The organism is Alkalibacillus almallahensis, from assembly GCF_011761495.1.
GTDB lineage: Bacteria > Bacillota > Bacilli > Bacillales > Alkalibacillaceae > Alkalibacillus > Alkalibacillus almallahensis.
In genome coordinates this window covers 1-57,671 of record NZ_JAASRU010000004.1, presented here as the reverse complement: position 1 = coordinate 57,671, position 57,671 = coordinate 1, and the positions used below count along the sequence as shown (strand labels likewise).

General features: G+C 38.2%; 62 protein-coding genes, 1 tRNA gene and 1 rRNA gene (1 of these 64 running past the window's edge). 38 read left to right on the top strand and 26 right to left on the bottom strand.

Features of this window, described 5'->3' with window-relative positions; translation table 11 throughout:
- Positions 1-277, bottom strand: partial view of a hypothetical protein gene (locus tag FHR85_RS04865; protein WP_167261690.1) — the 5' portion only. 104 nt of this gene lie to the left of the window's left edge; only the first 277 of its 381 coding nucleotides appear in the window; it begins with the start codon at positions 275-277; its stop codon lies off the left edge, out of view.
- A 521-nt stretch (positions 278-798) separates the two neighbouring features.
- Here FHR85_RS04865 and FHR85_RS04860 point away from each other — a divergent pair.
- Both FHR85_RS04860 and FHR85_RS04855 read left to right on the top strand, forming a co-directional pair.
- Positions 799-871: transfer RNA gene (locus FHR85_RS04860), tRNA-Ala, on the top strand.
- A 229-nt stretch (positions 872-1,100) separates the two neighbouring features.
- Complete coding sequence (locus FHR85_RS04855) at positions 1,101-1,778, top strand: CAP domain-containing protein (protein WP_167261689.1); 678 nt, start codon at positions 1,101-1,103, stop codon at positions 1,776-1,778.
- Positions 1,779-1,813: 35 nt separating this feature from the next.
- Here FHR85_RS04855 and FHR85_RS04850 read toward each other — a convergent pair whose 3' ends face one another.
- From FHR85_RS04850 to FHR85_RS04810, 9 genes are all read right to left on the bottom strand, one after another.
- A complete protein-coding gene (locus FHR85_RS04850) occupies positions 1,814-3,493 on the bottom strand; it encodes a CocE/NonD family hydrolase (protein ID WP_167261687.1) in 1,680 nt (559 codons plus the stop codon).
- A gap of 83 nt (positions 3,494-3,576) precedes the next feature.
- Positions 3,577-4,461, bottom strand: coding sequence for a glycine betaine ABC transporter substrate-binding protein (locus FHR85_RS04845; RefSeq protein WP_167261685.1), 885 nt, complete (start codon positions 4,459-4,461; stop codon positions 3,577-3,579).
- A gap of 30 nt (positions 4,462-4,491) precedes the next feature.
- A complete protein-coding gene (locus tag FHR85_RS04840) occupies positions 4,492-5,325 on the bottom strand; it encodes an ABC transporter permease (protein WP_167261683.1) in 834 nt (277 codons plus the stop codon).
- On the bottom strand, positions 5,322-6,527 hold the full coding sequence (locus tag FHR85_RS04835) for a quaternary amine ABC transporter ATP-binding protein (RefSeq protein WP_167261681.1): 1,206 nt from the start codon (positions 6,525-6,527) through the stop codon (positions 5,322-5,324). The genes FHR85_RS04840 and FHR85_RS04835 overlap by 4 nt, the downstream gene beginning before the upstream one ends.
- 35 nt (positions 6,528-6,562) lie before the next feature.
- A complete protein-coding gene (locus FHR85_RS04830; protein WP_167261679.1) occupies positions 6,563-7,033 on the bottom strand; it encodes a thioesterase family protein in 471 nt (156 codons plus the stop codon).
- 13 nt (positions 7,034-7,046) lie between these two features.
- Positions 7,047-7,988, bottom strand: a complete 942-nt coding sequence (locus FHR85_RS04825; RefSeq protein ID WP_167261677.1) for an L-carnitine dehydrogenase — start codon at positions 7,986-7,988, stop codon at positions 7,047-7,049.
- A gap of 13 nt (positions 7,989-8,001) precedes the next feature.
- Entirely contained in the window at positions 8,002-8,880 is an 879-nt protein-coding gene (locus tag FHR85_RS04820; RefSeq protein WP_167261675.1) for a beta-keto acid cleavage family enzyme, read from the bottom strand.
- 247 nt (positions 8,881-9,127) lie between these two features.
- Positions 9,128-9,691, bottom strand: a complete 564-nt coding sequence (locus tag FHR85_RS04815; protein ID WP_167261673.1) for a TetR/AcrR family transcriptional regulator — start codon at positions 9,689-9,691, stop codon at positions 9,128-9,130.
- A 225-nt stretch (positions 9,692-9,916) separates the two neighbouring features.
- Entirely contained in the window at positions 9,917-11,464 is a 1,548-nt protein-coding gene (locus tag FHR85_RS04810) for an FAD-dependent oxidoreductase (protein WP_167261671.1), read from the bottom strand.
- A gap of 233 nt (positions 11,465-11,697) precedes the next feature.
- On the opposite strand from FHR85_RS04810, the gene FHR85_RS04805 reads away from it, so the two are divergent.
- Complete coding sequence (locus FHR85_RS04805; protein WP_167261670.1) at positions 11,698-13,359, top strand: sensor domain-containing protein; 1,662 nt, start codon at positions 11,698-11,700, stop codon at positions 13,357-13,359.
- Positions 13,360-13,427: 68 nt separating this feature from the next.
- Positions 13,428-13,685, top strand: coding sequence for a hypothetical protein (locus FHR85_RS04800; RefSeq protein WP_167261668.1), 258 nt, complete (start codon positions 13,428-13,430; stop codon positions 13,683-13,685).
- Between the two features lie 133 nt (positions 13,686-13,818).
- Here FHR85_RS04800 and FHR85_RS04795 read toward each other — a convergent pair whose 3' ends face one another.
- The 3 genes from FHR85_RS04795 to FHR85_RS04785 form a co-directional block, all read right to left on the bottom strand.
- The gene (locus FHR85_RS04795; RefSeq protein ID WP_167261666.1) at positions 13,819-15,327 is read right to left on the bottom strand and encodes a potassium/proton antiporter; all 1,509 of its coding nucleotides are present in this window, start codon (positions 15,325-15,327) and stop codon (positions 13,819-13,821) included.
- Positions 15,328-15,592: 265 nt separating this feature from the next.
- A complete protein-coding gene (mreBH, locus tag FHR85_RS04790; RefSeq protein WP_167261664.1) occupies positions 15,593-16,600 on the bottom strand; it encodes a rod-share determining protein MreBH in 1,008 nt (335 codons plus the stop codon).
- Between the two features lie 124 nt (positions 16,601-16,724).
- A complete protein-coding gene (locus FHR85_RS04785; RefSeq protein ID WP_167261662.1) occupies positions 16,725-16,856 on the bottom strand; it encodes a DUF2639 domain-containing protein in 132 nt (43 codons plus the stop codon).
- Positions 16,857-17,056: 200 nt separating this feature from the next.
- Between FHR85_RS04785 and FHR85_RS04780 the strand changes: the two genes are divergently transcribed.
- The gene (locus FHR85_RS04780; protein ID WP_167261660.1) at positions 17,057-17,782 is read left to right on the top strand and encodes a YkgJ family cysteine cluster protein; all 726 of its coding nucleotides are present in this window, start codon (positions 17,057-17,059) and stop codon (positions 17,780-17,782) included.
- Here FHR85_RS04780 and FHR85_RS04775 read toward each other — a convergent pair whose 3' ends face one another.
- A complete protein-coding gene (locus FHR85_RS04775) occupies positions 17,783-18,610 on the bottom strand; it encodes an HAD family hydrolase (RefSeq protein WP_167261658.1) in 828 nt (275 codons plus the stop codon).
- A gap of 167 nt (positions 18,611-18,777) precedes the next feature.
- On the opposite strand from FHR85_RS04775, the gene FHR85_RS04770 reads away from it, so the two are divergent.
- Genes FHR85_RS04770 through FHR85_RS04760 form a run of 3 tightly spaced genes read left to right on the top strand, consistent with a single transcriptional unit; the run spans position 18,778 to position 20,378 of the window.
- Positions 18,778-19,248: a low molecular weight protein-tyrosine-phosphatase gene (locus tag FHR85_RS04770; protein WP_167261656.1), complete on the top strand. Its 471-nt coding sequence runs from the start codon at positions 18,778-18,780 to the stop codon at positions 19,246-19,248.
- A gap of 20 nt (positions 19,249-19,268) precedes the next feature.
- The gene (locus tag FHR85_RS04765) at positions 19,269-19,538 is read left to right on the top strand and encodes a hypothetical protein (RefSeq protein WP_167261654.1); all 270 of its coding nucleotides are present in this window, start codon (positions 19,269-19,271) and stop codon (positions 19,536-19,538) included.
- A 9-nt stretch (positions 19,539-19,547) separates the two neighbouring features.
- On the top strand, positions 19,548-20,378 hold the full coding sequence (locus FHR85_RS04760) for a YhjD/YihY/BrkB family envelope integrity protein (protein ID WP_167261652.1): 831 nt from the start codon (positions 19,548-19,550) through the stop codon (positions 20,376-20,378).
- 46 nt (positions 20,379-20,424) lie between these two features.
- Here the strand turns inward: FHR85_RS04760 and FHR85_RS04755 are convergent, their stop codons facing one another.
- Positions 20,425-21,591 carry an MFS transporter gene (locus FHR85_RS04755; protein ID WP_167261650.1) on the bottom strand — a complete coding sequence of 389 codons (1,167 nt, stop codon included), beginning with the start codon at positions 21,589-21,591 and terminating at the stop codon, positions 20,425-20,427.
- Between the two features lie 94 nt (positions 21,592-21,685).
- Here FHR85_RS04755 and FHR85_RS04750 point away from each other — a divergent pair, with 94 nt between their 5' ends.
- The 5 genes from FHR85_RS04750 to FHR85_RS04730 all read left to right on the top strand — a co-directional run bounded on the left by FHR85_RS04750 (position 21,686) and on the right by FHR85_RS04730 (position 25,652).
- A complete protein-coding gene (locus FHR85_RS04750; RefSeq protein WP_167261648.1) occupies positions 21,686-22,078 on the top strand; it encodes an OsmC family protein in 393 nt (130 codons plus the stop codon).
- Position 22,079: 1 nt separating this feature from the next.
- Positions 22,080-22,232 (top strand): SE1561 family protein, encoded by a 153-nt coding sequence (locus FHR85_RS04745; protein WP_167261646.1) that lies wholly within the window; start codon positions 22,080-22,082, stop codon positions 22,230-22,232.
- A gap of 116 nt (positions 22,233-22,348) precedes the next feature.
- The gene (locus tag FHR85_RS04740) at positions 22,349-23,662 is read left to right on the top strand and encodes a Na+/H+ antiporter family protein (protein ID WP_167261644.1); all 1,314 of its coding nucleotides are present in this window, start codon (positions 22,349-22,351) and stop codon (positions 23,660-23,662) included.
- A gap of 256 nt (positions 23,663-23,918) precedes the next feature.
- On the top strand, positions 23,919-24,698 hold the full coding sequence (locus FHR85_RS04735) for a polysaccharide deacetylase family protein (protein ID WP_167261643.1): 780 nt from the start codon (positions 23,919-23,921) through the stop codon (positions 24,696-24,698).
- An 81-nt stretch (positions 24,699-24,779) separates the two neighbouring features.
- The gene (locus FHR85_RS04730) at positions 24,780-25,652 is read left to right on the top strand and encodes a DNA-3-methyladenine glycosylase family protein (protein WP_167261634.1); all 873 of its coding nucleotides are present in this window, start codon (positions 24,780-24,782) and stop codon (positions 25,650-25,652) included.
- Between the two features lie 40 nt (positions 25,653-25,692).
- On the opposite strand, the gene FHR85_RS04725 is transcribed toward FHR85_RS04730, so the two are convergent.
- A complete protein-coding gene (locus FHR85_RS04725) occupies positions 25,693-27,027 on the bottom strand; it encodes a PulJ/GspJ family protein (protein ID WP_167261632.1) in 1,335 nt (444 codons plus the stop codon).
- A 31-nt stretch (positions 27,028-27,058) separates the two neighbouring features.
- Here FHR85_RS04725 and FHR85_RS04720 point away from each other — a divergent pair, with 31 nt between their 5' ends.
- The 9 genes from FHR85_RS04720 (at position 27,059) to FHR85_RS04680 (ending at position 34,357) form a co-directional block, all read left to right on the top strand.
- Entirely contained in the window at positions 27,059-27,475 is a 417-nt protein-coding gene (locus FHR85_RS04720; protein ID WP_167261630.1) for a type IV pilus modification PilV family protein, read from the top strand.
- On the top strand, positions 27,472-27,969 hold the full coding sequence (locus FHR85_RS04715) for a type II secretion system protein (RefSeq protein WP_167261628.1): 498 nt from the start codon (positions 27,472-27,474) through the stop codon (positions 27,967-27,969). Before FHR85_RS04720 ends, FHR85_RS04715 begins: the two co-directional genes overlap by 4 nt.
- 86 nt (positions 27,970-28,055) lie before the next feature.
- The gene (locus FHR85_RS04710; protein ID WP_167261626.1) at positions 28,056-29,714 is read left to right on the top strand and encodes an ATPase, T2SS/T4P/T4SS family; all 1,659 of its coding nucleotides are present in this window, start codon (positions 28,056-28,058) and stop codon (positions 29,712-29,714) included.
- Positions 29,715-29,735: 21 nt separating this feature from the next.
- Complete coding sequence (locus FHR85_RS04705) at positions 29,736-30,944, top strand: type II secretion system F family protein (RefSeq protein ID WP_167261624.1); 1,209 nt, start codon at positions 29,736-29,738, stop codon at positions 30,942-30,944.
- 21 nt (positions 30,945-30,965) lie between these two features.
- A complete protein-coding gene (locus FHR85_RS04700; protein WP_167261622.1) occupies positions 30,966-31,436 on the top strand; it encodes a type II secretion system protein in 471 nt (156 codons plus the stop codon).
- A gap of 100 nt (positions 31,437-31,536) precedes the next feature.
- Complete coding sequence (locus FHR85_RS04695) at positions 31,537-32,289, top strand: prepilin peptidase (RefSeq protein ID WP_167261620.1); 753 nt, start codon at positions 31,537-31,539, stop codon at positions 32,287-32,289.
- 13 nt (positions 32,290-32,302) lie between these two features.
- Positions 32,303-33,265 carry a type IV pilus biogenesis protein PilM gene (pilM, locus tag FHR85_RS04690; protein WP_167261618.1) on the top strand — a complete coding sequence of 321 codons (963 nt, stop codon included), beginning with the start codon at positions 32,303-32,305 and terminating at the stop codon, positions 33,263-33,265.
- Positions 33,265-33,816, top strand: a complete 552-nt coding sequence (locus FHR85_RS04685) for a hypothetical protein (protein WP_167261616.1) — start codon at positions 33,265-33,267, stop codon at positions 33,814-33,816. The genes pilM and FHR85_RS04685 overlap by 1 nt, the downstream gene beginning before the upstream one ends.
- A complete protein-coding gene (locus FHR85_RS04680; RefSeq protein WP_167261614.1) occupies positions 33,800-34,357 on the top strand; it encodes a hypothetical protein in 558 nt (185 codons plus the stop codon). The genes FHR85_RS04685 and FHR85_RS04680 overlap by 17 nt, the downstream gene beginning before the upstream one ends.
- A 163-nt stretch (positions 34,358-34,520) precedes the next feature.
- Here the strand turns inward: FHR85_RS04680 and FHR85_RS04675 are convergent, their stop codons facing one another.
- The 5 genes from FHR85_RS04675 to FHR85_RS04655 all read right to left on the bottom strand — a co-directional run bounded on the left by FHR85_RS04675 (position 34,521) and on the right by FHR85_RS04655 (position 38,258).
- Positions 34,521-35,294, bottom strand: coding sequence for an ABC transporter permease (locus FHR85_RS04675; protein ID WP_167261612.1), 774 nt, complete (start codon positions 35,292-35,294; stop codon positions 34,521-34,523).
- Entirely contained in the window at positions 35,294-36,202 is a 909-nt protein-coding gene (locus FHR85_RS04670) for an ABC transporter ATP-binding protein (RefSeq protein WP_167261610.1), read from the bottom strand. The genes FHR85_RS04675 and FHR85_RS04670 overlap by 1 nt, the downstream gene beginning before the upstream one ends.
- 3 nt (positions 36,203-36,205) lie before the next feature.
- Positions 36,206-36,394 (bottom strand): PLDc N-terminal domain-containing protein, encoded by a 189-nt coding sequence (locus tag FHR85_RS04665; RefSeq protein WP_411954915.1) that lies wholly within the window; start codon positions 36,392-36,394, stop codon positions 36,206-36,208.
- Between the two features lie 109 nt (positions 36,395-36,503).
- A complete protein-coding gene (locus FHR85_RS04660; protein WP_167261607.1) occupies positions 36,504-37,055 on the bottom strand; it encodes a GNAT family N-acetyltransferase in 552 nt (183 codons plus the stop codon).
- 297 nt (positions 37,056-37,352) lie between these two features.
- Complete coding sequence (locus tag FHR85_RS04655; RefSeq protein WP_167261605.1) at positions 37,353-38,258, bottom strand: TIGR01777 family oxidoreductase; 906 nt, start codon at positions 38,256-38,258, stop codon at positions 37,353-37,355.
- A 67-nt stretch (positions 38,259-38,325) separates the two neighbouring features.
- Here FHR85_RS04655 and recX point away from each other — a divergent pair, with 67 nt between their 5' ends.
- Positions 38,326-39,147 carry a recombination regulator RecX gene (recX, locus tag FHR85_RS04650; RefSeq protein WP_167261603.1) on the top strand — a complete coding sequence of 274 codons (822 nt, stop codon included), beginning with the start codon at positions 38,326-38,328 and terminating at the stop codon, positions 39,145-39,147.
- A gap of 16 nt (positions 39,148-39,163) precedes the next feature.
- Here the strand turns inward: recX and FHR85_RS04645 are convergent, their stop codons facing one another.
- Positions 39,164-39,820, bottom strand: coding sequence for an SDR family NAD(P)-dependent oxidoreductase (locus tag FHR85_RS04645; protein ID WP_167261601.1), 657 nt, complete (start codon positions 39,818-39,820; stop codon positions 39,164-39,166).
- A gap of 82 nt (positions 39,821-39,902) precedes the next feature.
- Between FHR85_RS04645 and FHR85_RS04640 the strand changes: the two genes are divergently transcribed.
- A complete protein-coding gene (locus FHR85_RS04640) occupies positions 39,903-40,235 on the top strand; it encodes a YfhH family protein (protein WP_167261599.1) in 333 nt (110 codons plus the stop codon).
- 413 nt (positions 40,236-40,648) lie between these two features.
- Here FHR85_RS04640 and FHR85_RS04635 read toward each other — a convergent pair whose 3' ends face one another.
- Positions 40,649-41,626 (bottom strand): metal-dependent hydrolase, encoded by a 978-nt coding sequence (locus tag FHR85_RS04635; protein ID WP_167261597.1) that lies wholly within the window; start codon positions 41,624-41,626, stop codon positions 40,649-40,651.
- Between the two features lie 37 nt (positions 41,627-41,663).
- Between FHR85_RS04635 and mutY the strand changes: the two genes are divergently transcribed.
- The 7 genes from mutY (at position 41,664) to FHR85_RS04600 (ending at position 49,605) form a co-directional block, all read left to right on the top strand.
- Positions 41,664-42,746 carry an A/G-specific adenine glycosylase gene (gene mutY / locus FHR85_RS04630; protein ID WP_167261595.1) on the top strand — a complete coding sequence of 361 codons (1,083 nt, stop codon included), beginning with the start codon at positions 41,664-41,666 and terminating at the stop codon, positions 42,744-42,746.
- A 79-nt stretch (positions 42,747-42,825) separates the two neighbouring features.
- Entirely contained in the window at positions 42,826-43,053 is a 228-nt protein-coding gene (locus FHR85_RS04625) for a gamma-type small acid-soluble spore protein (RefSeq protein WP_167261593.1), read from the top strand.
- A 166-nt stretch (positions 43,054-43,219) separates the two neighbouring features.
- The gene (ntdP, locus tag FHR85_RS04620; protein WP_167261588.1) at positions 43,220-43,750 is read left to right on the top strand and encodes a nucleoside tri-diphosphate phosphatase; all 531 of its coding nucleotides are present in this window, start codon (positions 43,220-43,222) and stop codon (positions 43,748-43,750) included.
- Between the two features lie 87 nt (positions 43,751-43,837).
- A complete protein-coding gene (locus FHR85_RS04615; RefSeq protein WP_167261586.1) occupies positions 43,838-45,604 on the top strand; it encodes an ABC transporter ATP-binding protein in 1,767 nt (588 codons plus the stop codon).
- Between the two features lie 632 nt (positions 45,605-46,236).
- The gene (locus FHR85_RS04610) at positions 46,237-47,190 is read left to right on the top strand and encodes an AAA family ATPase (RefSeq protein ID WP_167261584.1); all 954 of its coding nucleotides are present in this window, start codon (positions 46,237-46,239) and stop codon (positions 47,188-47,190) included.
- Entirely contained in the window at positions 47,187-48,386 is a 1,200-nt protein-coding gene (locus tag FHR85_RS04605) for a DUF58 domain-containing protein (protein WP_167261582.1), read from the top strand. The genes FHR85_RS04610 and FHR85_RS04605 overlap by 4 nt, the downstream gene beginning before the upstream one ends.
- Complete coding sequence (locus FHR85_RS04600; RefSeq protein ID WP_167261580.1) at positions 48,379-49,605, top strand: DUF4129 domain-containing protein; 1,227 nt, start codon at positions 48,379-48,381, stop codon at positions 49,603-49,605. Before FHR85_RS04605 ends, FHR85_RS04600 begins: the two co-directional genes overlap by 8 nt.
- 158 nt (positions 49,606-49,763) lie before the next feature.
- Here the strand turns inward: FHR85_RS04600 and FHR85_RS04595 are convergent, their stop codons facing one another.
- Together FHR85_RS04595 and FHR85_RS04590 are read right to left on the bottom strand one after the other, a co-directional pair.
- Positions 49,764-50,807: an FUSC family protein gene (locus tag FHR85_RS04595; RefSeq protein WP_167261578.1), complete on the bottom strand. Its 1,044-nt coding sequence runs from the start codon at positions 50,805-50,807 to the stop codon at positions 49,764-49,766.
- A 278-nt stretch (positions 50,808-51,085) separates the two neighbouring features.
- Positions 51,086-52,387 carry a glutamate-1-semialdehyde 2,1-aminomutase gene (locus FHR85_RS04590; RefSeq protein WP_167261577.1) on the bottom strand — a complete coding sequence of 434 codons (1,302 nt, stop codon included), beginning with the start codon at positions 52,385-52,387 and terminating at the stop codon, positions 51,086-51,088.
- Positions 52,388-52,535: 148 nt separating this feature from the next.
- Between FHR85_RS04590 and FHR85_RS04585 the strand changes: the two genes are divergently transcribed.
- From FHR85_RS04585 to perR, 5 genes are all read left to right on the top strand, one after another.
- Positions 52,536-52,895: a potassium channel family protein gene (locus FHR85_RS04585; RefSeq protein ID WP_167261575.1), complete on the top strand. Its 360-nt coding sequence runs from the start codon at positions 52,536-52,538 to the stop codon at positions 52,893-52,895.
- A gap of 104 nt (positions 52,896-52,999) precedes the next feature.
- Positions 53,000-53,470, top strand: coding sequence for a thioredoxin-dependent thiol peroxidase (bcp, locus tag FHR85_RS04580; protein WP_167261572.1), 471 nt, complete (start codon positions 53,000-53,002; stop codon positions 53,468-53,470).
- A 62-nt stretch (positions 53,471-53,532) separates the two neighbouring features.
- Entirely contained in the window at positions 53,533-54,486 is a 954-nt protein-coding gene (locus tag FHR85_RS04575; RefSeq protein WP_208379607.1) for a D-2-hydroxyacid dehydrogenase, read from the top strand.
- 1 nt (position 54,487) lies between these two features.
- On the top strand, positions 54,488-55,045 hold the full coding sequence (locus tag FHR85_RS04570) for a cob(I)yrinic acid a,c-diamide adenosyltransferase (RefSeq protein WP_167261570.1): 558 nt from the start codon (positions 54,488-54,490) through the stop codon (positions 55,043-55,045).
- A 102-nt stretch (positions 55,046-55,147) separates the two neighbouring features.
- Positions 55,148-55,591 (top strand): peroxide-responsive transcriptional repressor PerR, encoded by a 444-nt coding sequence (gene perR / locus FHR85_RS04565; protein ID WP_167261568.1) that lies wholly within the window; start codon positions 55,148-55,150, stop codon positions 55,589-55,591.
- Positions 55,592-55,668: 77 nt separating this feature from the next.
- Here perR and FHR85_RS04560 read toward each other — a convergent pair whose 3' ends face one another.
- Complete coding sequence (locus FHR85_RS04560) at positions 55,669-56,037, bottom strand: YgzB family protein (RefSeq protein ID WP_167261566.1); 369 nt, start codon at positions 56,035-56,037, stop codon at positions 55,669-55,671.
- A gap of 185 nt (positions 56,038-56,222) precedes the next feature.
- On the opposite strand from FHR85_RS04560, the gene FHR85_RS04555 reads away from it, so the two are divergent.
- Both FHR85_RS04555 and FHR85_RS04550 read left to right on the top strand, forming a co-directional pair.
- Positions 56,223-57,104, top strand: a complete 882-nt coding sequence (locus tag FHR85_RS04555; RefSeq protein WP_167261564.1) for a nucleotidyltransferase-like protein — start codon at positions 56,223-56,225, stop codon at positions 57,102-57,104.
- A gap of 500 nt (positions 57,105-57,604) precedes the next feature.
- A 16S ribosomal RNA gene (locus FHR85_RS04550) occupies positions 57,605-57,671 on the top strand; the annotation flags it as partial.

Below are 57,671 nucleotides of genomic sequence, written 5' to 3'. Positions count from 1 at the left end.
AAAAGCCTTCTGTAAAAAGAAACAAATATAAAATCAAATTTAATAATACCCCACCTAAGAGATAAAAAAGAACCAAGTATAGATATCTATATGATTTAACGTTTCCTGTAATTTTATCTACTAAAATCGAGAAAAGAATGCCAACTATTAAAAACATTGCAGATGAAACGAATAGGTAACCCCAAAAGTACATCCAAACATCCCAAACAAAGGTTAATCCAAGTGAAAAAATTATTCCTGATAATATTGCTGTTAACACTTTTTCAAGTAATCTCATATATCTCCCCCTTATCGGCTTGACATATCCTGCACGGTTGCTTTAAGTACATTTCTTAATAAGTTTTTATGTTCCTACTATTAATTTTAACATAATTTACTATCTAACCTTGATTTAAAAAATGATTCACACAAAAATCACAACAAATTCACAACCACTACAATATTTATTTCAGACCCTGTGAATAGCAATGTGATTTAGAGTGCGATTATAATATCAAAACTCTTTAATTCCTTGATTTATCAGTAAAATAAAACACGTGAATTCAAATGCGAATTCACGTGTGAAATAATATGTGTTTATGGCTGTGTGCACCTCTGAACAGAACCCGTTACTATTAGGTGCATCCTCTTTAATTTTTGAAATAAGTTCTCTAAGTTATTTCAATACTAAGGTAATTTATGAGATAAGTTCGATTGATTATTTCAAAACTGAGGGGAAATATGAAATAAATTCAAAATCTAATGAAGTTCTTTTAAAGCAAGTAAATCGTGTGCTATAATACTTCTGGAATTGAATACGGGGCATTAGCTCAGCAGGGAGAGCGTCGTGCTGGCAGCGCGAAGGTCATCGGTTCGAGCCCGATATGCTCCATCGACCAACACAAGCCGAACAATCTGGCTTGTGTTTTTTAATAAAACCGTAACTGACTTCCTAGCACCATAGGAAGCTCGAGGTCAATTCAGCTAGACTATCCTCATCATCTCAATATCAAGTCCTCCCACTCGTGCATCATTTTTTCGATTTCCCAAGCTTTTCATGTTAATTATAGGAGAAAATAGCGTATAATGTAGTTAGTTACTATACAGAAGGGGCCATAACTATGATTAGAATGTTGTTGGTCGTAGCCATCGTGTTCGGAATTTTATATTTCTTTCCGGTTCAACAGCTCATTACAGATGGGGAAGACCGCGTTACGATAGGTGAAGCAACTGAAGATGCGCAAGAACGCTTTTCGTCGATTGATTTCGAGTCAGTGGCTTTGCAGGTTGTTAATACAGTAGACGATATGGCAGATAGACTAATGAACCTCGATCAAGAGGCAACACCAACGTTTAACCCAAGTCAGATGGAAAACCAAGAAACGACGAATGATATAGATACGGCTGATTTTGAGATTCAGGAATTAGAGGAAGAAGTTCATAAACTTGTGAACGAAAAACGAGCAGAACATGATCTGAATCGCTTGGAATTCTCAGAAGAAGCCAGTGTTGTAGCACGAGAAAAGTCGCGAGATATGGCAGTCAATAATTACTTCGCTCACGAATCGCCGACTTATGGAAGTCCTTTTGATATGATGGACGAATTCGGGTTAACTTATCGGCAAGCTGGTGAAAACCTAGCAAAAGGTCAGCGTACGGCTGAAGAAGTGATGGAAGGTTGGATGAACAGCGAAGGTCACCGCGAAAATATTTTACATGAAGACTTTACTCATATTGGAGTTGGTTATGTAAAAGATGGCGGTCAAACTTATTGGACACAAATGTTTGTTGGTAAATAAAGAAGTCGCATCCAGTTAAGGGTGCGACTTCTTCGTTATCGTGGAATAATCGGTAAAAGGATATGTGAAGGATGTTTATCATCATGATAGATAGTTTGTTTGGCGATTTGAGTTTTGGTCGTATCTTTTAAAGTTGCGCCTGTATTTGGGTTCACATCATACACAGGGAAGTTGCTTGATGCGATTTGGATGCGTATGGCATGCCCTTGTAAAAAGACCTGACTTGTAGCCCAAAGATCAATCTCGAATAAAGTTATTTGATTAGCTTTAAAATCAGGATGTTGATGTGTGGCACGAACAATTCCTTCAGTGACATTGATTGAACGACCATCTGGCAGTACATCAGTTAATTTCACAGTAAAGTCTGTATCAACTGCGTCTGATGATGCGTAAATATAAGCTTTAACAGGTCCTGTTATTTCAAGAGGTTTAGTTAAAGTTTCGCTTGTAAACACAAGCACATCATCGCGTGATTCTATATTTTGTTGATCTAGCGGTCCTGTATTAACATTATGCATTAATAACGTTGGACCACCTTTTGTTGGTACTGGATCTTCTGGGGCGTAATCATATGTTGAATAACTAAAAGTCTCATTTGGATGTTGAAAGTCTAATCCATCATTGGTGACATATAACGGTTTGTAATTCGTTCGATTAAGTGGCCATTCATATTCAGAACGCCATTGATTATCCCCCATAACAAATAATTGAATAGGAGCTTCATGGTCTACTAAATCATTAGAAATTCCTTTTAACCAATAATTAAACCATTCAATATGAAGTGACGTTAGATCGTATTGACCGTTTACCTGGTCATCGGATGCTTTTAATCCGAAATAACGCTCACCGAAAAACGGACTGAAAACACCATGCCCCCAAGGACCGATGATTAATTTTTGATTGTCATTTTGAGGATGTACCTTAGCATAATTATCAATGGTTTGATTGAGAAAACAATCATACCAACCAGCCAAATGTAGTCCAGGAATATTCACATTCTCAATAGAAAATTGATCCTCATTCGCCATTAGATTATTGTTCATATAACGAACGTATAAATCATATAAAGCAGGGTGCTTCTTAGCAGGAGGCCATGCCTCATATGGTGTATAAGAGTGCCACTGGAAAATTTGCTCTAGGTCGTTTAATAGTAATTCTTCTGTTTTTTCGTATTCTGTGTTTGACTGCTTGCGTTTTAAATAATCAGGCGCGACAGAATCCAAGAGCCAAGTTTGTAGCTTGCCTAATTCGACTGCGCCATCTCGATATGAGAACCCATTCGCGATGTCATGTCCTGTAAATGCAGGGAATATTGCTTTTAACGAAGGGGGATTTGTCATCGCAGCAAATAGTTGTGTGAAGCCATAATAAGATAGGCCAAACATACCGACATGACCATTACTATAGGGTAATGAAGCAGCCCATTCAACACTATCATATCCGTCATAGAATTCTTGTTGAAAGGGGTGGAATTCACCTTCAGATGAAAAACGCCCTCGTACATCTTGAATAATGACGACATAACCAGCTAATGCTATTTTAATGGGATCAATATAACGATGAGAGAAATTTGGTAGGTTTTTATTATAGGGTAATCGAGTTAAAAGAGCTGGGCACTCACCGTCTTGATTCGGCCGATAGACATTTGCATATAATGTTGTACCATCACGTAATTCACATGGGATGTCACGTTCGATTATGATTTGTTCAGACATCATGTCACTCCTTCATAGAATTTGATAGTAAAAGGTCTGCCTTGTATTAAGGCAGACCAATTTTTATTATTTAATGGGGGAGCTTAGTTACCTAGCATTTCGTCAACTTTATCTTGGTTGTTATCGATCCATTCTTGTGCCACTTCTTCTTCATTTTGCCCGTTTTCGATTTTGACAATCATTTCTTCGACATCTTCGATAGGAATACTCCAGTTAGAAAGGAAGTCGTATACGTCAGAATGATCTTCGGAAACTTGATTGTTCGTAACAACGTGAATAGTTGATGATTCGAAAAATTCACCTGATTCATCTTCAATTACTTTCAGATCAAATTCATTAAACATCGTGTGTGGTCTCCAACCATAGAAAATAACTGGTTCTTCGTTGCTGATTTTACGTTGAGCTTCAGCGATCATACCGCCTTCAGATGAGTTAACTTGTTCGAAATCAAGATTGTTAGCTTCAATAAAGTTATCGATCTCTTCTGTTGCACTTGCACCTTCTTCAATACCGTAGATTTCGTTGCCAAACATGTCTTCCTTGCCTTCAAGATCAGCAGTCGTTTCAATACCTTCAACATATGTTGGAACGACTAGACCTGATGATGCGTCTTCATAACTAATAGATGTACTCTCGATTGAATCTTCATATTCATCAAAGTAGTTTTGATGAACTGGCATCCATGAGTCCATGAATACATCAATGTCACCGCGAGAAAGTCCCATGAAAATTGAACTTACATCAGCTTGTGTCTCCTCAATTGTGTAACCCATATCTTCAATAATTAATTTTGCGATCTTTGTAGGAGGGACGGTACTTGTCCAAGGGGTAACTCCCATTGTAATAGTACCTTTATCTTCTGATGAGCCATTGTCACTACTGCCTTCACCGTTGCTGTCGCCAGATCCGCCACACGCAGCAAGAGCGATTAGAGCGAAAGCTGTTAACGTTATTAATAGTTTCTTCATGAAAAATCTCTCCTTCATAGTTTAATAGTTTTATTTTGTATTTTGGCCGATTCCTTGAGTGATTCGGTCAAGAATAATCGCTAGTACAACAATTCCTAAACCACCGACAAGGCCGAGGCCAATATTAACACGTGAAATAGATGTTAATACTGTTGCTCCAAGTCCAGGAGCGCCGATCATTGAGGCAATTACCGCCATCGATAGAGATAACATAATGGTTTGGTTAACACCTGCCATAATGCTTGGTACTGCAAGTGGTAATTGAACTTTAAATAAAAGCTGTTTCGACGTGGAGCCGAATGCTTTGGATGCTTCGATCACTTCTTTTGGTACGTGTCGAATACCTAGGTTTGTCATACGGACAGCAGGAGGAGCTGCGAAGATAAATGTCGCAATCACTGCTGACACGCCACCTAAACCAAATAGTAAGACGGCTGGAATTAAATAAACGAAACTTGGTAGTGTCTGCATGAAATCCAATGTTGGTCTTACAACTGCTTGAATCTTATTATTCATGGCACTAAAGATGCCGACTGGAATACCGATCACTAATGAAACAAAGGTTGATACAATTACGATCGATAGGGTATTCATCGATTCTTCCCAAATATCGACGGAGCCAAGGTAAAGCATGCCAATCAAAGTGAAGAAGGCGAGACCTTTACCTCCTAGTCTCCACGCGATTAAAACCAGGATTAATGTAAATAATTCAGCTGGAATGAACAATAGTGTATTAGTAACGAAATCAACGAAACTATTTAAAACAACACTAATCGATTCAAATGCACTACTGAATGTTGGTAAAAACCATTCATTAACAAATGTATTTGTCCACTGTTCTAATGGAAAGTAGAAATAGTTCATGCTTCAGTCACCTCCTCGTCATGTTCTTTACCTAGAACAAGCCCTGAAAGAATAGAGACGCGTGAAATAATGCCTAGTAGTTTGTTGTCTTCATCGAGGACAACAATCGGATATTTCGTTTCTACAGCAATCCCGATTAAATCATTCAAAGGTGTATCAGGTGTTGTTTTATGGATGTCTTGTTTTAATACATCTTCCATAGGTATGTCTTCTTTGTGTGAGCGGATCGCATCATCAATCGTTAATAAACCTTGAAAACGTTCATCACGGTCGACTACGAAAATACTTGATGCTCCGAACTCTTCCATTTTACGGACAGCAGTGCGTGGTCCGTTTTTATATGTTGTTAATACTTCAGGTCTTCTCATGACTTGTGATGCATCTAATACTTTGGAACGGTCAACATCTTTTACGAAGTTACTTACGTAATCGTTTGCAGGGTTTTCTAAAATTTCTTCCGATGAACCAACTTGTACGATTTGGCCATCTTTCATAATAGCGATTCGATCACCTAGCTTAAGGGCTTCGTCCAAATCATGTGTAATAAATAACACGGTTTTGCCGAGTCGTTTTTGTAAACGAAGTAGTTCATCTTGCATGTCTTTACGTATAAGTGGGTCAAGTGCACTGAAGGCTTCGTCCATTAGTAATATATCAGTATCATTAGCTAGGGCGCGGGCGAGACCCACACGCTGTTGCATCCCACCACTTAATTCGCTCGGGTAACTGTTTTCGTACCCATTTAGACCAACGTCTACGATCGATTGTTTAGCTTTTTCAATTTGTTCTTCTTTCTCTACACCTTGAATTTCTAAACCGTAAGCAACATTTCCAATTACAGTGCGGTGAGGGAATAGGCCAAAGTTTTGGAAAACCATGCCTAATTTCTGACGTCGGGCTTCAATTAAGTCTTCTTTATTCATGTTGGTAATTTCTTCATCGTCGATATACACTTGACCAGATGTTGGTTCGATCAGACGGTTAACAAGTCTGATGAGTGTTGATTTACCACTACCAGAAAGACCCATAATAACGAATATTTCGCCTTCTTCTACATTGAAGGAAGCTTGGTTTACACCAACAGTATTGCCTGTATCAGCTAAAATTTCGTCTTTTGAATAACCTTGATTTAAGCGTTCTAATCCTTGTTTTGGATTTTGACCAAAAACTTTTGTGATTTGACTTACAGAAATTTTACTCATAAACATTCTCCTTTATCGAAAGGGAAGAGGAGGGATTATTGTTGACGTTTAATCCCAATCATTCTTCCGGCTTGTTTCGGTTTGTCTAAATGTTCATGTTCACGCCAAATGGATTGAATATTGGCTTGGACTGGTTCGATAAACGGTGCTGGTTTGCCGGTTGTTTGATCGATTCCCATCAGCATTTGTTCACTTGTTGCAATCAGTTCATTTTGTTCATTAGTCATGGAAAATAACACATGTAATCGTTTAGAGTCATAATCCATTAATTGCACTTCTACGATTAGTGGTTCATTTTCGTGTGCTTCTTTTAAGTAGCAAAGATGGGTTTCGAGTGTGAAAATGGTATAAGCTTCCTGTTCAATAACTTCTTTGTTTAGTCCGATATAGTCCATGAATGCATCCACAGCATGACTGAACATTCGAGCATATTCGGCATCATTCATATGACTGTTGTAATCGACCCATTCTGAATGAACATGATCTTGGTACTTGAATGGTTGCATGATTTCACCTCGCTTAAGGCCAATAATCTTCTACTAAATCAATGAGTTTAACGAGAAATTCATTGCGTTGTCGTTCTAATTCAGCTACGGAACGATCACCAGCGTGCGTTTCACAACCTGCAATGACTCGTTCTTGAAGTTCTTCGGTCAATTCAGGTGCTTCTAATTTAGTCCAAGGTAGTTTTAGGGCAGGACCAAACTGTTCAAGCATATGGCGCATGCCTTCTTGACCACCCGCTAAATGGAAGGTCATGAATGGGCCCATTTGCGCCCAGCGAAGCCCTGCACCGTATGTGATCGCTTTGTCCACTTCCTCAGTTGTAGCAATGCCGTCATTAACTAAATGTAATGCTTCTCGCCATAAAGCTTCCATTAGACGATCAGCTACAAATCCTTCAATTTCTTTTTTTATAATCATTGGTTTCATGCTAGCTGACTCATAGAATGTATAAGCTTGTTGCTCGAATTCTTTTGCTGTTTCTTCACCGCCAACAATTTCAACAAGTGGTAATAGGTAAACAGGGTTAAATGGATGAGCAACAACAAATCGTTCAGGGTATTTCATCTTTTCTTGTAGTTCAGTTGGTTTTATACCTGAAGTGCTTGAACCGATTATGGCAGTTGATTTTGCGAATTGGTCTATTTCTGCCAAAACATGTTGCTTTAGTTCTGTTCGTTCAGGTACATTTTCTTGAATTAAATCCGCATCAAGTACAGCTTCTTCTAAGGAAGAAACAAATGTTAAGCGATCTCGACTGGCATCTTCATGGAGGCCGAGTTGTTCAACGGATTCCCAAGCATTATTTATTGATTGTCGAGCGCGATTTTCCGCACCATCTGCAGGATCAAATGCCACGACATCGAATCCATTAGCGAGAAATCGAGTGATCCAGCCATTACCGATGACACCAGTTCCGATGATTGCGACTTTTCTAGATGTTTGTTCGTTCGACATATGACTTGCCTCCCTATGGTTGTCTTAGGTTGTATTTTTCACGTGCTTCTTGTGGTGTCATGATTTCAATATTGTTTGTTTGAAGTTGTTGGACAGCTTGATCGACGAGTTGTTCATTAGTTGCTAAAACACCTTTTTTCAAGAAGATATTGTCTTCTAATCCAACACGAACATTTCCACCTAGTAGAGCAGCTTGAGTCACCATTGGTAACTGCATTCGTCCAATGCCAAATGCTGACCAATCAGCGTTTTCTGGAATACGACTTTTCATATAGCTGATTGTTTCAACATCTGATGCAGCACCCCAAGGAATGCCTAAACAGAATTGATACATTGGATCACCGTCAATTAGTCCTTCTTGAACGAGTTGATTTGCAAAACGGATATGCCCAGTATCAAAACATTCTAATTCAGGTTTGACGCCACTATCTTTAACAAGCTGGGCTTGTTCTCTTAGCCAATCAGTTGGACTCATATAAATCATGTTGCCGAAGTTTGTACTTCCACAATCAAGCGTGCACATTTCAGGTAATAATTCACCAACTGGTTCATGGCGTTCCTTTGGTGTTTGGATATCAGTGCCATCACCACCAGCAGCTGGTGTATCTAAATTTGGAATAAAATCCCCGCCACCGCCAGAAGTGATATTAATCAAAACATCAGTCTCTGATTCGCGAATGCGATCGACAATTTCACGATAATGATCAATATTATGGCTTATGCCGCCAGTTTCAGGATCACGAGCGTGAACGTGTGCAACTGTTGCACCAGCTTTTGCTGATTCAATCGCAGATTCTGCTATTTCTTTAGGTGTTACAGGGACGTTCGGATTTTTCCCAGTTGTATCGCCAGCACCTGTGACAGCGGAAGTTAACATTACTTTTTGTGCCAATTGAATCCTCCTCTTATATATTGTTCTGTACGTACGACTTATTTACTTTACCGCCCGGACGGTATGAAACTCTGTTTTGTACTTTACCATCTGGACGGTTTTTAATCAACAGCTAATGTTGAATTTTTGAGAATATTGTCGATAGTGAAGTCGAGTGAAGTGTTGATCTGCAAGGGGTTTGGAAGGGGGGAGGAAAATATAAAAAAACCACTGCTAATTAGCAGTGGTCGGTTAAATTGAACGTGAATTATGAATGGTGTTCGGATGAAATATACATGTCTTGGATCCACTTATGAAGTCTTTTATAAACTTCTTTCTTCTGTTCTGGGTCGATTTGATAAGTTTCGAATAGTTCTGATAACCAAATGCCATCAGTGGCTAAACGAATAATTGTAGCATCAATTGGGTCTAATCCGTCATTCTCAATGTTGGTTTGCCATTCTTCATAGGCATCATGAAGAGGTTCTAATAATTCGGGTTTTACAGCTTTTGCTGCTAGTAGACCAGAATGCATTTCTTTATTCGGATAGCCTTGATTAAAAGTGACATTTAAGAAAGCGCGAGTCCATTTGCCTTTATCGAGCGGATCATCTTCGACGTTTTGGGCTATTTTGGTGCGGTAGTTATTAGCTAAGTGATCCACCATCCCTTGAACTAAGGCTTCTTTTGAAGGGTAGTGATAAAGAAGGCCGCCTTTACTAATGCCTGCTTCTTTTGCTACGGATTCAAGTGTTAAGTTAAAAATCCCTTTGTCATCAACAATCCGCGATGCCGCGTTCAAAATTTCAATCTTTCTAGAGTTTTTCCCCATAGCATCATCCCTTTTTGGTAAATAGCTTTATCCCTTTCAATACTATACTATCTGGACGGTTTGGTTTCAATTATTTAGGATAAATTTTTAATATTTCATTTGGAAATTATAAGAATTTATAGTTTTCCATCCCTATATTAACTAAATCTCTGATAAAGTTTAGTATTAAATTTGAAAGGTTTAACACTGGACTATAGCAAATGTATCTTTAAAAGTTATTTGATACTATTTAGGATCTTGAGATGCATTCAACTTCAATAAATCAATTATTGAGAATTGTTCATGGTGTAAGTTTTCTTTGGCCGGGCCTTCAATCACTTCACCTTTACATGTGAAACGTGAACCATGACAAGGGCAATCCCAAGTATTTTCGGCACTATTCCAATTCACTTCGCATCCTGCATGCGTGCAAGTAGTATCGACTATATAAAGTTGATCAGAATCGGCTTTATAAACCCCTTTACGTTGGCCGTGCAATAACATGGTCGTTGCCTGACCAGGATTTAATGACTCTAAATCCCCTTTAGGATGACTTAATTTATCTTTGAGCAAGTGTTTCGTTACATCTGTGTTTTCTTTAATGAACGATGTTAACCCTTTAGTCACACTGGATCTGGAAGGTGAAAAGATATTTTGTTTAGGGTCTGGTTTGTTTAATACATCATCAGTCATCATCTTAGCAGCTGCTGTACCATTAGTCATGCCCCATTTCCGGTAACCAGTCGCTAATAATATATGAGGTTGTTCTTTTGAAACTGGACCGATATAAGGAATTTTATCCACGGTAACAAGGTCTTGAGTCGACCATTGATAATCAATGGGTTGTTTGGAAAAAATGGCTTTAGCATCCCGTTTTAACGCCTCATAATGCGTTGACATATCCTCTCCTTGTCCTACCTTATGACCCTCACCACCAAACAAGATGTATGACTGGTCATTGATTGTGGTTTCTCTAATTGAACGTTTAGGTGAATCGATATTTAAATACATACCACCTGGGTAAGGATCTGCTGTTGGAAAAGCGATCACGTATGATTTCTCAGCATGAAGCCGAGTTGAGAACAACTTGTTTTCGGTATAATAAGGGAAGTGCGTACAAATGAGAATTCGATCGGCTGTTAATTGCGTATTGTCCTCCATAATCACAGATTTTTCTTCGATCGTCCGACCTGCTGTATGCTCGTATAATTTAGTACTCCCTTGATCCAACCGTTGTATTAAATAACTTAAGTAAGCAGTCGGATTGAATTGCCACTGATCTTTCATTATTAAAGCCTTCTCAATTTCTAAATTAAATGGAATACTATCCGCTAATTGACTATTGATGTTAAGTCGGTCATAAGCCTCGAATTCCTTTTCAATTTTGGCGACTCCTTCTGTTGATTCAGTGTAGAGATAGGCATCGTGTTGTTGTAAGTCACAATTAATTTGTTCATCTTGAATAAGTGACTGAATAAGCTGCATGGCTTCGAGGTTAGCTTCGTAATAATGTCTTGATGTTTGGTAATTGTAGCTGTTGATCAATTGATCATATATTAAACCATGCTGTGCGGTGATTTTGGCTGTGGTATGTAGTGTTGTCCCGTTTAAAAGACGTCCTTGATCTACGAGGGTGACTTGCTTACCTGCTTTTTGGAGTAAATAAGCGGCCGTAATACCCGTGATGCCTCCGCCAACAATAGCGACTTCTGTTGATTCATCTTGAGAGAGGGGAGGGTATTGTTTTAAGCTACGAGTTTGATTCCATATGGGTTCATGATTCTGTGCGTTCATAAAGTCAATCCTTTCACGAGTGTAATTCTATATACTCATTAAGGTTGTCGAAAATGTGTCAATATATACTTGTTTGTGAAATTTATCGAAAGATGTCAAAAACTTTTAAACTACTTATACACTCCAAATGGTAGCGAATACATAGATTTTATTTTACAATAGGTAGTAATAACTATTAGAATGTAGTCTGGTTTGTTATGGCTAGCTATTGTTTAGTTTGTTGGAGGATTTATATGCTAGATAAACAGCTCTTAAATCAAGTGGTTCAAAGTGGCTTCGACAATTTAATATTCTTGATGCGTGTGGAGGGTCATAACCTATTCTATTACGAAATGGTTAATGATCTAGCTAAAGAGAAAACAGGCATTACTGACAAAGATATAGGTAAAGAATTGCAAGAAGTTCTATCTGAAGAGCATTATTATAAAATGTACCCTGAGTATGTAAAAGCAGTGGAAATGAATGAAAAAGTAGTATATGAGGATTACTTCCATTCGACTAGTGACAATGAATTAATTAGCGAAACAACATTAATGCCATTAGTGAATGAAGATGGTCAGTGTACTCACATTCTTGCTTCTGTGCGTGATATTACGGATTATCGTCATGCTGAGTTAGCGAAGGAACAGTCCAAACGTCATATTCAATTAAGTGAACAACGCTATAAATCATTGTTCGCTGATAATAGTGATGCGATTGTTTCAATAGATCTACAAGGTACGATGTTAGAAATGAATCAAGCCTTTGAACAATTGACGGGTTATCATAGAGGGGAATTATTAGGGAAGCCATCAACTATTATTACGGACGAAGAACAACGTAAATATGGATTTGCGGCGTTCGAAAGAGTGTTAGAGAAACAGGCTCAATCTTTTGAGTTAAACACGAATTTTAATGGCTATCAACTAGATTTAGATATTAAAATGACACCAATTATTGTGGAAGAAGAAGTTGTTGGAGTTTATGTGATCCTAAAAGATATCACAGAACAAAGACATGCCGAGCGGACTCTAATGAAGAATCAAGAACGTTTCCAATTAATTGCTGAAAGTTCTCATGATTTAATTACGCTTGTAGACGATTATGGCATTATTCAATATGCATCCCCATCGTACAGAACCATTTTAGGTTATTCTGAAGATCAATTTATTGGAGAATCTCTTTTGCATAAATTGCATGAAGAAGACGGTAGTCGTATTCTAAACGCCTTTGATCATGCTAAACGAACGGCTCAACCAATTGCGATGGATTTCCGTCAGCAACATATAAACGGAGAATGGTTGTGGTTCGAGTTACAGGCTAAGCCGATATTTGATGAATATGGTCATTTTTATCAAATGGTCGTAGTCACCCGAAATATTTCCGAACGTAAAGCCTATGAAGACGAATTGAAATCATTTGCTTATCATGATCCGTTGACTAATTTGCCTAACCGTCGTAAATTTAAACAGAAAATACTTGATTACTTAAATGAAGACCGTCGCGGGGAACAATTTGCTGTTCTCATGTTTGATATTGACGATTTTAAACCTATCAATGATACACATGGACACGATTTTGGTGATGAAGTGATTAAGGAGTTTGGCAGGCGGATTGAGTCCAATTTACGAGATGGTGATTTAGTAGCCCGAATGGGTGGAGACGAATTTATAGCATTACTTACAGGGCTTCACTCAGAAGATGATGTCATACAGGTTGTTAGACGGATTCAAGTTACACTGGAAGAGGATTGGTATATAGATCATAAGATTATCAATTTAACAACAAGTATAGGGATTGTTTTTCCAAATCATGATCAAATTACTGATGAAGATTTAATCAAAATGGCTGATAACGCGTTATATGGAGCGAAAGCACTTGGGAAAGATACGTATCAATTAATGACGGTAGACTAATTAGAGACGGTTTAAACCGTCTTTTCTTTTTTAATGCTATAATGGCAACAAGAAAGGGGAAATGGAGAATGCTTTGGATTACGTTGTTATTGTTAGCTGTGTTATTCGTCATTGCCTTAGTCATGACGCTTCAAGTGGCGAAGCAGCAAAATCGAGAAATAGAGAGTCGTGAACAACGAGGGATGACGGCTGAAGATGAGATTCAACAATCCCAACAATATGAAACAGAATCATTAAGGAAGAATATCCCTAATTTAATTAAAATTTATATTGGTTTATTCGTGATCGTGCTAGGATTCATCGTTACTATTTTAATTATTTTGTGAATTGTAACATTTGTCATATACAATTAATTTTTGTGTAACCACAATCATGATTAATGCGTGTTATATTATTATTAGAGCTCGTAAATATCTCCCTATAAAAAATAAGCAAGCGACACTAATTAGTGTCGCTTGCTTATTTTTTTGTTTTACGTTTACTTTTTTGAGGGTTACTTATTTTTTGATTAAGTAACTTCATTAGGTCGCCATGTTCTCGTTTGGATACGAGGATGTATAAAAAGTCACCTGCTTTAATCTCAGTATCACCATATGGTGTGACGAGATCATCGCCTCTTACAATAGCTGCAATTGAAGCCTTTTGGGGAAAATCAATCTCATGTAATTTATAACCCACGATGGCATTATCACGGTTTGTTTGGAATTGGACCATATCAGCGTTTGCCTTAGCAATCGATACTAGCTCGATTGAATGGTGTGGTGTGTCCTTTTTAGGTCCCATCAAGCCAAGTTTTTCTGCTACGTAAGATATGGTAGACCCTTGTACTAACGCAGATGTTAAAACAACGAAGAATATGATATTAAAAAATTCATCTGCTCCATTAATTCCAGCCACAATCGGGAATGTCGCTAAAACAATCGGTACAGCCCCGCGTAAACCTGCCCACGATAGGAATAGCCTTTCACGGAACTTGTAATTGAGCCAGACTGTTGAAATGAACACAGCAATAGGTCTTGCGATAAAAATAAGCACGAATGAGATAGCTAGACCTGCGAAAATATTACTTGGGTGAAAGACTTGTTCTGGAAAAGATAAAAGTCCCAAGATGATAAACATCATGATTTGAGCGGTCCAGGCAATTCCTTCATTAAATTGAAAAATAGAATAGCGATAAGTCAGTTCAGAGTTACCAATCACAAGTGCTGCGACGTAAACAGCAAGAAAACCGCTTGAATCAATGACTGAAGCAGTACTATAGGTTATTAATGCAAATGCAATCGCTAAGACTGGATATAAGCCTCCAGATTCTAAATTGATTCGATTAATAGCTAATGAACCTAATTTACCAAACACAAGACCTAAAGCGAGCCCTATTCCCATTTGCCAAAAGAAAGAGGGGATCATTAACCATAGGCTTGTGCTTTCATTGGTAATTAATTCAATGAACATGAGGGTTAAGAAAATCGCCATTGGGTCGTTTGTACCTGACTCTGCCTCGAGTGTCGCACCCATTTTAGCCTTAATATTTCGTTCTTTTAATGTCGCAAATACGGCAGCAGCATCTGTTGAGCCTACGATTGCCCCGAATAGAAAGGCCTCAAGCCAAGAAACGTCGAGTACAAAGTAAACAGATACCCCTGTTAGCATCGCTGTCGCAAGTACACCTAATGTGGCAAGGGAAATGGATGAAAATGCTACTGAGCGGACTGTAGCCCACTTCGTTTGTAGACCACCTTCAAATAAAATGATAATAAGTGCAAGAATACCGATGAGTTGTGCCATTTCTACATCATCGAAATAAATAATACCCAAACCATCACTACCAATAAGCATTCCAACAGCAATAAAGAGAACGAGTGACGGGAGGCCTAAACGGCTAGAGAATTTAGCAGCAATAATACCACTAAGAAGCAATAATGCGGCGAGGAAAATAATGCCGTCATTACCAAAAGATTGTAAGAACATCGCCTACCCCCTTTGACTACTAATATAATTTTATCATAAATGTGACATTTTATCGTGAGATGTGCTGTGGATATGAGGAAGCTCTTATAGTGTAAACATCTGTACGGGTATTCATGTGTATTTAAGCAACTTATGAACCTTTGATAAGAGAGAAAGAGGTGAAGTTTATGACGTATAAAATATAAAATAAGTCATTTCAAACGTTAAAGCTATTGATTAGATAAATAAATCCCCACAAAATTATTTTGTAGGGATTGTACAGCGTTTATCTATTTGCTTTTTGTAATTTGTGAATCATTTGCAGCGATTTACCTGTTCCAACTGCGACACATTCAAGTGGGTTTTCAGCGATATGAACAGGGACATCAACTTCGCTTGATAACCACTCAGACATACCGTTTAACAGAGCACCACCGCCAGTTACGGTAATACCTTGGTCAACAATATCACCACTTAATTCAGGTGGACAATTCTCGAGTGTTGCTTTAATGGCTTGTAAAATATTTTCGAGTGGTTCACGAATAGCTGATTGAATTTCATGGGAATCCAATGTCACTGTCTTAGGTAGTCCTGCGACTAAATCACGTCCACGAACCTCAATAATAACAGGCTCATGTTCAACGAGTGCATATCCGATTTCCATTTTTATTGTTTCAGCGGTTCGTTCACCTATCAGCACGTTATATTGTTTTCGTACATATTGGATGATGGCTGAATCAATATGGTCGCCACCCACACGGATTGACTGGGCAGATACTACACCACCAAAGGAAATAATGGCAACCTCACTCGTGCCACCGCCAATATCAACGACAACGCTTGAAAGTGGCTCGTCTACCGGCAATCCAGCTCCAATAGCCGCCGCAAGTGGTTCTTCAATGATATGGACTTGTTTCGCTCCGTATTCTTTAATTGCATTTTCAATGGCACGACGTTCAACGGATGTTGAACCAGTTGGTGCACAAACAATGACATTCGGTTTACGCATCGACATGCCTAGTTGTTTACTAACTTTTTTCAACATTTCACTCAACATTTGGGATGTTACTTCATAATCCGCAATCACACCATCTTTTAAAGGGCGAATTGATGTAATATTGGCAGGTGTTTTACCAATCATATCTTTCGCTTCATGTCCAACGGCTAAAACGTTACCAGTTTGTGAATCAACGGCAACAACAGATGGTTCATTAAAGACGACGCCTTTGCTTTTACTATATATTAACAGGTTTGCAGTCCCTAAGTCGATTCCTATTTCTGCGTTTGCAAACATGATGATGCCTCCATCTCTATTTTTAATCTATCTATACATTTCGTAAGTGTATCATGATTTATGAACCTGTGCGTTTAAGAAATTTTGACAAAAAAATTACAGAGGCTCTGACCTCTGTAACATTTTACTTTTGCTTACTTTGTAACACGTTTGCAAGTGTAGATGCGTCATATTTCTCTACTTTACGACCTTCATAATTGCTAATGCCTAATTTCTTAAGCTCAGATACGTACCAACCTTTTGTGCCTACGTACATGATCAAGCCCTCCTTCTTCACGTTAAAAGTATGCAGAGATAATTCTACCATCAAATCTTTACAGACAAAAGAGTTAACCGTAGAATTTATTAGGTATTGTGTCGTTTGATTCGTTATAATGAAAACAAATCAAACACCAAAATAAACTATAACACGAATTCACGTCGATGAAAATAATAAAGTTTAGAAAGGTTAATGTTATGTCACATCGCTCACTTAAAGACGTGCAAACCCGTCTCGAAACGCTTCAATCCTACGAATTAGATGAGGGAGAGTTTGAAGCGAAGCAAGAAGAAGCCAAGACTTATAATCAGCCAAAAGATCAACTTGTTGCTGGTTACCATAAATTATTTGCTGAAGTATCAAAGCAAATGGATCAAATGGACGACCATATGGGAATGTCACCGACTTGTTTTATGGGGTGTGCGTTTTGCTGCTATTTTCCGATAATCGTCACGCGACTAGAAGCGGATTTACTAAAAACAGCAATCGACCAAATGGAACCTGAACGTCGAGATCATATTAAAGCACATTTAAAGCAGTATTTTGACACGTATCAAGACAAATTAGCACATGTGGAATCACTGGATTTCGACGATGAACAGTTTAAATTTGATTACCGTAAACAATGGTTACCATGCCCGCTATTAGACACGGATACAAACACATGCTTAGCGTATGAATCGCGACCGCTTCCGTGCCGTACGTATGTAAATTATATGGATCCGAAAATTTGCGAACACAATCTTGTGCCAGAAGAAACGGTAAGCTTCGAATTTCTTTACCAAGATTATATGGGCAATTTAAATGAACTAGCTCAGGACATTGCGACAGAGTACGACGGCGTCATTGATTATCCAGACGATATTTTTGAATATAATCTTCTACCAGTATTTTTAAGAGAATGGGTTGAAGAATCCGCTTAATTAAAGGTTGCTCAATGATTCAATTAGTTTTAGTCGATGATCATCAACTGGCTTAACTTGCGTGTCTGTTAGCCATAATGCTGACATTCCTAATTGAAGAGCTGGGGCGATTTCGTTCATGAAATTATCGCCAATTGAAATAGCTTTCTCCGGTGCAACTTGATAGCGATGTAATACATCTTCAAAGATTGCTTTGCTGTAAACTGGTTTTTTAGCGCTCGGAATTAATTCTGTAAAATATTCTTCAAGTTCAAGAAACTCTAATAATCGTTGAGCGTCAACTTCATCACTGTTCGTACAAACGATCAAGGTATAATCATTCACAATGGAAGCTAGATAATCTTTTAATCCTGGTGTTTGTTGTAGGAATCCATCAAGCTCAGACATTTGTTTCTTAGTCTTGTTATAAGAATCTTGGATTGTGTCAGGAGACAGCCCGAAATGGCGTGCAATGGCGTAAGGTGGCCACCAGCCGTCACCAATTGGTACCCAATTGAAAAAGTCGAACTCTTTAGCTGGAATATATTCCGGTGCATCGTTTACAGTAACTTGATTTCCATTCCAGTCTTTCGCCTCGGTTAATTCGGCGGTAAACGGGTCCCATGTCCAGATTAAGTCACGTTTTCCGTCATAGACTTTCCCGATTTGTAAAGGATGATGACCATTTAACACTTGTTCATAAATGGTTTCAAATTGTTGTTGTTCTGTTGTGTTTAAGTAAGCTTTAAGATTATTGGTATGTAGTCGAAAATGTTCTCGCCCTTCGTAAAGTGTGCCATCAAGGTCGAAAATCATTAAATTATGTTGTTCGATAAATGCACGATTCATAGGGTCACCTCATTCAATGATTTAGTATCATTCTATCATAGTATTCTAATATCAACTTAAGTCGATCTATAATTTTCATGAATGGAGTGAGGAAAAGGTTTAAGGTATACGATAAAAGGTTATTATATTAGAATATAAGACAATAAGATATTGTAGGTGATGAAGCTTTGATTAAGGTATTATTTATTTGTTTAGGTAATATTTGTCGGTCGCCAATGGCTGAAGCCGTTTTTGCGAATTTAGTAAGTCAAAAGGGGTTAGATGAACATTTCGTCGTTGATTCAGCTGGTACTAGTGATTATCATATTGGTGAACCACCACATAAGGATACGTTGGAACAACTAAAGCTACATGGCATCAATGCCAATGGCTTAACGGGAAGACAACTGAATGAAAATGATTATGTTCATTTTGACTACATGATTGTGATGGACGAAAGTAACTTAAATAATGTCAAATTAAGACATAATGGATCAAGCAAGCCAACCATCAAGAAATTACTAGATTACTTACCAGAAGAAGGTATTCAGGATGTCCCTGATCCTTATTTTGAAGGTGGGTTCGATTATACGTATGATTTAGTTTCAAGGTCCTGCAAGCATTTATTAGATGATATACTAGCAGAAAAAGATCTTTAAAATTCTAGGAGGTTATTAATATGCGATTATGGCAAAAAGGGATTGTAATTGGAGCACTAACAGGATTTTTATTAAGTTTAATTCAAAAAGATGAACGTCAGCACGTCTTAGATCGTTCGAAGCAAGCAACAGGTAAAATGAAACAAGTTTATCAGCATCCTTCTGACTCCGTTAGACAATTACGTATGAAGTTGAATAATATTATGGTCAATATGGATAAATTCGTTCAACAATTAGATCAAGTTGAACAAAAGATTGACGAGCGAATTGAAGACAAAAACGAACAGTAGGTGACGTGGGTGGTTTTTGAGAAGACGTTTTGGAAAGAGTTGTTTCGACATTTTCAAGATGATGAGATTCCAACGTTAGCAGCAAGCCTAGCTTATTTCTTTCTACTGTCTTTATTACCGTTTTTAATTTTCTTATTAACGTTACTAGGGTTTTTGCCCATTAATGAACAGCAAGTGTTCGATTTAGTCGATTCATACCTTCCAGGAGATACGATGTCACTAGTGAATAGCAATATTAATCAATTAATGGAAGACCAAAACGGCGGCTTATTATCGCTCGGTATCATCGGTACGATTTGGTCTGCTTCAATTGGAGTTAATGGCTTAATGCGCGCGTTCAATCGAGCATATGAAATAGAAGAGGAACGTTCTTTTTTCGTAGCGCGAGGATTATCAATCGTATTAACAATCTTACTCGTTTTAGCTATTGCAGTTGCTTTAGCATTGCCGATTTTTGGCCGGTTAATTGGGGAATATATTTTCTCTTTCTTAGGTGCTTCGGAGGCATTTTTAGCCACATGGGAAGCTTTTCGCTGGGTTGTATCGGCACTCATGATGATTTTCGTCTTAACGTTGTTATATATGCTAGCTCCTAATGTAAGGGTTAAAATCAGACATGCACTGCCTGGTGCTATAGTGGCTATGTTAGGTTGGCAATTAGTTTCGTTAGGTTTTTCTTATTATGTGACTAATTTTGCTGCTTACTCGGCTACTTATGGGAGTTTAGCTGGTGTGATTATTTTAATGATCTGGCTATTTTTATCAGGCATGATGATCTTAATTGGTGGCGAAGTTAATGCGATTTTAAATATTCATAAACGGCGGTTCTTATTCCGTTAATCATAAGAATCCCTCGGTTTATTTATCTGAAACCGAGGGATTTGTTTTATGTTGATGATTTTTTAGCGAAAAAAGTGTGAGCGATCATGAAGATGAATATTAGGCTGACAAACAAGACAATCACATAGAAAAAGCTGAATTGCGGGAAGTAGTCGATAAAACTACCACCCAATAAAGGCCCAGCAATACTGCCAAAACTGAACATGACACCACATAAGATATTACCCGCAGGTAACAGTGTGTTAGGCAGTAAATCGGTCATATAAGAAACCCCTAATGAATAAAGTGAGCCGACTAACATGCCAGCAATGGCGAAACTTATGATCAACCCAACCACGGACTGCTCAAAAAAGGTAGCTCCAATAAAGGTGATGCTTCCCCCAATAAGTACGCTCTTTAATACAATAGGTCGACCGATACGATCGCTCAACATACCAAGCGGAATTTGTGAAACGATGCTCCCTGCAGCGAAAAATGGAATGATATAGGAAATGGTTGAAACGTCATGACCAAGTCGCATCGCGTAAACTGGAAAATTACTATGCAAGGTCGTTTCTAAAAAGCCATATGTAAACGGAGCTAACAAAGCGATCCAGGCATATTTCATAGCATCCTGAAAACGTTTGGTCGTATTAGTAGTTGTCACTTGTACATCACCATCAGATTCAGGTAACTCATTCTTCACCCAGAACATGAATGACCAGACGATGACACATAAAAGAGAACTTGCGATAAACGGAAGCGCTGGATTAATTTCAACTAAAGGCGTCATGAGTGGTCCGATTGTAAATCCTAAACCGAATGATAATCCGTATATGGCAATTGACCGACCTCGTTTAAATTCTGGAGTAGTCGTTGTAATCCATGTTTGTGTTCCGAAGTGTAAAATATTATCTCCTACACCAACGAGCAATCGCAAAATAAACCAGAACCAAATCGATTCCCAAATCGTGAAGAAAAAGATCGATGAAAAGACGAGCGCCCCACCTGCTAAAATCATCGGTTTATAGCCATACTTGCGAAGTGGTGGTTCTAGAAATGGTGAAATAATTAAGATACCAATATATAATGCAGTTGCGTGTAAACCATTAAGCGTTGATGAGACACCTTCACTTTCAAGTAAAACAGAAATAAGTGGGAGTAACATCCCTTGTGAAAAGCCAGAAATACCAACTAATCCAACAAGGACAGCAAATCGTTGACGTGTTGACATGAGAGAACCTCCCCCTAAAACAAGATGGTGTTATTGTATCGTAACATCGTGTTAAAATAAAAGTCGGACAAACAAGTAAAAGGAGTGTGCTAAGATGAAATTTAATGTAACGGATCAACATATTACGACTGATTTACCTTATGAACAAATGACAATTTCTGGTGATGAAGATGAAGGTTTTCGACCGTTCCAACTCATGGTATCATCATTAGCGGGTTGTAGTGCGCTTGTTTATAAACGTATTTTAGGCAAACAGAAGGTTGAATATGATGAAATGACGATTGAAGCGGACGTAGAACGTAGTGAAGATGCCGTGAATAAAATCGAAAAAGTTCACTTACACTTTAAAGTAGTCGGAAGTGATTTAAACGAAGACAAACTACAAAAAAGTCTAGAAACAGCTTCTAAGAACTGCTCAATGGTTCAATCTGTCGTTCCAACGATTGAAGTCAAAGAGACAGTTGAAGCGATTGAGAAGGAGTCGTAACATGACAGACGAGAATCATCTAGAATCAGTGAAAGCAAGGTTACAGCACTTGCTTGATCAAATTGAAACAGCAGATCCTGAACAACTGACTGTTGAGGACGTCGATCGCTATTTAAGCTTGTTAAATGAAATGGAAGACAAACTAAAGCAATAAAATAATCAACTCCCGCATAAATTTTTTATGAGAGGGGGTTGATTTTTTAAATAGCATATTTTATTGTGATAAAGTGTTAATGTGATAATGAAATAAAAGAAAGGGAGAACGAAACGATGGCTATTGCAGTTATAATATCTGTTATATTAATGAGTGTTTTAAGTTTATTAAAAGTTAATGTGCTTTTAGCGATTGTCATTTCTGCCATGTCAGCTGGTTTGATAGCTGGATTACCGTTCACCGAAATTGTATCGATCTTTACATCGAATATGGGTGGTAGTGCTAATACAGCTTTAAGTTATGTGTTACTTGGTGGATTTGCGGTTGCAATCTCGTTAACTGGAATTACGAAAGGACTTGTCCAAGGGGTGCGGAGCGTGATGTCTGGTCAACGTGTCGCTCTGATGGTTTTAATTGCCTTGATTGCGTCTTTATCGCAAAACGTCGTGCCAGTGCACATCGCCTTTATTCCAATTTTAATTCCACCATTACTCGCGTTATTTGATCGTATGGAAATTGACCGACGTGGTGTTGCAACGGCATTAACGTTTGGTTTGAAAGCGCCGTATATTACACTGCCATTCGGATTTGGGCTTATTTTCCAGGGGATTGTTCGTGATAATATGGCCGAAAATGGGATTGATATTGGCTTAGGTAGTGTTACTCAAGCTATGATCGTACCAGGTTCAGGTATGCTTCTCGGTTTAATCATCGCACTTGGTATTACGTATCGGAAAAAACGTGACTACAGTCAAATTGAGCCAAAAGGACAACCGAGTGATATAGAAGACGATGATGATACACCGTTCAAATTTGAACTTAAGCATGCGATGACAATTATTGCGATTTTCGCTGCGTTGGGTGTGCAGTGGGTTACAGAAGAAATGGTTTTAGGGGCCTTAACTGGTCTTGTCTTAATGTTCCTACTTGTTGCTGTACCATATCGTCAAATTGAAAACGTTATGAGTCAAGGCATTAGTATGATGGGGATGATTGCCTTTATTATGCTTGCGGCATCAGGCTTTGCAGGTGTATTAGAGGAAACAGGTTCAGTTGAAGCATTAGTTGATGCGTCATCTGGCATGTTAGAAGGTAACCCTTGGATTATTGCGACAGTTTTATTACTCGTCGGACTTTTCATTACGATGGGGATTGGAACATCATTCGGTACGATTCCGATTTTAGCGGTTTTATATGTACCGATTGCGACAGCTGCTGGCTTCTCTCCTCTTGCAATTGCGGTCTTAATTGGTACCGCTGGTGCATTAGGTGACGCAGGTAGTCCAGCATCAGACAGTACACTTGGTCCAACAGCAGGACTAAACGTAGATGGTAAACATGATCACATTTGGGATACATGTGTACCAACCTTCCTACACTTCAATATTCCGATTTTCATCTTCGGCCTAATTGGTGCTGTGATGCTATAAATTATGTGACCTCCCCTTTGTAATAAAAGGGGAGGTTTTAAATTGTTAAACAAAGAGAGGGGATTGTTAAACATTCCCCTCTCTTTGTTTCATAATTGAGCATCAATGTTTAATAATATGGCCAAACTGTTAAACAATGTTAGCGGATTGTTTAACAATTGAGGTTTTGGTTGAAGTGCGGTGAAACCTTCCAATTATAATTTTCGTTAAATCATGGCAAATTAATAATAGCATGCAACAATTGGGAGGAAATTTCATGAAAAAAATAATACTGATCATAATTAGTTTGATCTTATGGTCACCACTTATTCAAGCAGAAGAAATATCAAATGAATCGTATGGTTATGGTTATAAAAAACAATATAACGAGGAGCCACCTGATTTAGGTTTTTATGGTCCATTAATTGAAAAGTACAATGGATTTTACATGGGCGGTGGCTCTGATAAGACGATTTATTTAACATTCGATAGTGGTTATGAGTTAGGTTACATGGAACAGATGCTGGATGTATTAGAAGACAAACAAGTTCCTGCTACGTTTTTCCTATCAGGTCATTATATTGATGACCAACCTGAATTAGTCGAACGAATGGTGAACGACGGGCATATAATCGGGAATCACTCAGATGACCACCTCGACTATACGAAAGCGAGCGAAGAGGAAATACGACAAGATTTAAAACGTTTAGATGATAAAATTAAAGAAACGACTGATCAACAACATGTCACATATTTCCGCCCAGCTAAAGGTGTTTTTAGCGAACGAACCTTAAAATTAACTGATGAACTTGGTTATACGAATATCTTCTGGTCGGTTTCGTTAGTTGATTGGGAAGAAAGTCAGCAAAGTAGTTGGCAACAAGCCCTTGATGATGTATTGAAACAGGTTCATCCAGGTGCGATTATGCTTATGCATACGGTCACAGAAGATAATGCTGAAGCACTTAGTCACTTGATTGATGAATTACGGGAACGAGGCTATCAATTTGAATCATTAAATGATCTCGTCTGGCAAAAATACGTGCCTTTTGGGTAGAGTCAATTTTTTGCGAAAAGGGTATGTAAAGTTGTAAACTGTATGTATTGAAACAACCACACAATAAAGGGAGAGGTCATGATGTGGAAAGAGTACTACCATGCAGCGGGGTTATATGATTTTGATTATTCACTGCAACGTTTAAATATGGATCCTCTTATTAACGTAAATTTACGCGAACGATGGGTGGATGTGCCCGTCCGATTGGAAAATGGGGATCAGTGTGTTGTTCGTGTTAAAGGAGAGGGGACGACTGAAAAACCTGTCTTTTCTGTGATGTCCGATTATGATGAAGAACAAGATGTCATCTTTGAACATATCCGTAATTTATTTCAGTGGGACCGTGATTTACAAGATGTAGTCGATTTCTTTGAAGATACACGATTAGCGAGATTGTTTTTCGTTCATCCAGGGACACCAATTGTCCGTGATTTTGCTTTGTATGATTCACTTATGAAAGTAATTATCCATCAACAACTGAATATGAAATTTGCTTATACACTTTCAACGCGATTCGTACAGAAATTTGGTGAAAAGATGGATGGCGCTTGGTTTTATCCGACACCTGAAAAAGTTGCGCAACTGGATTATCAAGACTTAACGGATCTTCAATTCAGTCAACGAAAAGCTGAATACGTGATTGATACGTCACGCGCGATTGTGAATGGTGAATTGGACTTACCAGGAATGGCGAAGATGACCAACCAAGAGGTGATGAAATCGCTTGGAAAAGTACGTGGCATCGGCCCGTGGACTGTCCAAAACTGGTTACTATTCGCACTCGGACGCGAAGATCTCTTCCCAGCTGCTGATATTGGCATTCAGAATGCACTTAAACACGCTTGGAAACGAGAAGAAAAACCGAAGAAAGCAGAAATTGAAGCGGCTGCTGAAGAATGGTCACCATACCGTAGTTATGCAGCGTTGACGCTTTGGCGGAGTATTGAAGGTTAAAAATAAAGACAGAGGCTGTGTCAAAACAGCCTCTGTCTTTTTATTTGAATGGTATTTCGTCTAGATCGTCTAAGTACTCATTGATATTTCTGAACTCAGCTGACGAACCACCATTTTCTAAATTAAAGCCGTCCCTAGCAATCACAACGCCTGAGAATTTAGGCCCGTCGTAGCTAACACTACCATTAGGTGCGACAATTAAGCCTTCTACTTCAGACCAATTCGTGTCAATCGAGACGTCACCACCTGCAACGATGATGAAATCAGAAGGGCTACGGTTGTTTGTATGGACATTGACATCGCCAGTAGAAAAGATCCGATCATTGTTACTCAAAGTACTTGAATTAACATAGTTGTTTTCGGTATACCAATTTTCATCTCTTAATTCTGGTAAGTCATTAGGTGGAATATCTGGATAGCTAGAAGCATCGAACTCGCCTGTTCGTAACTGTTGGTGCTCTGAGTTATTAGTATTACTAATGATGTTGCCACCAATATAAATATTATCAACATTGATATCCGCTGAATAATTATTAAAGATTACATCACCGCTAACATAAATTGTATCCGCATTAACGACAGCACTACTTCCAAAAGTCAAATCCCCATCAATATAAATTTCCTCAGAATTCATCGTCGTACCGCCATTATTTAAGTTTAAGTGACTACGAATGTTAATAAGAGAAGTGACACCACTCACACCAAATTCAGAGCTAGAATTGACATTTACTTGTTGATTGGGTTTATTAATATGAATTTCATTAACAGAAATTTGTCCTGCTGTGTTAAATGATAAGTCAGATGGGGTATTATTATTTATGACCATTTTCCCATTAGCACTTGAGAATCCAGCACTACCATCAACAGAGATGTTGCTAGAATAAACAAATACACTTTCCTCACGAATGTAATCGATTAAGTCGACACTTTGTTCTGGAATCGTAATTGAAACCAATTCTTCTCTGTTTCGTTCAGCTTTAGGGTGGATTTTTGTGTTCACTTCAAATTGTTGGTCTTGATTATTCATAATGATAAATGAGATTGAGAGGGTTTCTGTCGCATCCACTGTTGTACATGATCCATTAATAGGGTTATGATTAATCATAAACTCATTGAATACATAATTTGAGCGTTCAAACGTGCTCGTACAAATTTCATAGTCACTCTCATTAGTTTGATGTGATTCTCGCATTTGGGTAATGATGTAGTTTGCCTCTTGTCTAATATCCGTATGTGCTTGCGTTTTTTCATTGTATTGAAAGGTATTACCGAGCACATTAAAAGCTAGAATCGATATGATTGATAGAATCGCTAAAGCCCCTAAAACTTCGACAAGTGTGACACCTTTTTGTTGAGTAAGATATTTATTGATCATTAAAATCACCTATTTATCGTGAGGTATAAAAATGAAACGATTTAAAACAATTATACAAAATCATAAAGGTTTTTCATTAATCGAAGTCTTAGCTGCTTTAGTCATTCTAACGATTGTGTTGACTTCGTTTATTGGTTTCTTCTCACAGTCTATTATACTATCTACTCAAACGGAAGACGAACTAACAGCTGTGAACGTTGCTGAAAAAGTGTTAACAGAAATCAAAGAAGACCAAAGTCAGATTGATGCTTTAAATCGTTCTACCTTTACTGAAAATAATCGAGACTTTTTTCCTATCATAACAGTAATTGATGACAACGACCATGCTGAACTAGAAAATGAGCTTGATTTACAACAAGTTAAAATTGAAGTTTTCGAATCGCTTGAAAACCAAGAGCAGCCCAGCGCTACGATATTCGGGTATATTCAGGAAGGGGGCGAATCTTGAAGATGCTAAAAGAACAAAATGGTGCAGCTTTAATTGTCGTATTAATCACCATCGCGATTATTGGTGTGATGATCCCTTCTATTATGTCGAATATTACTACAAGTGCGAATCAATTTGAACGGTCTGAAGAATATACGCAGGTTAATGCTTTAATTGATATGGGTGTCGAATTCACACATTCTGTCATCGAGGATAGTCGTGACGGCGCTAAAGAAAGTACTGAGTCTTGGCTTGAACAGAGTAACGCAGACCCTGATAGCATTATTTCTTACTTTCGTGAACAACTAAATCAATCCTTACGTACAAAGGAATTAAATAACGGTGTTCGAATTGATGTTGGTGAAGAACACGGTTTTATAACAGAGCTTAATTCGATTTCAGTTGAAGACCAATCCATTGAAGTCGATTTTGTAGTAACACCTGTTTTAGAAGGTGACGAATTAGAAGATGACCAGGAAGTTGGGTCTAAAATAATAGAACTAGAATTTAACTGATAATAATGTCGCATTTAGTAGAAAAACAACGTATAATTGATTAATAAATAGAAAAGGTTATTTTCACGGCAGAAAGGACGTTGTCTGTGCCACGTAGACAAAGATTACGAATTGGTGAATTGTTAAAACAAGAAGGCTTTATCAATGATCAACAACTGAGCCAAGCACTTGAGGAAAAATCGCCTGATCAAAAATTAGGGGATAAATTGATTCAGGAAAGTTACATAACAGAGTTGCAATTGATCGAAGTCTTGCAGCAGCAACTGGACATCTCACATGAACGTTTAAATAACTATCCATTTGACCGGTCTATTTTAAATCTAGTGCCTAAGCAGTTTGCGATTGATAACAGTGTGATTCCTCTTAAACGTGATGGGAATCGGTTGTATGTCGCGACGGCTGACCCGCTCGATTATTTCGTCATTAATAATTTAAGACTGCAAACAGGTTTTAAGATTGAACCAGTGATTGCAATCAAAGATGAAATTCGCCAAAGCATCATGAAAATGTATGAACGTGAAGATTTTACTGATGAATTTGCCGAGCAAGCACCTAAAGAAGAACGTCAGGATTTGTCATTAGAAGAGGAATCTTCACCGGTTGTTAAGTTGATGAATCAATTGATCCAGCAAGCTGTTGTTGAAGGGGCAAGTGATATTCACGTTGATCCGCAAGAAGAGCAAGTCGTTGTACGATTACGAGTTGATGGTGCTTTAAGACATGAGCAATTTTTGGCTAAAAATGTCCAGTCCTCACTAACGACACGCATTAAAATTATGGCCAATCTAGATATTACACAGCAAAAAATTCCCCAAGATGGACGCATTAAACGGTTAGTCGAAGGACGCGATGTTGATTTACGTGTTAGTACGTTGCCAACGATATTCGGCGAAAAAGTAGTAATCCGTGTCCTTGATACAATGTCAGTTTCGAATCGAATGGATCAAATCGGTTTCGAACCAGATAACTTAAATAAGTTCCGAACAATGATTGAAAAACCTTATGGCATCGTCCTGCTTACAGGCCCTACTGGTTCAGGTAAAACATCGACTATGTATGCCGCCCTCACGCATTTAAATGAAGAGGAATCGAACTTAATTACGTTAGAGGATCCAGTGGAATATGAATTAGAAGGTGTTAATCAGATTCAAGTGAACTCTAATGTCGGTTTAACATTTGCATCGGGTTTACGGTCCATTTTACGGCAAGACCCGGACATTATCATGGTCGGTGAGATTCGTGATGGTGAAACGGCGAATATGGCTGTACGAGCTTCGATTACAGGTCACCTTGTTCTGAGTACCCTTCATACAAACGATTCGACTGGTGCGATTAATCGTCTCGTCAATATGGATGTGGAAATGTTTCTAGTTGGAACTTCGGTGAATGGGATTGTAGCGCAGCGACTTGTTCGAATGATTTGTCAGGATTGTGAAACGACTCGACCAATCAGTCAGTTAGAGCGAGATGTGTTTAATCGTTATGGCATTGATTTAGACGAGGTAAAAAAAGGTAGCGGCTGTGCTACGTGTAATAATACAGGCTATCGTGGCCGGACAGCCATTCATGAAGTGCTGTTAATTGATGAGGTTATAAGGGAAGCAATCTTAGATGGTAAAACAAAAATTGAAATCGAACGAATTGCGAAACAGCAAGGGTTCACACGATTGTTCGAGGATGGATTACGGAAGGTTGAACGCGGTGAAACAACGTTAGAAGAAGTTTATCGTGTTGCCTCAGAGTAATAGAGTGATGGGGGAATCATAATGGCTTCTTTTAAATATGAAGCCGTTGATTATAACGGTGAGCATCGAAAAGGTAAGCTTGATGCGTATAATGCAGAGTTGGCTAAAGCCCGTTTACGCGATGAAGGGTTGCGCATAGAAATAATTGAAGAAATCCCAAGTACGATTTGGAATAAGGATATTTATTTTGGAAGTCCAGTGAAAAATCGAGATTTTGTTGTGTTTCTACAACAATTTGCTGCCCTATTAAAAGCAGGATTGACGATTGTAAAATCTTTAAGTATTTTACGTGAACAAACGAAGCAGAAGTATTTAAAAGAAGCATTATACTATATCGAAATTGATATGCGCCAAGGGAATTCCTTAACAGCTGCCTTGAAAAAACACCCACACATTTTCTCGAATATCTTTATCAACATGGTTCACAGTGGTGAAAGCAGTGGGTCATTACAAGCAACATTAGAAAAACTAGCAAGCTATTATCAAAAACAATATAAAACCAAGCAAAAGATTCAATCGACGTTTTCTTATCCAGCAACTGTATTTGTCGTAGCTATTGCGGTTGTTATATTCCTAATGATTTATGTCGTGCCGGAGTTTGTCAGCATGTTTGAACAATTTGATGCTGAACTTCCATTAATTACGCAATTTGTTTTAGGAACTAGTGACTTTATGACTAGTTATTGGCACATACTTATGTTATCATCGATTTTAGTCGTATTGATGTTTATATTGCTGTTTAAACGGGAATATAGTCGATATAAGATCGATTATTACTTATTGAAAATTCCAGGTTTTGGGACTTTGGTCATAAAGTCAAACATGGCACAAATGTCACGAACATTAAGCTCATTATTGTATAACGATGTACCTATTATCCAAGCACTTGAATTGACTCAACAAACTATTCGTAACCGAGTGATCCAAGAAACCTTAGACGAAGCACAAATTTCATTAAAAAAAGGGCAATCAATGGTTGCTCCTATGCGAGAGCATTGGGCCTTTCCATACTTAGTAACACAAATGATCGAAGTCGGGGAGCAAACGAATGCTTTACCTGACATGCTTGAACAAGTCGCAGATTTCTATGAAGAAGATGTCGACACAGCGACAGAACAATTTAAGTCATTATTAGAACCTGTTTTAATCGTATCTTTATCATTAATCGTTGGAGTCGTTGTACTAGCTATTGTGATTCCAATGTTTGATCTATTTAACCAAATTAATTAGGGAAAAGGGAGAGAGTTATTGATGTTAAAACGCATCTTAAAGAACCAGAAAGGTATTACACTAGTCGAATTACTAGCTGTAATTGTTATTTTAGGTATTATTGCTTTAATTGCGGTACCAGCGATTGCGAATGTTATTGAAGATTCACGTTATGACTCTGTGAAGTCTACAGCGATTAACGTGATTGAGTCTGCAGAGTTGTATGCGACAACGAATGACGTTGAAGAAAATGGTGAAAATGAGGTAATAGTTGGGTTGGATACATTGAGTGATAATGATTATATTGATACCTCATCTTTTGATGATAATACTACATTAGGTGACGTGACAGTCAATGTAACTGAAACGCCTTTCACAATTAATGGCACCCTGGATGATGGCAATGTTTCTATTAATTTTAGCAATGCAACTGTACAAGATATTAATGATGCAAATGCGTCCGATTTGAGAAATGATTCTGAGGGTGGAACAGCATCGATTAGTGGGTCCTAAACCTATTAACGTTTAATAATGTAATTCAGAGCGCGGTCTAACCGCGCTTTTTTACCATAACAAACTCTCAACCTATTAAATCATACAGGACTGATGACAGGTGATTTGGATAACGCTTTACATATTTGTTTTAGGCCTTGTATTAGGCTCGTTTTATAATGTGGTTGGCATGCGTGTGGCTGATGGTGAATCGATTGTGACGCCCAGGTCGCATTGCCCGAGATGTGGTCATGTACTTAAAAGTTATGAACTTATCCCCGTATTATCTTATTTATTTCAAAAAGGTCAATGCCGACAATGTGGCGTGAAGATTTCACCTGTTTATCCGTTTTTTGAAGTGTTAACAGGTGGGTTGTTCGTTTACGCTTTTTTTCATATTGGTTTTCACATTGAACTTTTTTTAGCGTGGTTACTCATTAGCTTGCTGATCATTATTACGATTAGTGATTGGTATAAGCAGTTGATCCCCGATCGTGTATTAATTGCATTTGCTATCATCATTTTGGCGTGGCGAATCTGGATGCCAACTGAACCTTGGTATGATAGTTATTTAGCAGCGTTACTAGGATTTGGTTTATTGCTACTTATTGCGATTGTCAGTCGCGGTGGCATGGGTGGCGGTGATATTAAATTATTTGCGGTGTTAGGGCTTTTTTTAGGTGTTCAAAAGACATTACTGACTTTGATGCTTGCCTCAGTTATTGGCACGGTGATTGGCTTAGTTTTAATGGGATTAGGTAGAGTGAAGAAAGGAAAACCAATTCCTTTTGGTCCGTTCATCGCTTCAGGGGCTTTAGTGGCTTATTTTTATGGTGATCCATTAATCAATTGGTACTTATCTTTAATGTTATAGGTGGATGAAATATATGGCTAAGAAACAAATCGTTAATCTTGAGATTAGAGATTATGTGATTCGTTATACAGAAAGTCGTCGAGATAAAACCCAAGTCGAGCGGATGGGGGAACATTATATTCCAGCGGGCATCATCAGAGGTGGCGTCATTGAAGATCGTGAGCAATTTGAACGCGTATTAAAGACGTGTGTGAAAAAATGGCGCTTAAAACGAAAAACTGTTCGTCTCATTATGCCAGACTCACTCGTCTTTATCCGCCGAGAAGTGTTGCCACTTAATATAGCCAAAAATGAAATTCGAAACCATATTCAGTTTCATTTAGGGGATACGATCCATTTGCCTTTTGATGAATCTGTTTTTGAGACAGTTTATATTCAAGAATTAGAAGATGGACACGAAATTAGTTTAATCTCGACTGATCGCTCGATTGCGAATCAATACACGCAAATTTTAAATGAATTAGGCATGCGAGTGGAATCAATCGATATTTCACCACTGAGCTTTTATAGGGTTCTCTATAGTCATAGTATTGCCTCCAATGAAGATCATTTATTATTAATCAATTATAATGTGGATCAAGCCACATTTAGCGCTTTTCGTTTTCATACGCCTATTTTCTTGCAAGAATTTGATTTAGATTCAAGTGACCAAACAATCGATCAACTAGGTCCTACATTGTCGAAGGAAGATTTTCATGAAGAGACTGTGATGGATGAATTGGAAGATTTGATTATAGAAGTCGAACGAGTTGAACGTTTTTATCAATATATGATTCAAAACTATGAACAGCAGTTTACGCAGATTGCAATCACTGGTGACCATCCTTATTTAGAGGACATTATGGTGACGCTTGAAGAGAGGTTTGAGACACCTGTTGTAACCATTCAAGATGAACAAGTCGTCGGACCTAAAGGGATGACAGTGGCTTCACGTTTTCATATGGTCTATGGCATGGCATTAAAAGGTGGTCTATAATGTTACCTGATATTGACTTACGACCCAAAAAAGAAAAAAAGAATCGCACTGGATTATTTCCGATCATCTTCATACTCGTGGTGACATTGATGGTTGTAGGTGGATTCGGTTATTGGACTTGGACGCTGGAGCAAGATAACGCTTCATTAGAACAAGCATTACAACAACAAAAACAACAAAATGACGCGTTACAGTCTGAATTAGAAGGTGATGAGTCCGAACAACAGTCTGAGCAAGTGGAACCATTAGTGACACAAATGGAAGCAGCTATTGTTGAAATGGAGCCCATTATGAAGACGATTACGGGTTATGTTCCCCGTAATGGTGATTTAATAGCGTTTAATGAACAAGAAGGTGTCATTGAATTAACGGTCCAGACTGAATCAAATGAAAACGCAGTAGCATTTTACCAGGATTTAAGTGAGGTTGAGTCGTTCCATGATGTCATGATTCGAACCATTGATTATATGGAATCAGAAGATTATTATTTAACGAATTATACAGTGTACCTCCAAGCGGAAGAGGAGGAGAACGATGACGAAGCAGAATAAGCGGATGATCTTAGTCGGAATAGCAGTCTTGTTATTGGCTGCTGGTGCATTCTACTATTATGTTATTTTCGACTTACAACAGACGAATCAGGAATTATCAGATGATCTAGATTTTGAAGAACGACGGCAAACTGCACTTAGTGATTCACTAGAGAATCAGGAAGCAGAGGAAGACGTAAATGTCGATACATTGCGCGATCAATTGCCAGAGTCACTAAATGAAAATGGTGTCATTCGTTTATTAAATGATGCAAGTGGTGCCACCAATACTACGATTGAAACAATAAACTTTGTACAAGATGACCAAGTTTCTTCGAATGAATGGTTTAGTGACGTGAGCTCGGAAGAAATGATTGACGTTTTATCAATGGAACTGAGTGGGACATCAGGTTCTCATCAATTGTTTCAGCAGTTTATTAATAGAATCGAACAAGATGCGAGATTAGCGCAATTAAACAATGTGCAACTTCAGCAAAATGAAGGGGACTACACGTTTCAAGTGACGATGACAGTTTTTGCTTATCCGCTTAAAGAAGATTAAAAGGCTTTCGCCATGAATTTGGGCGAAAGCCTTTTATTTGGTAGCATAATTAACATTTCCACCTAGTTATTTAACAGTTCTTTTAGATTGTCTAACATTCTCGTTGGATTGTCGAACAAAGGCGGCACATTGTTTAACAATGCGCCGATTTTGTTTAACAATGTTAGTGCATTTCCTGTCTTTTGAGCAGGATAATGGATAACCATAATAATAGAAGACTGATGATGATGGCGATTCCTGTACTGAAATAAAGGTCCGTTTCGATTTCACCTGAGAAAATGTAGGTGCCAATATAATCTGAAATTAACATCGGGCTCCAAGTAATGACATGATCAAAAATAGACGTGAAGGCATTTAATACAACGACTGTAAAAATAGATAGAAAAGCCACAAGCCCAGGTGATGTTAGAAAGCTATTAAAAACCATGACGATGCTTAAAATCAGCATAAAATAAAATATATAAAAGATCGCGCTAGTCAGCAATTGGGTAAAGGCAAGGTCTCCAAATAAAACGGTGACATAATACCAGCCTGTAATGAGTGCCAAGATGATCGACACGCTTAGGAGTGTCATCATAGCTGTGAATTTAGCTGTCATATAATGGCTATAACGAACAGGCTTAGATAAGATTAGCTCATAAACCCCTGTACTGAGTTCTCGTGAAATCAGTCCCATTGATATGACAACAGCGATTAAAACACCTAACATATTCAGTTGATTAAAACTCATGATCATAGCTTCACCAACGGAAGGAGTCGGGATATCTATTGTAGCGCCTTCTGGAACGTTACCAGCTGATTCTAGTATAATCGGCATAAAATAAGCAGTTAAAGGGTCCATGACGGCGAATAAAATAAAGACAATTGGAACCCAAATCCACTTGAAATGACGCCAATGGTCGAGCATTTCTTTCTTGTAAATGGTTTGCCACTGCATTATTCAGTCACCGCCTTTATAAATATATCTTCAAGTGAGGCAGATAAGACTTCAAATTTCGTTAAATTCCAGCCTTCTGATTGAATAACCTCGAGTAATTGTGCTCTAGCTTCATTGACGTCATGAACAGTGATAGCGAATCCAGTATTTTCTCGTTTAATATTAAATACTGAATTAAACTCTTTTAGACGTTCTTCAATAAATTTAGGCTCGTCTTGAAACGCTAGATAAATGGTTTTCGTTTCTTGTTGACTATGTATCTCTTGAATTGCGCCTTGTTTTAGAAGTTTACCATGGTTTAAAAGTAAAATATCATCACTAACCTCTTCCGCATCGTTTAAAATATGAGTTGAAAAAAGAATGGTTGCATCCTTTTTCAGTTCTCGGATTAAATTGAGTACCTCTCGGCGTCCAATTGGATCTAATGATGAAACGGGTTCATCAAGAATAATTAATTGAGGGTCGTGCATTAAAGCTTGTGCAATCCCAAGTCGCTGCTTCATACCACCTGAATACTTCCCGATTCGCTTCTGTTTATCATCACTTAGTCTGACAAGGTCAAGCAGTTCATGTGCTTTTGTTTTAGCTTCGTTTTTGGATAGATAAGCGAGTTTACCTACATAAATTAAGAACTCTTCTCCAGTCATCCAATTATGAAAGACAGGGTACTGCGGTAAATAGCCAACATAATGGCGAATATCCTTCGCAAATTGTTCTTCATTAAATTGAATGTTGCCTTGACTTGGTTTAATAAAGCCGGCTAACATGCGGAGCGTCGTAGTCTTACCAGCACCATTTGGACCAAGAAGAGCAACGCATTTACCAGGTTCTAATTTAAATGATAAATCATCGACAACTGTATGACCTTGAAATGTTTTGGTGAGATAGTTTGCAGACATAATCGCCATTATTTATCCCTTCCTTCCCACAATAAAATAAATAATCGGGCCAGCAAGATTTCCGAATATAATAATCAAGATCCATACCCATTTGGGCCCGCGTGTTGCCTCGACACGACGCAGATCAATTAGGGCAACAATGATTAAGATTAGTTGTAAAATCACTAATGGCAGAATTAACTGTATGATCAAATCGTCCAAAAGAATCTCCCCTTTTAGTTCCATTATAACCGATAATGCTGAAATTTTTTCAATATTATTGGCAATTAATATAAAAAACCTTCCTACTCCAAAGTAAGAAGGTTATCATTTATGCTTCTAATTCACTAATTTCAGCTTGATGTTGATCGTTTAAGTAGAACATAAAGGCCTCTTTATAGACTGCGAACAGGTCATATTCTTTCTCCCCTTGGTTAATCCGTTCATAAACTTGAGGATACGTGTCATTCGCTTGAGTAGCATAGCCTAATTTATGGACCGCTTTGATGGAACGGTGATTGATTTTATTCACCTTCAAAAAAACTACTTCTATATCACATTGTAAGAATATTTCCGATAAAAATAACTCTTTCGCATATTGATTATACCCTTGGCCGAAGTAGGGCTTACCTAGCCAAGTAGCCAAAAATCCTTTTCCGTCCTCAATATCATAAAGTGAAATAGCACCGACTGGCGACTCGAATTCATCTAAAATCGTACGAGAAATTAATTCACCGTTTTCTTCACGTTGATTCATTTGATTAATAAAAAAGTAATACTCCTCGGTGGACTTTGCGGTTTCCCGTACAAAAGGTTTAACAGCTTCATCATTCAAAAGTGGAAAAAGTGTTGGCACATCATGTAATTCACGTTTTTTAAGCATAAAAAATACCCCCTAAACAGCATAGTTTACGAGGGTGATGCTTACGACAGGCGTAGGCAGTGGGTGCGATCACCCTCGAATTTTTATTAATTGCACATCTTAATCAAGAAGTTGCATTCAATGCACATAAACAAAAATCCGGGGTGGGAATCGAACCCACTAGAACCACTCATATTCGAGCAGTGGCGCACCATTTGCCTTCCCTTTACTTTGACTAAACAAATTTTACAACAGGTTTGCCATTTTGCATATAGGTATTTATCATTTTTTGAAAAAATTTTTTGATCATTCTTCAGTTTATTGATAGATCTCCTCTAAAGCTTCTTTTAGAGTTGGAAAATGGAAGGTATAACCAGATTCAAAGAGGACTTTTGGATAAACGTATTGCCCTTCTAATAACAGTGTACTCATGTCACCCAATGCTGTTCGAATAGCGAATGATGGTGCAGGGATCCAATGTGGGCGTTTTAACGCTTGACCAAGCACTTTTCCAAATTCCTTATTACGTTTCGGATTAGGAGCAGTAAAGTTAACAGGGCCTTTAATATCACTGTGTTCAATCACCCAGTCGTAGCCTTTAACCACATCGTAAATGTGAATCCAAGACATCCATTGTTCACCAGAACCAAGTGGACCACCAGCGAATAATTGATACGGTAAGGCCATCTTCGGTAGCGCACCATCATGACCATCTAATATGAGTCCAAAACGTGTTTTAATCACACGAATATCGAGAGATTTTGCTTCGTCAGCTTCTTTCTCCCACATATCACATACTTCAGCTAGAAAGTCGTTTCCAGGCTGTTGGGTTTTTTCAGTAAAAATATCCGTTTCTGATGTGCCGTAATAGCCGACAGCTGAAGCATTAACAAATGTGTGGGGAGGCTGTTGCATCGCTCCCATGATTCGAATGAGCTCACGTGTTGTTGTCATACGGCTTTCTAAAATACGTTCTTTTCTTTCCTCAGTCCATCGTCCACTGTTCAATGATTCACCAGCTAAATTAATAAAAACATCAGCATAGCCGATTTCAAGTTCTGGTTGACCATTTGGTGTTAACCATTCGATGTAGTGGATGTTATGATCTGACTGATACTTGTTAGGGTTACGCGTCAAAATAATAATTTCATCGTCTTTTGAGCTGAAATGATCGACGAGATGTTGCCCTACAAAGCCTGTTCCGCCTGCGATTACAATTTTCAAACGGATGTACCTCCTTTGAATCCTGTATTATAATAGGTGTAGTAAAACGTTAGGGGTGACCTGTCTGATGGTCAAGATAAGTAAAATTACGCAACAAAAAAAGCATCAAGATCGCTTCAATATTTTTATTGAACGACAAGGCAGTGAAGTTTTTGCTTTTGGTGTCCATGAAGATCTATTAGTTCGCTATGCCTTGAGAAAAGGGATGGAACTATCAGATGATGACATGAACGAAATCCAAAAACAAGATGCCATGTACAGGTACTATACCCTGTCTATCAATTATTTAAGCTACCGAATGCGTGCAAAATCAGAAATCAGTGATTATTTAACCAAAAAAGAAGCGAGCCAACAAGATATTGACTATGTTTTAAATCGGTTAGAACAAGAGGGCCTTGTTGATGATATGGCATTTGCCGAAGTTTATGTGCGTTCAAAAATGAACACTTCATCCAGCGGACCTAATAAAATTAGACAAGAGCTTAAACAGAAGAAATTGACTGAGGAGCAAATAGTACAAGGATTATCCCAATACTCTCAGGAAGATGAAGTCGACAAATTAGTCAATTTGATTAATAAAAAAATGCAATCTAATTCCAAGAAATCATTTCGAGAACAACTTAACCAAGCTAAACAAGCCATGATGCAAAAAGGTTTTTCGCGTGAAGCGATTGATCTGGCTGTTCAATCAATTGATTTGTCAGCTGATGAAGATGACGAAAAAGCAGCTGTTTATTACCAAGGTGAAAAAGCTTGGCGAAAATATGCTCGCAAACATGAAGGCTATACCCTTGAGCAAAAAGTCAAAGCAGCCTTATTTCAAAAAGGCTTTCAAGGTGAGCATGTTCAACAATTTATTGAAGAAAAAAAGCAGGAAGAGTCGTCATAACTCTTCCTGCTTTACTTTATTCAACATGAATTTCAGGACGGCCATCGTCTTTTTCGACAATTTGCTTTGCATAATCATCAGGTGAAGGAAGGACTGATGGGTCGTCAATATAGTCGCTGTCATCCCAGAATGGTGTGTTCATGCCACCCATATAAACAGCTGAAATAGCGATGTTTTCGTCAACTAATTCTTTTTGTAAGCTTTCTGTAAAACCACGTTGAGCGAATTTACTTGCGCAATAAGCTGATTCTTGTACTTTACCGTAAAGACCAGCTGTTGAAATGATATTTAATATACGACCGTTCGCTTGAATAACGTGGTCTAATAAATGTTTGGTCGTATAGATTAAACCATTCACATTAACGTTAACCATTGTGTCAATTTCCTGTTTTTCGAGGTCGTCGATGGTATTAAAGAATCCGATACCTGCATTATTAATCAATAAGTCAATCGGTCCAACTTGTTTAGCAAGAGATTGGACTGAATTCCAATCAGTAATATCGGCAGTTAATGTTTCAGCTTGTCCGCCTTGCTTTTCAATTTGTTCTTTTGTATCAGCCAATTTATTTTCAGTACGTCCGACTAAATAGATCGAATAACCTTGTTTAGCGTAGCGTAAGGCTAAAGCCTGTCCTAAACCAGAGCCGCCACCTGTAATGAGTGCTTTTTTCATGATCATACCTCCTTGAACCATAAGTATTTTTATTATGCCTTGAATTTGATAAGATGTAAATGAAGTTGAAAGGAGAATTGTCATGCAACGTCGCTATAGTCAATATACTGTCGAGCAATTACGCGAAGAAATTGCTGACTTAACAGAAAAAGCACAGAAAGCTGAACAACTTGGGATGGTCAATGAATACGCCGTCCATCAACGGAAAATCGTGATGGCTAAATCATACATGCTGAACCCACGTGAATATCGTCGTGGCCAAGTTTATGAAATCAATGGCTCACCATCGGAAAAATTTGAGATTGCTTATATGAATGGCGTTTTTGCTTGGGGAACAAGAAAAACAAAACAGGACGAAGTTGTAAACGAAGAAGAAGCTCTCCCAATCGCACTCTTAATCGATCGGTTAGATTAATTATTTAAACTGATGACCTATAATTGGTTGTCAGTTTTTTTCTGAAAGTGAACAGTTTTGAAATTCATTTGCAGTTAATTAAATTATAGTGGAATGAGCTACCTAAATACTAATTAGTTATACGCTTTGTAAAGCTTAGTGTTGATTATTAAGTAGTTTAGCACTTAGTTGTTGAATTGTGAGGAGCGAAGGCGGCGACTCCTGTGGGAACAGCACGCGTCTCGAGACCCTCAGAGGGCCACAGGATGTGGGTCACTTCGGCGTTTGTGATTGACGTCCGGCAGTTCCTTTAGTTGCCGAGGAGGCTCGAGCCGTGCCTGCGGAAAGCGTCCGCCGAAAGCGGATCACAATATCAACAACGGGCTTAAACAAACCGAATAAAAACCAGCCAAAATTACTTTGACTGGTTCATTTTAAGTCAGCGATTCAAGTTTTTTTTGTAATTTCTCTTCGGAATAAATCCAACCCGTATAAGATGTTAAAATATTATAGAACTTATCTAACGTGACGACAGCGACGAATGGATAATGGCCGTCTGTGCGATAGCGTAAATCGATAAAGCGAATTTCAGTATAATCATCATGACGTTCAATCTCATACCGATAAACGGGTGAGAAATTTCTAAACGATTTAACGTTATCATCTTGAAAGGCTGCATTCATTTCAGTTGAATCTGGGAAATCCCGTTTTTCAAAGGTGTCCTTGATGTCGATATGACCGTGATCATAATCGGCAACAAAATAAAATTTAGGTGTCTCAATAACAACACGCCATTCATTATGTCTAATAGTAGGCTGTGTGATGATTTTCGTCGCACTTGGGAAATGCTTCTGTAAAATATCGGTGATTTCTTTTTTATCAAGAAATCGTTTAATATAGTATAAGAAAACGACAAAAAATATTGCCCCGTAGGTAATGACAGGGTCCGCTCCTAGTAACCAGGCAATGGCTCCAGCTGAAAATAAGCCAAATATATACGGATCAAATGTACTGATCCAGCCAAGCGCTATCCATTTATTCACAAAAGGCTTTAACGCTTGAGTTCCATATGCATTAAATATATCGACAAACACATGAAGTATGACGGATAATAAAATCCAACCCCAAAGATGGCTGAATGATGCATCTTGGAAGATTAGAAATAATGGTAACGATACAATCAAACTCCATAATAAAACAGCTAATGGAGAATGCGATGATCCACGGTGATGGCGTATATATGTGGCATTATCTTTAAATTTAAAAAATGTATCAAAATCAGGAGCATGTGAACCAATGATGGCCCCAATAAAAACGGCGTGAAATAGCTCAGGGTTTTGTTCAACGGCGGGGTCGATTGTAGCCAACCCACCGATGGCGACGCCCATAGTGATGTGGGTTGCCGTATCCAATGGTTTATACCTCCTTAGAATAAGTTAGGTGATAAGTATGTCTAATAAATCCTCTATATCCATACCCGTTTTATTTGATGGTCAAGCATTCAGAAATGATTTGATTAACTGGTACTACGATCAGAAGCGGGATTTACCTTGGCGCCGAACACAAGATCCTTATCATATTTGGGTCTCAGAAATTATGTTACAGCAGACACAGGTCGACACAGTTATCCCTTATTTTAAACATTTCATGAATCATTATCCGACTGTGTATGAACTGGCTCATGCAGACCAACAAGATGTGTTAAAGGCGTGGGAAGGGTTAGGTTATTACTCACGTGCCCGCAACCTTCATGATGCTGTAAAAGAAGTAGTGTCTACATATAACGGGCAAGTACCAAGTGATAAAAAAGAATTGAAAAAATTAAAAGGCGTCGGTTCTTATACGCAAGGTGCGATTTTAAGTATTGCGTTTAATCAACCAGAACCTGCAGTTGATGGCAATGTTATGCGTGTGATGTCACGTGTTTTAGAGATTGATGAAGATATTGCTAAGCCGAAAACAAAAACGGTATTTGAAGATATAATTCGTGACATTATTTCAGAGGAAGATCCTTCAGCTTTTAATCAAGGATTAATGGAATTAGGAGCATTAATTTGCCAACCTAAAAACCCGAGATGTGATCAGTGTCCTGTCCAATCACATTGCCAAGCCTATGCTAAAGGAATCCAAACTGAACTTCCTGTTAAAACAAAGGCGAAAAAACAAAAGCAGGAAACTTACTTTACTCTTATTTTACGTGATAACACGGGAAATTATTTGATCGAAAAACGACCTGATGATGGATTGTTAGCCGGTCTTTGGCAATTTCCATTATATTCTCAAGAAAAATTTACTGAAACATCATTAATTAATTGGTTTAAAGAACATTACGGTGTATCAATTACGTTAACATCTCATCTTGGACGAGTTAAACATGTGTTTTCACATGTTATATGGGAAGTCGACATATTAGAGGCTGAAATCATTGATCAAGACCGTCCGAATTTAAATGGTGAATGGGTTGATGATGAGTTAATTAGAACTTATCCATTACCGAATGTACAACAAAAGGTGCTCAATAAGCTGATTTGAAATTAGATTTTTTTGGAAATGATATTTTGGATAACACACCGCTAATTTGGTTAGATTAATCAATGCGGAGGTGATATCAATGGCTAAGAAGAACCAACGTCAAGCGCAGCAACAACCAAACCAGCAAGCTGCGCAAACTAACGCACAACAAGTTAAGCAACAAAATCAACAATCTCAGCAAGCTCAACAAGGTCAATTTCAGCAAGAATTTGCTTCTGAGACAGACGCGCAAGAAGTGAAGCGTCAAAATCAGCAATCTCAACAAAAGAAACAGCAGCAAAATCAGCAAAACCAAAAAAACCAATAATGACATGATTTAATCATGCATCATGTGGGAAGAAGCACTCCTGGTATATGGAGTGCTTCTTCTTTATTTTCACGCAACATAATCGAATTCAGTCGATTGATATGGTACAATGTCGATATTGGAATGACGTTGTCAATGAAAGTAAATAAAGAAGGAAGGGTTAGCGATGATGATTCCTGAAGACGGAGATGAAATCGAAATTCGCAGCTATAAACATAACGGCTCATTGCACCGTGTTTGGGAAAAAACAATCGTTTTACATAGCGATGAAACAACCTTAATCGGTGGCAACGATCGTGTGAAAGTAACTGAAAGTGATGGTCGCACGTGGCGAACGCGTGAGCCTGCTATAACTTATTTCACAACAGATTATTGGTTTAATATCATTTCCATGATGCGACAAGATGGCATTTATTATTATTGTAATATCAGTTCACCATATGTGGTCGATCATGAAGCGTTGAAATATATTGATTATGATTTAGATATTAAAGTATTTGCTGATGGCTCTTATAAGATTTTAGATGAAGATGAATATGATATTCACCGTAAGAAAATGAATTATCCTGATGTTTTACAACAAATCTTGTATAAACAATTGCAGATATTAGAACAATGGGTACAAGGAAGAAAAGGGCCTTTCGATGCGGCGTTTGTGGAAAAATGGTATGATTATTATCGTAGAAATTACAAGTAATCAGTGAAATAACAATCGTAACGTAGAACGCTTGTCCTATGACAAGTGTCTTTTATTTGTTAGGCAACGAAAGAAGGTGACAAGAAATTGGATAGTATTAAACGTTATTTGCAGTTTGTAAAGCCTTATAAATGGAAAATAGCGTTAACCATATTAGTCGGTATTTTAAAGTTTGGTATACCTTTAATTATGCCGCTGATCACGATGTATGTGATTGATGATATTTTACGTGCAGATGATTTAACAACAGCTGAGCAAATAGACAAATTGGTTTGGATTATGGGAATTGCTTTCTTTGTCTTTTTAGTTTTACGTCCGCCGATCGAATATTTCCGACAATATTTAGCGCAGTATGTGAGTAGTAAAATTTTATATGACATTCGTGATCATTTATTCGACCATATACAACGTTTAAGTTTGAAATTTTATTCAAAAACTAAAACGGGTGAAATTATTTCACGTGTGATTCATGACGTAGAGCAGACCAAAACATTTGTGGTAACAGGTCTAATGAATATTTGGCTTGATATGGGAACGATATTAATTGCGCTTGGCATTATGACCTACCTTGATCCTCTATTAACGCTTACAGCTATTGTGTTATTCCCGGTTTATGGTTTTTCAGTGAAGTATTTTTATTCTAGACTGCGAGAGTTAACCCGTGATCGTTCACAGGCGTTAGCTGAAGTACAAGGACACTTACACGAGCGTGTGCAGGGGATGCCAGTTATTCGTGGTTTTGCCTTAGAGGATCATGCTCAAAATGAATTTGACGAACATAACGGAAAATATTTAGATCGAGCGCTGCGATTTACGAACTGGAACGCTAAATCATACGCCGTCACTCATACAATTACGGATTTAGCGCCATTAGTTGTCTTAGGATTAGGCGGTTATTTTGTGTTAGAAGGCGCTGTAACGATTGGTGTTATGGTCGCGTTTGTTCAGTATATGCAACGTGTGTATAATCCACTGCGTCGTCTAGTGAATAGCATGACTCAACTTACACAAGCACACGCTTCAATGGACCGTGTCTTTGAGTTTATGGACGAAGAATATGACATAGTCGACCGACCAAATGCTAAAAAATTGGAATCAGTTCATGGTGACGTCACGTTTGAAAATGTGTCATTTAAGTATGATGATGAAGAGGAATTAGTTCTTAAAAATGTTGATCTATCGGTTAAGAAAGGTGAGACCGTTGCACTTGTAGGAATGAGTGGGGGCGGTAAGTCAACGCTTGTTAGTTTGATCCCTCGTTTTTATGATGTGGTCGATGGCGCGGTTAAAATCGATGGTTATGATGTCCGCGATCTTCAAGCTCGTTCATTACGTGATAAAATCGGAATGGTTTTACAAGATAGTATTCTTTTCAGTGATTCGATTGAAATGAATATCCGCATGGGAAATCCAGATGCGACAAATGAAGAGGTTATTCAAGCGGCTAAAGCTGCCAATGCCCATGAGTTTATCATGGAATTTCCAAATGGCTATAATACATTAGTTGGTGAGCGCGGAGTGAAATTGTCTGGTGGTCAAAAGCAACGTGTCGCTATTGCACGTGTCTTCTTGAAAAATCCACCATTATTAATTTTAGACGAAGCAACCTCAGCACTTGATTTGGAAAGTGAACACTTGATTCAAGAAGCGATGTCAACATTATCCGATAGTCGGACAACCTTTGTTGTTGCTCACCGTTTATCTACGATTACACATGCCGACCGAATCATTTTAATGAATGATGGAGAGATCAAAGAAGAAGGAACACACGAAGAATTAATGCAACAACGAGGTTTATATTATAATTTATTCACTGTACAAGAGTTAGACCAGCATGAAGTCAATCATGTTTGATTAGAAGGACCTGACTATATGATGATATAGTCAGGTTTTCTTTATAAAATATCGTGTTGATCATTCTTTTGTTAAGCATTTAGTTGTTAAATTGTGAGGAGCGAAGGTGGCGACTCCTGGTCGACTAAAAGCGGTCACGTCCTGTGACCAACGTCGACATTAGGCCGTCCGGGCCGTCACAGGAACAGCACGAGTCTCGAGACCCCCAGAGGGCCACAGGATGTGGGTCACTTCGGCGTTTGTGATTGACGTCCGGAACTTAGCCGAAGTTCCTTTAACTGCCGAGGATGCACCTGCGTCTTCTAGTAATGCTTCGAAGTAGGCTTCCTCGGTGCAAGTAACAAAGAAGCTTATTCGATGAAGTTGCCTGGCTCGAGCCGTGCCTGCGGAAAGCGTCCACCGTTAGCGGATCACAATTTTAACAACGGGCTGTGGCGGAGTGTTAAGAATACATATCATACGCAAAGAGCCTACCTTAAGTTAGTTAACTACCTTCGTATCAAAGCGTAGTTTTTAGAAAAATATGGATTAATTAACGAATGAATAATGATTCATATCCATTTTTATGTTAAAGTATTTTTGTAATATAATTAGTCTGAAAAATATGATGATTGTGACAGGGAGGATTCAATATGGCAATTGAACAAGAGATACATAAAATTAAAGAACAAATTGGTCAGGTAATCATGGGTAAGGATGAGACGATTGAGTTATTAATGAACGCATTTTTAAACCAAGGACATGTGCTCTTAGAAAGTGTGCCTGGTACTGGTAAAACGATGCTCGCAAAAGCCCTAGCGAAATCAGTTGAGGGTGATTTTCAACGAATTCAATTCACGCCAGATGTCTTACCATCAGATGTGACAGGAATTCAGTATTTTAATCCGAAAGATCAGCAGTTTGAAATGCGTGTGGGACCTGTTTTAACAAACGTGCTTTTAGCTGATGAAATCAACCGTGCTACACCGCGTACGCAATCATCTTTACTTGAAGTAATGGAAGAAAAGCAAGTGACGATTGATGGCGAAACGGTCAATATTCCCCAACCGTTTATCGTAATCGCTACGCAAAACCCCGTGGAATCACAGCAAGGGACATTTGATTTACCGGAAGCGCAAATGGATCGTTTTTTCATGAAATTGGACCTTGGTTATCCTTCGTTTGCAGATGAAAAACGGATGATGCGTGAGCATAAAGAGACGAATCCACTCGATGCGTTACAAGCGATTTTAACAAATGATATGTTAACAAAGTTTCAAGAAGAGGTGAAAGCCATTCACGTTTCTGAAGATGTTGAAGCGTATATTCTTTCAATCGTTCGCGCGACACGCGAGCATCAAGATATCGACGTTGGGGTGAGTCCACGTGGAACCTTAGCCTTCATGCGTGCTGCACAAGGTCGTGCGGTCATTCAAGGACGGAATTATGTTACACCTGATGATGTCAAAACGATGGCACCTTATGTCTTACCGCACCGTTTAGTCTTAAGTTTAGACGGAGCAACCTTAAAGTCACAGGATGAGGTGTTACGTGAAGCGTTAGAAACAGTAGAAGTACCAGCTGAATATGGAGTTACATCGTCATGACGTTTCAAAAGTATTCGCAGGATAACAAAACTTTCCCGACACTTGTCTTGATTGGGACGTTTATATTATTTGCTGCTTTTTTTATTAGTTTCGAGCAAATATATATGCTTGTGTTGTTAGCTATTTTAGTTATGTTGCTATATGGCATGAGCGTATTTTATGAAAAACATGTTGATGATTATCTAAGTATTGAATTTCCTCGTGCTAATATTAGGCATTATCAGGGCGATCAAGGAGAATTAGAAGTAACGATTGAACAGAAAGGTATATTACCTCTATTTAACGCTATATTAACGGTTGAAATGGATGATATTGTTCGTTTTGAAGAAGGGCGTCATGTTCGTAGACGTTACGCAACAACTTTTCAACAGGCTTTTAATCTGATGTTCTGGGAAAAGCGAACATTTAAAATTCCTTATTCAACGGAAAAACGTGGTGTTGCACGAATTCATCATGTAGAAATCAAAGCACCTAATATGTTTGGATTTGGATCAATCTTTATGCGAAGTCTGACAAGATTTAAACAGGAGGTTATCGTTTATCCAAAAAAGTCAGCTGTTGCTAATATCGATTTAATGGCCCCGAAGCGGATGGGCTATCACCGTGCGAATCATTCCTTGTTTGATGATCATACCTTGCCAGTTGGTACAAGAGACTATGAACCGGGCGATGCATTTAATCGTATTCATTGGAAAGCATCTGCTAAGGAAGGAAATCTTCAAACCAAAGTCTTCGAGAAAGCAAGTCAAATTTCTTGGTGCTTTTTAGTCAATATACACGACGAATATGGTCGCGGTGTTCATGAAAACATTGAGCATTTGCTGGAAAAAACGGCTTATATGATGCACTACGCGACAACGCATCAGATTCCTTATCGATTATTTATCAATGTTTCATCGATTGATCAAATTCCTTTCATGCACTTACTTGAAGGAGAAGGGCAGAAACATTATCAACGGTCACTTGAACTTTTAGCACGTTTGAAGTTACTGACATTCACGGCTAAGTATGAACGCTTACTACATTTTGTTGATAAACATGAATCACCACCTGCATACATCATTCATGTTGGTCATGTTAGGGCTTCTCAACTCGCCTATTTAAAACGGCTTGAAAGAAGAGGTTCTGCCCTATACTTCTTAAACGAAGAAGGGCTTCATAAGACCTACCAAGGGGAGGTGGCTATGCATGGCTGATTTCTCCTTGAAGTATTTGCGTTGGTATCAATATGTATTAGAACTATTTCCATTATGGCTAGTGTTAGCCTACAATTACATTGCACTGCAAATTTACCCACCATTAATCGAATTTTTAATTATAGCACTTGTGATTGCGCCGTTATGTGCTATTGTTTTAAATAAAATAGGCGGTCATAAAGCGGTTTATGCAGCTTTTCCAATTTTGCTTGCGATCAGTTTTATGTTTGGTTTCCATATTATTTTGGGGATTATTTTAGCTGGATTTTTAACCATCCGTATGGAAAATCGTTATATTAAGCCTGATCAGGATACTGAAGCAGTTGTGTTAGTGATCACATTTTTATTAGCGATTGTAGCCTATATGGTGCAAGCCTCAACGTCAGATGGCTTTTCGGCCTATTATTTAGGTTTATTTGTCGTCCAAGTCTTCGTCTGGTTGGCAGGTCGCTTAGGTTACTTTTACATGCGTGATGAACAGACCAGGAGCGAATCAACGAAGAAGAAGTTATTAGTCATTTTAGCGAGTTTAGGAACGTTGGGTGGTCTGACTTGGTTAAGCTATACCTTGTTTCCATATATTAAATTTGTCATCAACACGGTTATTTACTGGGCATTGTATGCTTTTTCCTGGGCGGTAAGCCCTTTGCTCAACTTTGTCGGTGGAATTAATATCGAGCCACCTGAAGTTGAAGATGAAAATAGTGGTGAGCCCCCAACTGATTTTGGCGAAATGGAATCTAATCAGGATTCTTCCGTTGCTGCGGTAGTCTTTGACTATTTGATCTATGTTGTCATAGTAGCCATGATCGTGGCTGCAATTATGGGTTATATCGTGTACCGTCGAAAATTATTGGCACAACAAGATCAAATCCGTCATCAATATGATGAGCAAGTGGATAAAGAAAAAATCAATCATCGCAAATGGTTTAAGCGTAAAGAAAAAGTTACCCCACCTGAACATGAAATTCGTAGAGCTTATTTTGATTTAGAAAAATGGGCAGCTAAACATGACATAGGTCGATATCAATTTGAAACGACATATGAGTGGTTGAAGCGGTTAGGTATAGCCCAAGAAATCGACTATGCGACTATTCGTGTTTATGAACAAGTTCGCTATGGTGATGTTCAGGATTTAGAGGGAGATTTAAAACAATTCAAGCAAAAACTTGAAGGTTTAAAAGGGACAATGAAACAACGATTAATCGATGAAAATTGAAGTGACAGTAAATTTATTAAATAAATAAGGTGATTAATGAGATAAGTGCATGCACTTATCTCATTAATGGATCTGATTATCTAATAACTAAGCAAGATAATCCGAATTCAAAAAACCGCTTAGCTGATTATTCTATAATCAGCTAAGCGGTTTTAATTTTAGTTATGTGAACTAGTTTGGTAACTGCTCAATAAACGTTTAAGACGCAATAATTCGTGATGATAATCCATTAGAGTAGAGGCTAGGGGTAATAGTTTCAAACGGTCTTCGTCGTCTTCTTCGTAAACTGTGAGAAGTTGGTCGACGAGCGCTGGTATATCTGGTTCTGAGATTTTTTCTAATGGATCGGTTTCTTTTTTACGAATTCTTCCTAAATACATAAGGATCAGTTTTTCATGTGTGTGTAATGTCTTGTCGACTTCTTCAATAACTTGTTCGTTAATCTTTCTAGGGATGTTCTCAATATCATCATCCATACGATGTAAAGTATTTAGAACCTGAAATGATTTATTTGAAGTATGAATTAATTGTCGAAATAAAACAAGTTTCCGAGCGCGCTCGTACCAGCGTTTTTGTGAATACGTACGTTCTTCCGAAAATAGATTATAGGTCTGCTCAACACTAGATAAATCATTCCCCAGACGATTAATCTCTTTCTTAAGTGCAGGTTGGTCAGATAAGTGACGTGTTGTCACACGAATCCATTGTAAAATATCGGATGTTGTATGATTGATATCTTCAAATAATTTAGTTTCGTACTTTGGCGGTAAAAATGCTAGGTTAACTAAGAATGCAGACAGAATTCCGATTGAAATCGAACTGAAACGGACGCCCGCGAATTCGAAGAAAGGCATCTGTGTTGTATCCATGATGGCAATAACTGCGATAATCGCGATGAATGTCGTGTCTTCTTTCATTCGTAATTGAATACAGATGGCGATCACAGTCACGATTGCAAAGCCAATGATAAACGGTTCATTACCAACTGTTAAAACAAGAATAATACCTAATGCGACACCAAGAATATTGGCTTGGATTTGTTCAACAATCGTTTGTACAGAACGATAGATTGACGGTTGAATGGAGGAAACGGCAGCAATAGCAGCAGCGAATAAACCAGCTTCTAAACCAAAGGCTAGTGACACATAAAAAGCAACTGCTGTAGCAACGCCTGTTTTAAACGCTCTTGCACCCACGCGCATGATTTAATCTTCCTTTCTAAGTATGAGCTAATTTACGGTTAAAGTTTAATATTGTGACATATGTGCTGAGAAGATAAACCTATCATAACAAAAAAAGAGCTCCCGCAACATATACCGGGAGCTGAAATCTGGTAAAACCAGAAAGGAAGGGAGTTTCATAACATCATGTTCCTTAGATAAGGGGTAATCCAAAAATTCTGAATTATCTATATTTTAGCATATTAGTTTTAAATAACAACCGTTTTTTGAATATTTTTTAAATTAATATTTTCTACGATTTAAACGGCTTTCTGTGCCATTTGTTTAAATGATTTTTCGATAGCTATTAAGGTTTGGTCGATGTCATCGTCAGTGTGAGCTGTTGTTAAGAACCAGGCTTCGAATTTAGATGGTGCAAGGTTAATGCCTTGTTCAAGCATCAGATGGAAAAACTCTGCGAACTGTTCACCGTTCGTTGCTTCAGCCTCATCGTAGTTCGTGACGTCGTGTTCAGAGAAATAGACCGTTAGCATACCTTTAAGACGATTGATTTTCACTGGAAGTCCATATGATTCAGCATGTTTTAAAATACCTTTTTCGAGTTTTTCGCCAAGTCTGTCCATTTCGTCATAGACACCATCTTGTTGTAAGACTTCTAAACAAGCAATCCCTGCAGCCATGGACGCAGGATTTCCTGACATGGTACCAGCTTGATAGGCTGGACCGAGTGGCGCTACTTGCTCCATGATATCGACCCTGCCACCATATGCTCCGATTGGCAAGCCACCACCGATGATTTTGCCCATCGCCGTCATATCAGCTTCTACACCTGTCATTTCTTGCGCACTACCATAATGAAAACGGAAGGCGGAAATGACTTCATCAAAAATTAACAAGCTACCATTATCGTGTGTTAATGCCTTAACCGATTCTAAAAATCCTGGTTTTGGTTCAACTAAGCCGAAATTTCCGACAATCGGTTCAATTAATACAGCTGCAATATCATCACCATACGTTTCGAGTGCCTGTTTTAGAGATTCTGTTTCATTGAAAGGAACCGTAATGACTTCTTCAGCAATATTACGGGTAACACCAGCTGAATCAGGGCTTCCTAATGTAGAGGGGCCTGAACCAGCAGCGACTAAGACGAGATCAGAATGGCCGTGATAGCAACCAGAAAATTTAATGATTTTGCGACGGTTAGTATAGGCCCTCGCAACTCGAATCGTGGTCATTACCGCTTCAGTACCTGAATTTACAAATCTGACTTTTTCTAATGAGGGAATAGCGCTGGTTAACATACGGGCAAATTGATTTTCGAGTTTTGTTGGTGTGCCATATAAGACACCATTTTCTGCAGCGTGTTGAATCGCTTGAGTAATATGTGGATGTGCGTGCCCTGTGATAATTGGGCCGTATGCTCCTAAATAATCAATATAATGATTCCCATCTACATCGGTGAAATGAGCACCTTTACCATGGTCCATAAAAACAGGTGTACCTCCACCAACACCTTTGAATGCTCTAGATGGTGAATTAACACCGCCGACGATTAAATCTTCTGCTTCTTCGTATAATTGTTCTGATGTTGTTCGATTCATTTTAGTGCCTCCAACTTCCATATTCTATAAATATTTTATCATATAAACCGTGTATCGTTTCATGGTTTGTCCTTTTGTATCATATGAATAATTAAGCCAAACGTAAAGAGAGGTGTGAATCATTCATCTCGTTACATTAGTTCTTGTCATGACGATTTTATCAAGTAGTCTATATACGTTTATGCGTTATTATCAAGATATGCGGGGATCCTTTTCACGCGAGTTATTCTCTGCTTTTATTGCGCTTTATGTCATTTTAATGCTCAGTTTTGCCTTAATCTATTTTAGTTTGGCTGAAATCGGGTATACCTTATTACAAGGAGAGTTGTTACAAGTAGGTTCAGTCATTGAGCGGTTTTTTCACGCGATTTATTTCAGTGGTGTGACTTTAATGACCATTGGGTATGGTGATATTACACCAGTTGGAATTGGACGAGCGATTGCTTTGGTCGAAGCATTTATTGGCTTTTTGCTCCCGGCAGCTTTCTTTTATAAGTTGTTTCGTTAGGTAGTACAAATGTGAAAAAATCATTAAAATCTTGAATTTGATTTGTCATGAGCCAAATTATTCGGTAATCTAAAAGTAAAAGTTCTTGTAGGAGGAATGAAAAGATGTCAGCAGAGGTTGGTCAGTCAGCACCTGATTTTACCTTGCCAGCCAGTCATGGTGAACAAGTCTCGTTATCAGATTTTAGAGGAAAGAATGTTGTGTTGTATTTTTATCCGAAAGATATGACACCGGGTTGCACGACGGAAGCGTGTGATTTCCGCGATCGTTATAAACACTTTCAGGATTTAAACACAGTCATTCTAGGTGTGAGTCCTGACCCACTGGACCGTCATGAGAAATTTATTCAAAAACATGACTTACCATTTATTTTATTATCGGACGAGCAACATGAAGCCGCTAAGAAATATGATGTATACAAGCTTAAGAAAAACTTTGGCAAAGAATATTATGGAATTGAACGGTCAACATTCATCATTGACCCAGACGGAAATATCGTTAAAGAATGGCGTAAAGTCCGTGTTAAGAATCACGTAGAAGAAGCTATGCAATATATTGAAGAAAACTTAACTTAAATCAACCAGAGGAAGGAACAGCTTAGATAGTTGTTCCTTCTATTCTACATAAGGAGAGAACGATGGTGAATGTACTAACGACATGTAAAGTGAAATCGAGTATTAAAACGCATTTCGAAGAACAGTTTCCTGATGTTTATTTTAATTGGCAAGAATCGATTGATGAAGCAAGAAACCATTTATCTGAAGCGGATATTCTGATCACATACGGTGAAGATTTAATTGCTGACGATATAGTGAAAGCTGAACGTTTGTCATGGATTATGGTGATTTCAGCTGGCTTGGATAAAATGCCGTTTGATCAAATTGAAGCACAAGGAATCAAGGTCACTAACGCCCGAGGAATTCATGCCATTCCAATGGCTGAATATGTCATTGCTATGATCCTGCAGGTAAGTCGACAAGCCAAAAAACTTATGGACCTTGAAGAGGAACATAAATGGGATCGTTCAGTAAAAATGACAGAAATCACGGGCGGAACGATGTTAATAGTAGGAACAGGAGCAATTGGCCAAGAAGTTGCAAGACTAGCCAAAGGTTTCCGTATGAAAACAGTTGGTATATCGCAAAGTGGTCAGTTGAAAGATCATTTTGATGAGTGTCATCCAAATGAATCGTTGCATGATTACTTGCCTGAAGCGGACTATGTAATTGGTATATTACCTGCAACAGACGAAACGCATCATTACTTTGATTCAGAAGAATTTAGTGCGATGAAAGAAACGGCTATCTTTTTAAATATGGGGCGTGGCCAAACAGTTAATGAATCAGCTATTGTTCAGTCGCTGAAAGATGGGGATTTCTACCATGCCGTATTAGATGTGTTTGAGGAAGAGCCTTTAGATGATCAGTCACCGCTTTGGGATTTAGAACAATGTACGGTCACACCTCACTTATCAGGCATTTCAAGACATTATCAACCACGTGCTTTTGATATTTTTGAAACGAATTTGAAGTCATATCTAGAATCGGGTCAACTTGTTGAAAACGTGATTGATCCAGACAGGGGGTATTAAGATGCGCATTTACACAAGATCAGGGGATAAAGGTGAGACGTCATTAATTTATGGAAAACGAGTGAAGAAATATGATATTCGCGTCGAAGCATATGGTACTTGTGATGAGGCCAACTCAATGGTTGGGATTGCAAGAAGTCATTTGACTGAAGCATCGTTTGACGGTCGAGAAGGTGTGATTGATGCATTACATCAAGTACAAACAATTCTTTTCCATGTTGGAGCTGAGCTTGCAACGCCAATAGGTAAAGAGGTCATGTGGCAGCTTAAGCAGGAGCATATTGACGTTCTTGAAAAACAGATTGATGAGTGGGATCAAGCGCTAGAACCACTTAATAATTTTATTTTACCTTCAGGCCATCCGAGTGCCGCGGCCCTACATTCAGCTCGTACAATTGTTAGAAGAGCTGAAAGAGTTGTCGTTTCGCTAGAAGATGAGTTAGAGAATCAACTAGTTGTCCAATATTTAAATCGATTATCAGATTTCCTATTCGTAGCAGCTCGATATGTGAACCAAGCTATGGGTGGAGAAGAATTACCACTTAAGACGGATGTTTAAGCAAATCAAAAGACGATTAAATTGACAAAAACAAACCGACCGTTTTACACTAATTATAAGAATTCTAAAGTAATAATATTATTTTGTTGGAAAGAGAGGTGCATGACGGTGACTGAAGAAAGAATGCAAGAAGCATTAACAACATTAAAATCATCAGGTGTGCGCATTACGCCACAACGTCATGCAGTGCTGGAATATCTCATGCACTCAATGAATCATCCAACTGCGGACGAGATTTATAAAGCACTTGAAAGCAAATTTCCTAACATGAGTGTTGCAACGGTTTATAATAATTTACGTGTCTTTTTAGATATTGGCTTAGTCCGTGAGTTAACTTACGGCGATTCATCCAGCCGGTTTGATTGTAATATGTCAGACCATTATCATATTATTTGTAACTCATGTGGGAAGATTGAAGATTTCCATTATCCGTCATTAGACGAAGTTGAGCAGTTAGCAGAACAAGTGACAGGCTTCAATGTGACGGATCATCGTATGGAAGTTTACGGAACATGTGATGCATGCCAAGCAGAAGTGAGCCACTAAATAACAAGGATTTTAGTCGGTCTATGAGAATAGACCGATTTTTTGTGTCTAAAAAGAACAGGAGAGCTGAGTTCAAATCAGCTCTCCTGTTCTTTTTGATATTGTTTAGAATTGTATTTCTCATCAAACTCTTTACCTTCAAGGTCTTTATCTAGTGTGAGTGGTTCTTTACAAAACATACAAGCATCAACGCGCCCTAACATTTTCGTTTGCTTACCACATGATGGACATTCGACTGGAACAGCTCGTGTTGAAAGCATCCCAATCCAGAAATAAATAACGGTACTCAAACCGATTGCAAGCACACCTAATATCATAAATGAAAGCATAAGCCATTCGGTCTCACGGAAAAACAACCCAATATACATAATGATCATGCCAGCAAATACTAAACCTAAAGCAATTGATCGTATTTTATTGATTTTATTACTATATTTTAATGCCACGCTTTTCACTCCTTCGTCGAATCATATTTATAACCATTATAAATGAAATGATGATTCTTTTCATATTGTAAGTTTTCATATAGTAGAAGTATAGCATTATTTTTTGACACATCTGTGAATGAACAAGGAATTTGCTTAGTTTTGTCGAATTAAAGTATACAAGGAAATTCGAGGAGGAGCATAGGATGGAAAATGTTTTAAGACCTATTTATCAAGAACGAGCTAGTCATGCGAATACTTTAGGGATATTAATGCTTCAAAAAAACGACAGTCATCTTTCAGTGACAGACCAATTTGATTGTATTTTATTAGTAATTGTGAAAGAAGCCCAAGACCCTTGGTATGTGAAGCATTATGAATTTAATGACCAGCAAAAAGCAGCCATGCATGTTGTATCAGAACCATTGCTATATGAATGGATTGACACGAGTGGTTATCGGAAGATTGTCGAATGGCTGACGAAAGGATCTATTATCTATGATCGCAATGACTATGTTGCTGATTTGAAGAACATGTTACGCGAATTCCCTGAACAAAGTCGCAAACTTCGAAAAGTTATTGAATTTGCTAAACTCGTTCGTTCATACCGAGAATGCAAGGAACTCTTTGAAACAAAACACTATTTAGATGCCAATAGTTTAATGATTCGGTCTCTACATTATTTGGCACGCTTAACCGTTATTGAAAAAGGCTTTCATCCTGAAAACATGGTGTGGAACCAAGTCCAACGCATTGATCCTGAAGTTTACAAATTGTATAGAGAACTAATAGATGGTGATGAACCAGTAGAAAAACGGATACAGCTTATGATTTTGGCGAGTGACTTTTCAATTCACTCAAGAGCAGAGCAAAGTGTAAAACATTTATTGGATGTCATGCGTCAAAGTGATGAACCATGGACTTTTGGCGATTTGAAATTGCATCCTGAAGTAAGTCACTATGCTTTAGATTTATCGATCCTTTTAGAATACTTAGTAGAAAAAGGTATTGTCGAAACTCACTTACTTGAGACGAAAGGAGAGCAAGTATATCACCGTTGTTATCATGTGACAGAAAACGGTGATTAATAAAGGCTGAGTTTTTCGAAAATAATGATATTGAAGAAGTGTGAATAAAGTTATTGACGGTGCATGAACCCCCGTGCTATATTAATAAACGTCGCATCAGCAACCGAATGATTTCGAGTTAATGATTCGCAGTTGTGATTTGCGATTATGTATTGACGTTTCTTATTTCAGTTGATACATTAATAAAGTCGCTTTTAAAGAGAAGCGAAATAATTTGATTAAAATAACTATTGACTGATAAAGTTTATAGTTGGTATATTAATTAATGTCGCTTTTTGAGAGCAAAATCGATTTAAACAATCGATTAAAAAGATTAATAAAAAGTTGTTGACTTCCGGTTTTCAACTTGGTATATTAGTCATTGTCGCTTTCGAACGCGACACACATCGAACCTTGAAAACTAAACAAAATAGCCTGTCGTCAATTCGTTTTTCTTCTTATTTGTTAATAGGAAGGAAGCGGAGACGAAATGAAGAAACAATAAGCCAAATCAAACACTTTAATTGGAGAGTTTGATCCTGGCTCAGGACGAACGCTGGCGGCGTGCCTAATACATGCAAGTCGAGC

Excerpts from the sequence above, each read along its gene's own strand:
- FHR85_RS04855 (WP_167261689.1), top strand. The coding sequence starts at position 1,101 with ATGATTAGAATGTTGTTGGTCGTAGCCATCGTGTTCGGAATTTTATAT.
- FHR85_RS04850 (WP_167261687.1), bottom strand. The coding sequence starts at position 3,493 with ATGTCTGAACAAATCATAATCGAACGTGACATCCCATGTGAATTACGT.
- FHR85_RS04845 (WP_167261685.1), bottom strand. The coding sequence starts at position 4,461 with ATGAAGAAACTATTAATAACGTTAACAGCTTTCGCTCTAATCGCTCTT.
- FHR85_RS04840 (WP_167261683.1), bottom strand. The coding sequence starts at position 5,325 with ATGAACTATTTCTACTTTCCATTAGAACAGTGGACAAATACATTTGTT.
- FHR85_RS04835 (WP_167261681.1), bottom strand. The coding sequence starts at position 6,527 with ATGAGTAAAATTTCTGTAAGTCAAATCACAAAAGTTTTTGGTCAAAAT.
- FHR85_RS04830 (WP_167261679.1), bottom strand. The coding sequence starts at position 7,033 with ATGCAACCATTCAAGTACCAAGATCATGTTCATTCAGAATGGGTCGAT.
- FHR85_RS04825 (WP_167261677.1), bottom strand. The coding sequence starts at position 7,988 with ATGTCGAACGAACAAACATCTAGAAAAGTCGCAATCATCGGAACTGGT.
- FHR85_RS04815 (WP_167261673.1), bottom strand. The coding sequence starts at position 9,691 with ATGGGGAAAAACTCTAGAAAGATTGAAATTTTGAACGCGGCATCGCGG.
- FHR85_RS04810 (WP_167261671.1), bottom strand. The coding sequence starts at position 11,464 with ATGAACGCACAGAATCATGAACCCATATGGAATCAAACTCGTAGCTTA.
- FHR85_RS04805 (WP_167261670.1), top strand. The coding sequence starts at position 11,698 with ATGCTAGATAAACAGCTCTTAAATCAAGTGGTTCAAAGTGGCTTCGAC.
- FHR85_RS04800 (WP_167261668.1), top strand. The coding sequence starts at position 13,428 with ATGCTTTGGATTACGTTGTTATTGTTAGCTGTGTTATTCGTCATTGCC.
- FHR85_RS04795 (WP_167261666.1), bottom strand. The coding sequence starts at position 15,327 with ATGTTCTTACAATCTTTTGGTAATGACGGCATTATTTTCCTCGCCGCA.
- mreBH (WP_167261664.1), bottom strand. The coding sequence starts at position 16,600 with ATGTTTGCAAACGCAGAAATAGGAATCGACTTAGGGACTGCAAACCTG.
- FHR85_RS04785 (WP_167261662.1), bottom strand. The coding sequence starts at position 16,856 with ATGTACGTAGGCACAAAAGGTTGGTACGTATCTGAGCTTAAGAAATTA.
- FHR85_RS04780 (WP_167261660.1), top strand. The coding sequence starts at position 17,057 with ATGTCACATCGCTCACTTAAAGACGTGCAAACCCGTCTCGAAACGCTT.
- FHR85_RS04775 (WP_167261658.1), bottom strand. The coding sequence starts at position 18,610 with ATGAATCGTGCATTTATCGAACAACATAATTTAATGATTTTCGACCTT.
- FHR85_RS04765 (WP_167261654.1), top strand. The coding sequence starts at position 19,269 with ATGCGATTATGGCAAAAAGGGATTGTAATTGGAGCACTAACAGGATTT.
- FHR85_RS04755 (WP_167261650.1), bottom strand. The coding sequence starts at position 21,591 with ATGTCAACACGTCAACGATTTGCTGTCCTTGTTGGATTAGTTGGTATT.
- FHR85_RS04750 (WP_167261648.1), top strand. The coding sequence starts at position 21,686 with ATGAAATTTAATGTAACGGATCAACATATTACGACTGATTTACCTTAT.
- FHR85_RS04745 (WP_167261646.1), top strand. The coding sequence starts at position 22,080 with ATGACAGACGAGAATCATCTAGAATCAGTGAAAGCAAGGTTACAGCAC.
- FHR85_RS04740 (WP_167261644.1), top strand. The coding sequence starts at position 22,349 with ATGGCTATTGCAGTTATAATATCTGTTATATTAATGAGTGTTTTAAGT.
- FHR85_RS04735 (WP_167261643.1), top strand. The coding sequence starts at position 23,919 with ATGAAAAAAATAATACTGATCATAATTAGTTTGATCTTATGGTCACCA.
- FHR85_RS04730 (WP_167261634.1), top strand. The coding sequence starts at position 24,780 with ATGTGGAAAGAGTACTACCATGCAGCGGGGTTATATGATTTTGATTAT.
- FHR85_RS04725 (WP_167261632.1), bottom strand. The coding sequence starts at position 27,027 with ATGATCAATAAATATCTTACTCAACAAAAAGGTGTCACACTTGTCGAA.
- FHR85_RS04720 (WP_167261630.1), top strand. The coding sequence starts at position 27,059 with ATGAAACGATTTAAAACAATTATACAAAATCATAAAGGTTTTTCATTA.
- FHR85_RS04705 (WP_167261624.1), top strand. The coding sequence starts at position 29,736 with ATGGCTTCTTTTAAATATGAAGCCGTTGATTATAACGGTGAGCATCGA.
- FHR85_RS04700 (WP_167261622.1), top strand. The coding sequence starts at position 30,966 with ATGTTAAAACGCATCTTAAAGAACCAGAAAGGTATTACACTAGTCGAA.
- pilM (WP_167261618.1), top strand. The coding sequence starts at position 32,303 with ATGGCTAAGAAACAAATCGTTAATCTTGAGATTAGAGATTATGTGATT.
- FHR85_RS04685 (WP_167261616.1), top strand. The coding sequence starts at position 33,265 with ATGTTACCTGATATTGACTTACGACCCAAAAAAGAAAAAAAGAATCGC.
- FHR85_RS04680 (WP_167261614.1), top strand. The coding sequence starts at position 33,800 with ATGACGAAGCAGAATAAGCGGATGATCTTAGTCGGAATAGCAGTCTTG.
- FHR85_RS04675 (WP_167261612.1), bottom strand. The coding sequence starts at position 35,294 with ATGCAGTGGCAAACCATTTACAAGAAAGAAATGCTCGACCATTGGCGT.
- FHR85_RS04670 (WP_167261610.1), bottom strand. The coding sequence starts at position 36,202 with ATGGCGATTATGTCTGCAAACTATCTCACCAAAACATTTCAAGGTCAT.
- FHR85_RS04660 (WP_167261607.1), bottom strand. The coding sequence starts at position 37,055 with ATGCTTAAAAAACGTGAATTACATGATGTGCCAACACTTTTTCCACTT.
- recX (WP_167261603.1), top strand. The coding sequence starts at position 38,326 with ATGGTCAAGATAAGTAAAATTACGCAACAAAAAAAGCATCAAGATCGC.
- FHR85_RS04645 (WP_167261601.1), bottom strand. The coding sequence starts at position 39,820 with ATGAAAAAAGCACTCATTACAGGTGGCGGCTCTGGTTTAGGACAGGCT.
- FHR85_RS04640 (WP_167261599.1), top strand. The coding sequence starts at position 39,903 with ATGCAACGTCGCTATAGTCAATATACTGTCGAGCAATTACGCGAAGAA.
- mutY (WP_167261595.1), top strand. The coding sequence starts at position 41,664 with ATGTCTAATAAATCCTCTATATCCATACCCGTTTTATTTGATGGTCAA.
- FHR85_RS04625 (WP_167261593.1), top strand. The coding sequence starts at position 42,826 with ATGGCTAAGAAGAACCAACGTCAAGCGCAGCAACAACCAAACCAGCAA.
- ntdP (WP_167261588.1), top strand. The coding sequence starts at position 43,220 with ATGATGATTCCTGAAGACGGAGATGAAATCGAAATTCGCAGCTATAAA.
- FHR85_RS04610 (WP_167261584.1), top strand. The coding sequence starts at position 46,237 with ATGGCAATTGAACAAGAGATACATAAAATTAAAGAACAAATTGGTCAG.
- FHR85_RS04605 (WP_167261582.1), top strand. The coding sequence starts at position 47,187 with ATGACGTTTCAAAAGTATTCGCAGGATAACAAAACTTTCCCGACACTT.
- FHR85_RS04600 (WP_167261580.1), top strand. The coding sequence starts at position 48,379 with ATGGCTGATTTCTCCTTGAAGTATTTGCGTTGGTATCAATATGTATTA.
- FHR85_RS04595 (WP_167261578.1), bottom strand. The coding sequence starts at position 50,807 with ATGCGCGTGGGTGCAAGAGCGTTTAAAACAGGCGTTGCTACAGCAGTT.
- FHR85_RS04590 (WP_167261577.1), bottom strand. The coding sequence starts at position 52,387 with ATGAATCGAACAACATCAGAACAATTATACGAAGAAGCAGAAGATTTA.
- FHR85_RS04585 (WP_167261575.1), top strand. The coding sequence starts at position 52,536 with ATGACGATTTTATCAAGTAGTCTATATACGTTTATGCGTTATTATCAA.
- bcp (WP_167261572.1), top strand. The coding sequence starts at position 53,000 with ATGTCAGCAGAGGTTGGTCAGTCAGCACCTGATTTTACCTTGCCAGCC.
- FHR85_RS04575 (WP_208379607.1), top strand. The coding sequence starts at position 53,533 with ATGGTGAATGTACTAACGACATGTAAAGTGAAATCGAGTATTAAAACG.
- FHR85_RS04570 (WP_167261570.1), top strand. The coding sequence starts at position 54,488 with ATGCGCATTTACACAAGATCAGGGGATAAAGGTGAGACGTCATTAATT.
- perR (WP_167261568.1), top strand. The coding sequence starts at position 55,148 with ATGACGGTGACTGAAGAAAGAATGCAAGAAGCATTAACAACATTAAAA.
- FHR85_RS04555 (WP_167261564.1), top strand. The coding sequence starts at position 56,223 with ATGGAAAATGTTTTAAGACCTATTTATCAAGAACGAGCTAGTCATGCG.